This is a genomic window from Sphingomonas sp. LR55 (genome assembly GCF_036856015.1).
In the GTDB taxonomy this organism is placed as follows: Bacteria; Pseudomonadota; Alphaproteobacteria; order Sphingomonadales; family Sphingomonadaceae; genus Sphingomonas.
Genome location: NZ_JASPFO010000001.1, coordinates 3,644,366 through 3,702,036, shown reverse-complemented (window position 1 = coordinate 3,702,036; position 57,671 = coordinate 3,644,366). Strand labels below are relative to the sequence as shown.

Genomic DNA, 57,671 nt, shown 5'->3' with positions numbered 1-57,671 from the left:
CCAGGCCCGCTTCCATTTCTTCATCTGCAACTCGCGTTGCCGCGCAGATTGTATGTCGTCACTCGCTTCGAACCACACAAGGAGGACGCAGCCATGCTCCTTGGAGAAGCCGTCGATCAGGCGGTTGCGGTGTTGGTAGGCTCTGGCGAGCAGGTCGCTGGTGACGCCGAGGTAGAGCGTTCCGTTGCGGCTGCTCGCCATCAGGTAGACGTAGCCGGGTCTCATATTTTCCTGCGAACGCAGGAATCCAGGGTTACATGGCACCGCGCCTGAAACCCTGGGCTCCTGCTTTCGCAGGAGAACGAGGCGGCTTGGTGGGTCAGAGGTCGATCAAGATGCGCGTCGGATCCTCGATCGCATTCTTCAGTGCCACCAGGAACGTCACGGCTTCGCGGCCGTCGATCAGGCGGTGGTCGTAGCTGAGCGCGAGGTACATCATCGGGCGGATGACGATCTGGCCGTTGACGACGACCGGGCGCTCCTCGATGCGGTGGAGGCCGAGCACGGCGGACTGCGGCGGGTTGATGATCGGGGTCGACATCAGCGAGCCGAACACGCCGCCGTTCGAGATCGTGAAGGTACCGCCCTTCATCTCGTCCATCTTGAGCGCGCCTTCCTTGGCGCGCTTGCCGAAGTCGCCGATCGTCTTCTCGATCGTCGCGACCGACATCTGGTCGGCGTCGCGGATGACGGGGACGACGAGGCCGCCCGGCGACGAGACTGCGACCGAGATGTCCGCGTAATCGTGATAGACGATGTCGTCGCCGTCGATCGACGCGTTGACCGACGGGATGTCGCGCAGTGCCATGGTGGCGGCCTTCACGAAGAAGCCCATGAAGCCGAGGCGGACGCCGTGCTTCTTCTCGAACAGGTCCTTGTACTTGGCGCGCGCCTCGATCACCGCGGTCATGTCGACGTCGTTGAACGTCGTCAACATCGCGGCGGTGTTCTGCGCTTCCTTGAGACGCTTGGCGATCGTCTGGCGGAGGCGCGTCATGCGGACGCGCTCTTCGCCGCGACCCGATGCGGCAGCGGGCGCTGCTGCCGGAGCGGGCGCTGCGGCGGGAGCAGGCGCGGGCTTGCTCGACGCGGCGGCGGTCACGTCTTCCTTGGTGATGCGACCGTCGCGGCCGGTACCCTTGACGGTGCCGGGGTCGACGCCGTGCTCGAGCACCGCGCGGCGGACCGACGGGGAGAGCGCGGCGGGCGAATCGCTGGTGCCGGCGCCGGGCTGGTCGCCGTACCCTGCGCCGGACTCGTCCTTGGCGGGCGCGGATGGCGTTGCGGTCGCGGCAGGCTCGGGAGCCTTGGCCGGAGCAGCGGCGGCGCCGTCACCGGAGTCGATCGTGGCGAGCATCGCGCCGACCTGCACGGTGTCGCCGACGGCGACCGCGTGCTGGCCCATGACGCCGGCGACCGGCGACGGGACCTCGACCGAGACCTTGTCGGTCTCGAGGCTGGCGATCGGCTCGTCGACCGCGACGGGGTCGCCGGGCTGCTTCAGCCACTCGCCGAGGGTGGCTTCGGTGATCGATTCACCCAGGACGGGGACGGTGACTTCGGTTGCCATGTTTGCTTCTACCTTTTGTGCTCCTGCGGACGCAGGGGCCTAGGGTTACTCTGCCGGACCCTGGGTTCCTGCTTTCGCAGGAAAACAAGGTTCGGGTTCAATCAGTTTGCGCGGGTGCGGCGGATTTCGTCGCGGACGGAATGGCCGAGCGCGTCGGCGACGAGCGCGCCCTGTTCGGCCTGGTGACGCTTCATCAGGCCGGTCGCGGGCGATGCCGAGGCGTTGCGCCCGGCGTAGCGCGCGCTTCACGCGGGAATCGACCGTTGCCAGCGCCTCCTCGATCAGCGGCTCGACGAAGAACCAATAGCCGTTGTTCTTCGGCTCTTCCTGCGCCCAGACGATCTCTTCCAGGTTCGGCATCCGTGCGACGCGCTCGGCAATCGGGTTGCCGGGGAAGGGATAGAGCTGTTCGACGCGGACGATCTGCGTGTCGGTGTCGCCCGCCGCGTCGCGTGCCTCGATCAGGTCGTACGCGACCTTGCCGGTGCACAGGACCAGACGCTTCGTATCGACGTCGGCGGCCGGATTGGTATCCGACAACAGGCGGCGGAAGTGGCTGTCGCCCTGGAAATCCTCGGCATTCGAAACTGCGAGCTTGTGCCGCAGCAACGACTTCGGCGTCATCACGATCAGCGGCTTGCGGAAGTTGCGATGCATCTGCCGGCGGAGCAGGTGGAAATAGTTCGCCGGGCTGGTGCAGTTCGCAACCTGGATGTTGTCGTCGGCGCACGACTGGAGGAAGCGCTCGGGACGTGCCGAGCTGTGCTCTGGCCCCTGCCCTTCATAGCCGTGCGGGAGCAGCATCACGAGGCCGTTGGCGCGGAGCCACTTCGACTCGCCGGACGTGATAAACTGATCGATCATGATCTGCGCGCCGTTGACGAAATCGCCGAACTGCGCCTCCCAGAGGACCAAGGTCTTCGGGTCGGCGAGCGCGTAGCCGTATTCGAAGCCAAGCACGCCGTACTCGGACAGCGGGCTGTCGAGTACCTCGAAGCGGCCGTGTTCGATTTCCTGCAACGGCACGTACTTGTGCTCGTCGGTCTGGTCGACCCACACCGCATGGCGCTGCGAGAAGGTGCCGCGACCCGAATCCTGGCCGGACAGACGGACGCCGTAGCCTTCCGAGAGCAGGCCGCCGAACGCGAGTGCCTCGCCGGTCGCCCAGTCGAAGCCCTTGCCCGACTTGAACATCTCGCGCTTGGCATCGATCACGCGGTTGAGCGTCTTGTGGATCTTCACGCTGTCGGGGATCGTCGTCAGCGTGCGGCCAAGCGAGATCGAACAGCTTCGTGCTGAGACCGGTTTCGACGTTGCGCCGTGCCGACGCGCCATCGGTGGGCGCGCTGAGGCCGGTCCAGCGACCGCCGAACCAGTCGGCCTTGTTCGGCTTATACGACGACCCGGCTTCGAACTCGCCTTCGAGACGGAGCGTGAACTGCTTCACGTTCTCGTCGATCCAGGGCTGGTCGATCACGCCTTCCCTGATCAGGCGATCGCCGTACACCGACGAGACGCCGGGGTGCTTGCGGATGATGTCGTACATCAGCGGCTGCGTGAAGGACGGCTCGTCGCCCTCGTTGTGGCCGAAGCGGCGATAGCACCACATGTCGATGACGATGTCGCGGTGGAACTTCTGGCGGAATTCCATCGCCATCTTGGTCGCGAAGGTGACCGCCTCGGGATCGTCGCCGTTGACGTGGAAGACCGGCGCCTGGACGCCCTTGGCGACGTCCGATGGGTAAGGCGACGAGCGCGCGAACTGCGGCGAGGTCGTGAAGCCGACCTGGTTGTTGATGATGAAGTGAACGCAGCCGCCGGTGTTGTAGCCGCGGATACCGGAGAAGCCGAGGCACTCCCAGACGATGCCCTGCCCTGCGAACGCGGCGTCGCCGTGGATCAGCACGGGCAGGCTGGCGACGTGATCCTTGAGATCGTTGTTGAGCGTCTGGATCGCGCGCGTCTTGCCGAGCACGACGGGGTCGGCCGCCTCAAGATGCGACGGGTTGGCGACCAGGCTCATGTGAACCTTGTGGCCGTCGAACTCGCGATCGGTGCTGGTGCCGAGGTGATATTTCACGTCGCCCGAACCGCCGATGTCGTCGGGGTTGGCCGAACCGCCGGCGAATTCGTGGAAGATCACGCGCAACGGCTTGGCCATCACGTTCGCCAGCACGTTGAGACGACCACGATGCGCCATGCCGATGACGAGCTCGCGCACGCCCATCTGGCCGCCATATTTGATGACGCTTTCAAGCGCGGGGATCATTGATTCGCCGCCGTCGAGCCCGAAGCGCTTCGTACCGACATACTTCTTGCCGAGGAATTTCTCCCACTGCTCGGCCTGGATCACCTTGGTGAGGATCGCCTTCTTGCCGTCGGTGGAGAATTCGATTGCCTTGTCCTGGCCCTCCATGCGCTCCTGGAGGAAGCGGCGCTCCTCGACGTCGGAGATATGCATGTATTCGAGGCCGACATTGCCGCAGTAATTCTTGCGCAACGTGTCGACGAGCTCGCGGATCGAGACCCATTCGAAGCCCATCGTGCCGCCGAGATAGACCTTCCGGTCGATGTCGGCGTCGGAGAAGCCGTGATATTCGGTCTTCAAATCCTCGGGCATCTCGCGCTTCGAGAGGCCGAGCGGATCGAGGTTGGCGGCGAGATGACCGCGGACACGGTAGGTGCGGACGAGCAGCTGCGCGCGGATCGCGTCGGCGGCGGCCTTGGCGATCTCTTCCTTCGAGACGGGAGCGGGTGCCGCTGCGGCGGGAGCGGGCTTGCCGCCCCCTTGCCATCTCGGGCGGGCTTGGGCGCGGGCTCCATCTGGGTCGGATCGAGCGCTGCGGTCAGGTCGTCCGTGGTGGTGAGCGGCCAGCGGGCGCTCTCCCAGCTCGGGCCCTGCGCGGAGCCTTCGAGACCCTCGAAGAACGCGCGCCAACCGGATTCGACCGAGGCCGGGTCCGCGTTGAACTTGGCGTAGAGCGTCTCCACGAACGCCGGGCTGACGCCGGCTGCGATATCGCTGAAATCCTGGCCTTCGTAGCCCATCACAACCGTCCTCTTTGTGTCCCCGCGAAGGCGGGGACCCAGACTGGGCCCCCGCCTTCGCGGGGGAACAATCTTACTCTAACTTAGCCCTTCAACACGCTCAGCAGCGTCTCGCCGAGCAGGCTGGGGCTTTCCGAGACCTTGATCCCGGCAGCTTCCATCGCCGCGATCTTGCTCTCTGCGTCGCCCTTGCCGCCCGACACGATCGCGCCGGCATGGCCCATGCGACGGCCCGGAGGCGCCGTACGGCCGGCGATGAAGCCTGCCATCGGCTTCGACCGACCGCGCTTGGCTTCGTCGCGGAGGAACTGCGCCGCCTGCTCCTCGGCGTCGCCGCCGATTTCGCCGATCATGATGATCGACTGGGTCTCGTCGTCGGCAAGGAACAGCTCGAGCACGTCGATGAAGTTCGTGCCGTTGACCGGATCGCCACCGATGCCGACCGCGGTCGTCTGACCAAGGCCTGCGTTCGACGTCTGGAACACGGCCTCATAGGTGAGCGTGCCTGAACGGCTGACAACGCCGACCGAGCCCTTCTTGAAGATCGAGCCGGGCATGATGCCGATCTTGCACTCGCCGGGGGTCAGCACGCCGGGGCAGTTCGGGCCGATGAGCCGCGACTTGGAGCCCGACAGCGCGCGCTTGACCTTGACCATGTCGAGGACGGGAATGCCCTCGGTGATCGCGACGATCAGCTCGATCTCGGCGTCGATCGCCTCGAGGATCGAATCGGCGGCGAAGGGCGGCGGCACGTAGATGACCGACGCGGTCGCGCCGGTCATCGCCTTGGCTTCGGCGACGGTGTTGTAGACGGGGAGGTCGAGGTGGGTCGTGCCGCCCTTGCCGGGGGTGACGCCGCCGACCATCTGCGTGCCGTATTCCAGCGCCATCTTGGTATGAAAGCTGCCGGTTTCGCCGGTCATGCCTTGCGTGATGACCTTGGTGTTCTTGTCGACGAGGATGCTCATCTTGTCTCGTTCCTTACCACCCCGGCGAAGGCCGGGGCCCAATTGGGAAAGCGGTCATGGCAGTGCGATGCGATCGTAAAGGTCGTCCCAAGAGGGATTGAAACCGTTGATCTCACGCAGCTTCCAGTCTCGCTTCCACTCCTTCATGTGCAGCTCGCGCTGCCGGGCGGCTTCCCAACTACCGGCTAACTCATACCAGACGAGCAGCTTGCAGTCGTATTTCTTCGTGAACCCGGCAACGACGGCGTTGCGGTGTTCCCACACGCGCTTCGCCAGGTTCAGCGTCGAGCCGAGGTAGATCGTGCCATTAAACCCACTTGCCATGATGTAGACGAACGCTTGTTCTTCCATCAGCGGGGCCTTCCCAATTGGGCCCCGGCCTTCGCCGGGGTGGTACGATCCTTACCTCACCTCAAATCAGTTCAGCGAACCATCGATGCCCTTGCAGGCCACGATCAGTTCCTTGACCGCATCGACCGACACGGTGAGGTTCTGCTTCGCTTCGTCGTCCAGCTTGATCTCGACGATCTTCTCGACGCCGCCCGCACCGATCACCACCGGCACGCCGACGTACAGATCGGTAAGGCCGTATTCGCCCGAGACATACGCCGCGGCCGGCAGCACGCGCTTCTGATCGTACAGATACGCCTCGGCCATCGCGATGCCGCTGGTCGCCGGCGCGTAGTATGCCGAACCCGTCTTCAGCAGGGCGACGATCTCGCCGCCGCCGCCGCGCGTGCGCTTGACGATCGCATCGATCTTTTCCTGGCTCGACATGCCCATCGCGATGAGGTCGGGAACCGGGATGCCCGACACGGTCGAGTAGCTAATGACCGGGACCATCGTGTCGCCGTGGCCGCCGAGCACGAAGCTGGTGACGTCCTTGACCGAGACCTTGAACTCGTCGGCGAGGAAGTGGCTGAAGCGTGCCGAATCGAGCACGCCGGCCATGCCGACGACCATGTGGTGCGGCAGGCCCGAGAACTCGCGGAGTGCCCAAACCATCGCGTCGAGCGGGTTGGTGATGCAGATCACGAATGCGTTCGGGGCGTTGGCCTTGATGCCTTCGCCGACGGCCTTCATGACCTTCAGGTTGATGCCGAGCAGGTCGTCGCGGCTCATGCCGGGCTTGCGTGCGACACCGGCGGTGACGATGATGACGTCCGCGCCGGCGATGTCGGCGTAATCGTTCGAGCCGGTGATCTGCGAGTCGAAGCCTTCGACCGGGCCGCACTGCGACAGGTCGAGCGCCTTGCCCTGGGGGATGCCCTCAGCGACGTCGAACAGGACGATATCGCCAAGGCCCTTGAGTGCTGCGAGGTGCGCGAGCGTACCGCCGATGTTACCGGCGCCGATCAGCGCGATCTTCTTGCGAGCCATTCCAATCCGTCTCCGTCTGATGTGCGGGGTGATTGGTGACGCCGGTTACGCGCATTATCCCGCTACGGCAACCGCTAAAAGGACAAAAGCGGGTTGTTATTGCGAGTGGTTCGCATGTGCAATAAGGTGCAGCCATCCGGACCAAACCACCCCGGCGGAGGCCGGGGCCCAATTGGGGAACGTTGCTAACGGAGCACCGCGCACTGTTACTGCGACCTTTCCAATTGGGCCCCGGCCTTCGCCGGGGTGGTGTTTTGGACAGTTAGAGGTGGCCCTCGGCGAGATAGTCCTCGGACCGCATCTCTTCCAAACGGCTGATCGTGCGGTCGAACTCGAAGCGCCCGTCGCCGCTTTCGTAGAGGTCGCCGGGTTGCGCATCGGCGGCGGCGAGGAGCTTGACCTTGTGCTCGTACAGCGCGTCGATCAGCGCGACTAAGCGCGCGGCCTCGTTGCGGTTTTCGGGGCCGAGCTTGGGAATGCCGACCAGGATGACGGTGTGGAACTTCCGCGCGATGGCGAGGTAGTCGGCCACGCCGCGGGCTTCTCCGCACAGCTTCTTGAAGCTGAACACCGCGACGCCCTTGAGCGACTTCGGCACCCGCAGCGTGCGGCCCTGGACGATCAGGTCCTCGGCCGGGACGTGCTCGCTGTCGTCGGTCGAGAAGTCGGTGAGGCGGAAGAATGCGGCGGAGAGCTGCGCGGTCGCCTCGGGGCCGTTGGGGACGAGCCAAGTGTCCTGGCTGCCGAGCCGGTCGCGGCGATAGTCGACCGGGCCGTTGAGCGGGAGCACGTCGAGGCGCTGCTCGATGGTCGCGATGAAGGGCAGGAAATGCTCGCGGTTGAGACCGTTCTTGTAGAGATCGGCGGGCGGGCGGTTGGACGTAGTGACGATCGTCACGCCGGAATCGAGCAGCGACGTCACCAGCCGCGACAGGATCATCGCATCGGGGCTGTTGGTGACCATCATCTCGTCGAACGCGAGGAGGCGGGTCTCGTCGGCGATCGCGGTGGCGACGGGGACGATCGGGTCGCCGACTTCCTTGCGGCGCTCGGCGGCGATGCGCGCGTGGACCTCGAGCATGAACTCGCCGAAGTGGACGCGGCGTTTCTTCTCGACGGGGGCGTTGGCGAAGAACAGGTCCATCAGCATCGACTTGCCGCGACCGACTCCGCCCCAGAGGTAGACGCCGCGGGGGTCTGCTTTCTTGGAGAAGCGGGCGAAAAAGCCTGTGGATTTGGGGGTGGTGAGTTCGGTGGCGAGGGTGTTGAGGCGGGCTGCGGCGGCGGCCTGTTCGGGGTCGGGGCGGAGTTCGCCCGAGGCTACGAGTGCTTCGTAGGCCTTGAGGACGGTCACTTCCCCACCTCTTTACCACCCCGGCGGAGGCCGGGGCCCAATATGAGAGGTTTCGATAACGGAGCGGGGCGCTTCAACACTGATCGTTTCCCAATTGGGCCCCGGCCTTCGCCGGGGTGGTGATAGCGGCCGGGGTCAGCCCTTCGGCGGCTTAGGCGACGGCTTGCGGATCGTGGCTGAGAAGGCGGCGATCTTGGCTTCGTCGTCCCCTTGCACCACGAGCCCCCGCAGGAACAAGAGGCGGCCGGTTTCCTTGAGCACCTCGACCTGCGCCTCGATCGGCTCGCCGACGCGGCCACCGCCGATGAATTGCGTGTTGAGATCGAGCGTGACCGCGGTGCCGGCGGTGATCAGGCCGAAGCCTCTTGCCGCTGCGAACAGCGCGACGTCGATGAACGCGAGGAGCGCGCCGCCGTGGACGTTGTTCTGGAGGTTGGAGTGGCGATGCTCGGGGGTGATGCGGACGCGGACGGTGTGGCCGTCGACGCGGTAGAGCATGGGGCCGAGCAGCGTGTTGAAGCGGGTCGGGTCGGAGAGCGACCAGCTGCGCCAGCCAGGGTTGGCGGGGTCTTCGGCTTCGACGAAATGGGGGTGGTCAACAACCTGTCCTTCGATACGCCGCTTCGACAAGCTCAGCAGCTACTCAGGACGAACGGAAATTTATACCCCCGTTCGTCCTGAGTAGGGACTGAGCGAAGTCGAAGGCCAGTATCGAAGGGATCAGACGATCCGTTCGGCTTCCATCTTCTTGATCTCGGCGATCGCCTTGGCGGGGTTGAGGCCCTTGGGGCACGCGTTGGCGCAGTTCATGATGGTGTGGCAGCGATACAGGCGGAACGGATCCTCGAGCTCGTCGAGCCGCTCGCCGGTCATCTCGTCGCGGCTGTCGGCGAGCCAGCGATAGGCCTGCAACAGGATCGCCGGCCCCAAGAACTTGTCGGCGTTCCACCAATAGCTCGGGCACGACGTCGAGCAGCAGGCGCACAGGATGCACTCGTAGAGGCCGTCGAGCTTCGAGCGGTCTTCGGGCGACTGGAGGCGCTCCTTGCCCGAGGGCGGCGGGGTAACGGTCTGCAGCCACGGCTTGATCGACGAATATTGCGCGTAGAAATGCGTGAAGTCGGGGACCAGGTCCTTGATCACGTCCATGTGCGGCAGCGGCGTGATCTGGACCTCGCCCTTGCAGTCCTCGATCGCGGTGGTGCAGGCGAGGCCGTTCTTGCCGTTGATGTTCATCGAGCACGAGCCGCAAATGCCCTCGCGGCACGAGCGGCGGAAGGTGAGCGAGGAATCCTGCTCGCTCTTCATCTTGATGAGCGCGTCGAGCACCATCGGGCCGGTGTCGTCGAGATCGAGCTCGAAATTATCGTAGCGCGGGTTCTCGCCGCTGTCGGGATCGTAGCGATACACCTTGAACGATTTCAGACGCTTGCTGTCCCCCGAACCCTGGCTGGTCGAGGCGTGCTTGACGCCCTTCTTGACGACGCTGTTTTTCGGGAGCGAGAATTCGGCCATTGCGAGCGGTCCGTCCGTGGTGTGATTATAAGTTGTCAGAGCCGATACATGACAGGGGCCCTCCCCGCAAATCCTTAGCTTCGCGGGTGCAACATGCGTCACACCCGCTGTCGCGTTGCCTGCGCGTGCCGGGTCAGATGATATCGAGGACGAGCCCTAGGTCGCGCGCTTCCTCGGCTTCGATGTACCAGTTGGAGGGGGCCTTCTTCTTCAGCTCCTCGAGCGACACCTTCGAGCCCTCGACGATCGCGCGGAAGCCTTCCTCCTGGATGTTGATCGAGTCCTCGATCTCGTGGAGCTTCGCCTTGAGCGTGTAGGACAGCGTGTTGAGCGGGCCGTTGAGTTCGATCGTGCTCTGCATCTGGCGCTCGTGGATCATGATACGGCTGTTGCGGGTCAGAAAACGGCTATCGACCGGGAAGGCGGACATGAAGGTCGCGCCGGCGGAATAGACCGCGACCTTGCCGAGGAAGAGCGTCTCGCGGCCGGTATATTCGCGGAGCAGGCGGATGTTGTCGCCCATCGCGCGCGACTTCCGGGTCGCCGCCGAGCGTGGTGATCGAGACGACCAGCGGACCTTCGGTGGGGGCGGCGACGAGCTGCGACTTGAAATTGTCGTACATCGCGTCGTCGACGGGGCCGTGGAGGTGGATGTGGGGGGCGGCCAGCAGCGGGTAGTTGCGGGCGTTGGAGGCGGGGGATGTATCGGTCATGCCGCGGCAAACTTTTGCGGGGGCGGTGGGTTCCGGATGGGTTGCCGCATATCAGCACGGTGATTTGGTAAGACCTGTTCGACGTGCTATGAAGCGGTCATGATCGAGACCATCCATGCCGGCGCGACGGTGAGCATCAGCGACCTGAAGAAGAATCCGTCTGGGGTCATCGAGGCTGCGGGCGGATTCCCAGTGGCGGTGCTTAATCGGAATACGCCCGCCGCGTATCTCGTGCCGGCAGCGGCGTGGGAGGAATTGATGGACCGTTTGGAAGACGTCGAACTGGCGGAACTGGTGCGCGCGCGTGCCGACGAGGTGCCGGTCGCGGTGTCGCTTGGCGACCTATAGTCTAGCGTTCCTGCCGAGTGCGCTGCGGGAGTGGGAGAAACTTGGCGCCAATGTTCGCGAACAGTTCAAGGCGAAGCTGACCGAGCGGTTGGGCGAGCCGCACATCGCGAGCGCGCGACTGAGCGGGATGACCGGGTGCTACAAGATCAAGCTGCGGGCCGCGGGGTATCGACTTGTGTACCGGGTCGACGACGGCTTGGTGACGGTGATCGTCGTGGCGGTCGGGCGGCGGGATCGTAATCTGGTGTACAAGATCGCGGCAGGGCGGCTTGAGCGGTAGCATATTTGTCGCAGCCGACCGTTCTCCTGCGAACGCAGGAGTCTAGGGTACGGAGCGCGGTGTTCGTGATCCTGGGCTCCTGCGTTCGCAGGAGAACGGGACTTAGAACAACGCTTAGTTTGCCTGCTTAGCGGCGCGCTTGTGCTGAAGAATCCAGCCTACGAGGCCGCCGGGGACGCCGCCTACTAGCGAGAAGAGCGCGTAGAACGTGATCGCTATCTTTTGGGGTTCTTCGCCCACGCCGCGGCTCTCGATACCGAAGACGTAGATCGCGGTCAGTAGCGCAACGACCACCGGCCACAGGAAGCCGGCGATCATCGGTTGGAAGCGCGTCAGGAGCCCCACCGCGACGGGCACCAGGAACCCGATCGCGATGATGGCCCAGGTCATCAGTATACCCGCTTCTTGGGCTTGATGTAGTCGATGTCGTCGGTGAGCGTGTAATCGTGGACCGGGCGGAAATCGATCTTGGTCTCGCCGCCCTTGCCGCCCCAGCCGTTGAAGGTGGTGATGGTGTGCTTCATCCAGTTCGCGTCATCACGCTCGGGGAAATCCTCGTGCATGTGCGCGCCGCGCGACTCGGTGCGGTTGGCCGCCGAGTTCATCGTCACGACCGCCTGGCCGATCAGATTGTCGAGCTCCATCGTCTCGACCAGATCGGTGTTCCAGATCATGCTACGATCCTTCACCGCGACGTCGGTCATCCGGCTGTAGATCCCGGCCATCTTCTCGACGCCCTGGTTGAGCAGCTCGGTGTCGCGGAACACGGCGCAATGCTTCTGCATGGTCTGCTGCATGTCGAGACGGATCTGCGCGGTCGGCGAACCGCCCGACGCATTGCGGAAATGGTCGAGACGCGTGAGCGCCAAGTCTTCCGAACCCTTGGGCAGCGGCGCGTGCGCCGTACCGGGCTTCAGCGTGTCCTTGATCCGCAGGCCGGTCGCGCGGCCGAACACCACGAGATCGATCAGGCTGTTCGAGCCGAGGCGGTTGGCGCCGTGGACCGAGACGCACGCCGCTTCGCCGACCGCGAACAGGCCGGGGACGACCGCGTCGGGGTTGCCGTCGACCAGGTTGACGACCTCGCCGTGGAAGTTGGTCGGGATGCCGCCCATGTTGTAGTGCACGGTCGGCGTGACCGGCAGCGGCTGACGCGTGAGATCGACGCCGGCGAAGACTTTCCCCGTCTCGGTGATGCCCGGCAGGCGCTCGGCGAGCACCTTGGGATCGATGTGATCGAGATGCAGGAAGATGTGGTCGCCGTTCTTGCCGACGCCGCGGCCTTCGCGCATTTCGAGCGCCATCGAGCGGCTGACGACGTCGCGCGAGGCGAGGTCCTTTGCCGACGGAGCATAGCGCTCCATGAAGCGCTCGCCCTCGGAGTTGGTCAGGTAACCGCCCTCACCGCGTGCGCCCTCGGTGATGAGCACGCCCGCGCCGTAGATGCCGGTCGGGTGGAACTGGACGAACTCCATGTCCTGCAGCGGCAGGCCGGCGCGGAGCACCATCGCGTTGCCGTCGCCGGTGCAGGTGTGCGCCGAGGTCGCCGAGAAATAGACGCGGCCATAGCCACCGGTGGCGAGCACGGTCTGGTGGCTGCGGAAGCGATGGATCGAGCCGTCTTCCATGCACAGCGCGATGACGCCGCGGCAGACGCCATTTTCCATGATCAGGTCGAGCGCGAAATACTCGACGAAGAAGTCCGTGTTGTACTTCAGGCTCTGCTGATACAGCGCGTGGAGCATCGCGTGGCCGGTGCGATCGGCGGCGGCGGCGGTGCGCTGGACCGGAGGCCCCTCGCCCATGTTCTGCATGTGGCCGCCGAACGGACGCTGATAGATCGTGCCGTTCTCGTTACGGCTGAACGGCATGCCGGCATGTTCGAGCTCGTAGACCGCCTGCGGAGCTTCGCGGCAGAGATACTCGATCGCGTCCTGGTCGCCGAGCCAGTCGGAACCCTTGACGGTGTCGAACATGTGCCAGGTCCAGTGATCCGGCGAGTTGTTGCCAAGGCTGGCGGCGATGCCGCCCTGTGCGGCGACGGTGTGCGAACGGGTCGGGAAGACCTTGGTGATGCACGCGGTCTTCAGGCCGCTCTCGGCGATGCCCATCGTCGCGCGCAGGCCGGAACCGCCGGCACCGACGACGACCGCATCATAGGTATGATCGATGATCTTGTAGGCAGCTGACATTACGCGGGAGCTCGGAGAAGGCGACCTTCAGGATCGCGAACAGGGCGATGCCGCCCAGCGTGAAGGTGAACAGGTTGAGGAGGATCATCGTCACGACACGGCTTTCGTCGTGCATGTAATCCTCGATCACGACCTGAAGACCGAGACGGAAGTGATAGAAGACCGACAGGATCAGCAGCGCCATCGGCACCGCGACCCACGCCGACTGCAGCCACAGATGGACCGCGGCGTAATCATAGCCGGGCATCCGTGCGACCGAGATCATCAGCCACAGCATGAGGAACAGGTTCGCGCCTGCCGTCAGGCGCTGCTGCCACCAGTGATGCGCGCCGTGTTTCGCGCTGCCGAGGCCGCGGACGCGACCGATTGCCGTACCCGAACCCATTACTTGATCCCCATGAAGAGCCAGAACACGACCGTCAGCGCGACAGACGCGACCATCGTCGCGATCGCGCCCATCTTGTTGCGCTTCAGTTCGTAGCCCGCGCCGGTATCGAGCACGAAGTGGCGGATGCCGGTCATCATGTGCTGGAACAGCGACAGCGTCAGCCCGACCGCGACGATATAGCCGAGGATGTTGAGCCGGCCGGTGTCGGTGGTGAACACGTCGACGAAGGTCGCATAGGCCTGATCGCCCGCGGCGATCGCGGCGAGCCACCAGACGAGCAGCAGGCTGCCGACGGTCGCCATCCCGCTGCCGGTCACGCGGTGCAGGATCGAGACCAGCATGTGCGGGCCCCATTTATAGACCTGCAGATGGGGAGAAAGCGGGCGTGCCGGGTTGCGCGATGCCAAGGGCGGAGTCCTCGAACCAGAAGATGACGAACCAAGAACAGCTTGGTCCAGAGTATAGAGATTGGGCGACCTATTAGCCACCGCGTGCTGCGATGCAACCCATTGGGGCCGGTCCGATAACCCATGACACCGCTGACCCTCCACGCGACATGGGAGCGCCGATCCACTTCATTGCGGTTTCGAAATAATCCGCAACACGGGCGACACGGCCCCCATCCCTAACCCGCTCTTAAGATATGCCGTGTAGCGCTGGACCGGTATTCCCGATCCGGAGCCCAGCATCTTGACCACCACCGACCTGCCGGTACCCGGCGCGATCGCCGCCTCCGTCGACCTGGCAGCCCGGCTGCGGGCGTTCGACTTCGACGGATCGCTGGCTGGCGCGAGTCGCGAAGTCTGGGCCGCGCTCGCTCCCGAAATCACGCACGTCTCGAAGGCGTATTGGGAGCAATGGCTGCGCTGTTTCTCCGACGAGCGGATCTGGGCGGCGCACGAAACCGAGCGGATGATCGAGGTCGGCTGCACCTTCCTGCGCAATCGCTTCCTCGAGACGAGCGGTCGCGCCTGGGTCGAGTCGGTCGAACGCTCGGTCGCCGCTGCCTATGTCGCCGATGTGTCGCCGATGGCGCTGCTGTCGATGATCAGCGCGAGCGACCGTGCCGCGCTCGAAGTCTTGATGCGCCGGGTCGACCGGTCGGACGCCAAGCTGCCGGTCTATATCGACACGCTGATGCGGCTGTCGGCGCTCGAAGGCGAGATCACCGTCGCGATCTACAACGCATACCGGACGCACTCCGCGCAGAACGCACGCGATACGCTGGCGGCCGAGTTCCGCGACGGCATCGCGGCAATGGTCGAGACCGCGACCGACGAAGGCCATATGCTCCGCGAACAGGCGATGCGCAGTTCGGCGTCGACCCGCGCGGTGCTGGGCAAGGCAAGCGAAGTCGCCGCCGCCGCCGAGCAATCCGCGGTCGCGATGCGCGAAGCCGCGCAAACCGCCGCTGGACTGATCCGGGCGATCGAGGATGCGCGGACCGAGGTCGAGGCTGCGGCCGAGATCGCCAACCGGGCTTCGGTGCAAGCCGGCCAGGCGGTCGGCATGTCCGAAACTCTCAGCGATCACGCGAAGTCGATCGAGTCGATCCTCGGGCTGATCCGCGACATCGCCGGGCAGACCAACCTGCTCGCACTGAACGCGACGATCGAGGCCGCACGCGCCGGCGATGCGGGCCGCGGATTCGCGGTCGTGGCGCAGGAAGTGAAGAGTCTCGCCAACCAGACCGCACGCGCAACCGACGACATCGCCGCAAAGATCGCCGCGATCCAGTCGGCGACGCGCTCGACGGTCCAGACCAACGCGTCGATCAAGTCGACCGTGGCCGAGGTGCAGGAAAGCGCCGACCGGATCCGCTATGCGATGGAGGCACAGGCGCAGACGGTGACCGCGATCACCGCCGCGGTCGACGAGACCGCGCTGGCGGCGGATTCGATGTCGACCACGATCGCCGCGATCCGTGAGGATACCGAGACGGTCGCGACCGAGATCGACGGCGTCGGCCGCGGCTTCGACGTGCTCGACTCGCGGCTTGGCAATCTCAAGAACAGCGCCGGGGATTTCGTCGCGAAGGTCGCTGCATAAAGGACCCTCAGGAGGGGGCGATGATCGAACACCAGGAGAGGATGGCCCTTGCGGCCGGCGAGACCAAGACCCGGAACCCGGTACGCAACTGGGGCGGCGATCAACGGCCGCTGCGCGAGCGCGTGCATGATTATGACTGGGACGGGCTGATCGAACCCGCCTGCGCGACGCTCAGCGCGTTGCTCGAACCCGATGATCGCCGCCGGATCGCCGAGACGTTCTGGCGGCACTATCTCTCGCTTGAGTCGGCGCGGCACCTCCAGCGGCATTTCACCCCCGAACTGCTCGATCAGCGGATCGCCCTGAGCACCGAGTATGTCGGCCTGAAATACGGGGCCCCCAACGACGATGCGTGGAAGGCGATGGCGATCAGCCATGCAGAGAATTCGCATCGCTCGGGCGTCCCCCTGCCCGCGCTGCTGTCATCGCTGGCGTTTGCGCACAGCGTGACGCTCAACCTGCTCGCCGATCGGCTCGGCGGCGACCTGTCGGCGATGCGGACGCTGAGCGACGTGGTCCAGCGGCTCGCGCTGATCGAGGCGGATATCATGGCGTCGCATCTCGGCGCGAGCGATGCGGAGGCGGCACGGGTCGAACGCCAGACGCGCGCGACCGACTTTCGCAGCAGCATTGCCGCGTCGATCGAGGATACCGCGGCGCTGGGCGCACGGATTCGCGTGCAGGCGGCGGGGGCGTCGGCCTCGACCCGCGGCATGCTCGGCCGCGCAAGCGAGGTCGCGGCGGCGGCGGAACAGTCCGCGGTGGCAATGCGCGAGGCGGCATACACCACCGCCGGGCTGATCCGCGCGATCGAGGATGCGCGCGGTGAGGTCGAGGCGGCAGGCAAGATCGCCGACCGCGCCTCCGCCCAGACCGGCGAGGCAGTCGGCGTATCGGAGGCGCTGAGCGAACATGCCAAGTCGATCGAATCGATCCTCGGGCTGATCCGCACCATCGCCGGGCAGACCAATCTGCTGGCGCTGAACGCGACGATCGAGGCGGCGCGCGCGGCGACGCCGGGCGCGGCTTCGCGGTGGTCGCGCAGGAGGTGAAATCGCTCGCCAACCAGACCGCGCGGGCGACCGACGACATCGCCGCGAAGATCGCCGCGATCCAGTCGGCGACCGCGGCGACGGTCGCGACCAACGCCGAGATCAAGTCGACCGTCGCCGAGGTCCAGCGCAGTGCCGCACGGATCCGTCACGCGATGGAATCTCAGGCGCAGACCGTCAGTGCGATCACCGCCGCAGTCGACGAAACCGCGCTGGCGGCGGATTCGATGTCGCACACCATCGCCACGATCCGCGAGGATACCGAGGCGGTGGCCTCCGAGATCGACCAGCTCGGCCACGCGTTCGGCGAGGTCGACGATCAGCTGGGGGTGCTGCGGGGTGCGGCGGACGGGTTCTCGGCGAGCGTGGCGTGAGCGGCTCGGAGACACTGTTCGTCACCCGCGGCTCTGGCCGCTCCTGCGCCATAACCAGCCGAGCAGGCGTCCCGCCAGCGCCGGCAGTCCAGGGCGGAACAGCAGCCAGTCACGGATCGGTGCGTCGACCGTCGCGCCGATGACCTGCTTGTAGCCACTATCGCCTGCGCCCCAATCGACCCGGCGGATCCCTCGCGCCTGGGCCGCGACCAGGTTGCGCCAGTAGAGCAGTTTGCCCGGCGAGTGCTTGGCGAAACGCGGGTCGTAGCTGTTGGCGACCGCGTACAGCAGTTCGCCGGTATCGATATCGAACGAGAAGGCGGCAGGCGCACCGTCGACCGTTAGCAGCGCGGCGCGGAACATGCCCGCAAGCACCGGGTCGGCGACCGCAGCCTGCCAAAAGGCGAGGTGACCGTCGGCGGTGAACTTCATGCCGGTGCGATCGGTAGCGTGCGCGATCCAGCTCGTCTGCTCGACCGCGCCGAGATCGGCGAACGCGGCGGGCCAGTCCGCGCCCGAGAGGAAGCGCCAGTCGGGTGCGCCATGCTCGGCGAGGTGTTTTTCGTGGAAGCGGTTCTTGCGCAGCGTCGAGGTGCGCGGCCAGGGCTCGCCTTCGCGCGCACGTGGCAGGTCGAGCGACCAGCTATCGCCGATCGCGCGATCGACCGTCGTCCAGCCTTGCGCGCGGGCGGTGGCGATCAACGCGGCGGCGGCGGGGTCGGTGTCGTAGACCGGGCCGATCCTGATGCCGTTGACGTTGCGCGCCAGGGTCGACAGCGCGGCCTTTAGCGCAGGTTCACCGGCTTCGAGCGCAAGGCCGAAGCTGCGGAACGGCCAGTAGCAACCCGGGATCGCCGCGATCCGGAGCAGGCCCGGCCCCAACGGCACGAACGGCAGCGTCAGCACCGGCGCATCGTCCTGCTCGACGACCAGGGTCTTGGCCTGCCCGCCATAGGCCGCAAGCGCGGCGGCGTACCAACCGAAGCGCAGGAAGCGGTGGCTCTCCGCGCCTCGCTCCGCGACGCTGTCGATCGCCGCGGCAAGCCCCTCGACCACGTCGGCGCGGATCGTGGGGGGCAGCCGGACGAAGTCGGCCAGGAGCATCGGCTTGGACATTGCCCGCTAGATACCGCGCAGAAGGTTACGATTGCATGCTCTTTTGCAATCGCCCCTTTTGCATTCGGCCATTCCCCATCATGGTGACGGTCATGCCGACGATCCCCGCCATTTCGACGATCGCCCAGACGATCCAGCTCTCGCTCGCGCCGGTGTTCATGCTCGCCGGCATCGGTCAGTTGCTCAACGTTCTGGCCGGACGCCTGTCGCGGGTGATCGACCGGGCGCGCAAACTGGAACTGCTGCACGGCAGCATCGCCGGACCCGACCATCATCGCTACGTCTGGGAACTGCGCCTGCTCGACCGCCGGATGACGATCATCAACGCCGCGCTGTTCCTTGCGGTGTCGAGCGCGATCATGACCTGCGTGCTGATCGCGCTGCTGTTCATCGCCGAACTGGCGAAGCTGCATTTCGGCACGGCGGTGGCCTTGTGCTTCATCCTGGCGATGATCCTGCTGATCGCAGCACTCGTCTCGTTCATCGTCGAGGTGCGGATCTCGCTGCGCGCGTTCCGGATTCGGCCCGAACTGCTGAAAGACCTGTCGTGATCGAGAAGCGCATCCTGCAGGCGGTCGTGGCAGTCGCGTGCCTGTTGCCACTGATCGTCGGCGGCCAGGGCGTGCTGCACGGTCCCGCGCCGTTCGGGCATCTCGCCGAGGTGCCACGCGATCTGGACAGCCATTTCCGGTATGTCTCGGGGATCTTCTTCGCGACCGGATTGGGGTTTCTAAGCTGCATCCCCGATATCGAGCGCAAGGGGCCGCGATTCCGGCTGCTCGGCGGCCTGATCTTCGTCGGCGGCGTATCGCGCGGGATCTCGCTGCTGGCGGTAGGGGTGCCCTCGCAAGGACATGTGCTCGGGCTGGGTATGGAGACGGTGGTCGTGCCGTTGCTGATGCTCTGGCAGTGGAATTTCGCGAAGCGGGTGGGCTGACCCCTTTTCCCCCGTCCCCTCCGACACGCACAGTCCCCCACCCGTCATCCTGACGAAAGTCAGGATCCAGAGCCATTGGCGCCACGCTCTTTGCTCTGGGTCCTGACTTTCGTCAGGATGACGGCAGGTGTGGGAGGTCGTCCTGTTTTACCCAGCAGGACAACCACCCGGTCAGCGGGCGGCGTCGAGGCCGCGACCGACGTCTGCCGATGGAAGATACCGCGGTGCGACCCGCGCCTTCGCCCTCTGCTCGTACGCATACCCCGCGCCCAGCACCGCCGCGTCGCCATACTTCGTCGCGATGAACGACAAGCCGACCGGCAGACCACGGACCAACCCCATCGGGACGGTCAGGTTCGGATAGCCCGCAACGGCTGGCAGCCCGCTCGAACTGGGCCCGCCATATTGATCGCCGTACACCGGGTCGCTGAGCCAGGCCGCGCCATAGGTCGGCTCGACCAATACCGTCGCCCCTGCCGCCTTGAGCATCGCATCGATCCCCTCCGCACCCGCCAGCCGCAACGATTTCGCGCGCGCCGCCTTGTACGCGGGGTCGCCCAACCCCTTGGTCTTCGCCGCAGCCTCGAACGTCTCCTGCGCGAAGAACGGCATTTCCGTGGCCGCGTTGGCGGTGTTGAACGCGATGACCTGATCGAGCGTGCGCGTCCGAACCGCCGCGGGGGTGGTCGCGAGATAGGTGTCGAGATCGGCCTTCAACTCGGTCTGGAGCACCAGCAGTTCAGCCTCGCCGAGCCCGTCCAGCTTGGGCTGCTTCACCTCGACCAGCACCGCCCCCGCGGCCTTGAGCACATCAAGCGCCGCCTGGTATTTCGCCGCAAGGTCCGCGGTCATCTCCGGCCGGATCACACCGACGCGCAGGCCCGACAGCGCGCTGGTCGACAGCGCCACGGTATAATCGCGCCTATACGCCCCTGCCCCCGCGGTCGCCGCATCCGCACGATCAACCCCAATCATCGCCGAAAACATCGTCGCCACGTCGCGGACGCTGCGCGCCATCGGGCCGGGCGTATCCTGGCTGTGGCTGATCGGCACGACGTGCGTGCGGCTGACGAGGCCGAGCGATGGTTTCAACCCGACCAGCCCGTTGAGTGACGACGGACACACCACCGAGCCGTCAGTCTCGGTACCGATCGCCGCAGCCGCGAAGCTCGCCGCGATCGCCGCACCGGAGCCGCTCGACGATCCGCACGCGGTCCGGTCGAGCGCGTAGGGATTGCGCACCAGCCCGCCGACCGCGCTCCAGCCGCTCATCGAGCGCGTCGAGCGGATGTTCGCCCATTCGCTGAGGTTGGTCTTGCCGAGGATCACCGCCCCCGCCGCGCGAAGCTGCGCGACCACGGGCGCGTCGCGGCGGGTCAGGTTATCCTTCAGCGCGAGGCTGCCGGCCGTCGTCGGCATGGCGTCGGCGGTCTCGACATTGTCCTTGATCAGCACCGGCACGCCGTGGAGCGGCCCCCGGATGCGCCCGGCCTTGCGTTCGGCATCGAGCGCCTTGGCCTGCGCCAGCGCGTCTGGGTTGAGCGCGATAACGGCGCGGAGAGTCGGGCCCTTGCGGTCCATCGCGGCAATCCGCGCGAGATAGGCGCGGACGAGGTCGACGCTGCTCGCCTTGCTGGACGTCATAGCCGCCTGGAGCTGATCGATCGACTGTTCCTCGACCGCGACGGTCTTCGCCTCGGCCACGACCGGAAGCGCGGTCGCGAGCAATAGCCCAATGATAAACTTACGCATTTTGCGAGATCCCCTTTGGCGCGAGGCTATCGGGGTTGTGGGCCTGCGCCAAGCGGTCTGAACGATGCTCGACACGATGCGTTACGGACCAGCAACGGATAGGGGAATGGCGTGCGTCTCGTGTTGAAGATCGTCGGAGGCGTCGTGCTGCTGGCGGTCGTGGTCGTCGCGCTGGCGGTGACGATCGTCCCACGCTTCCTCGACCGCATCTACTACCGCGGACCAGCGACCGGCCATTTCGATGGTGCGCACTTCGCCAACCCCGACAACGACGCCGACACGCAGCAGATCCAGCCCGCCGGCGGTGGTCGCGCGAGCTTCTTCTGGCGCTATTTCACCGGCAGCGATGGGCGGCCTGCCTGGCCGAAATCGGTCGCAGTGAACCGCATCGCGCCGCCCGCCCGCGTCGAGGGCGAGCGGATGGTCGTGACGTGGGTCGGCCATGCGAGCGTGCTGATCCAGACGCAGGGGCTCAACATCCTCACCGATCCGGTCTGGGCGGAGAAGGCCGGGCCGCTGGGCACGGGGCCGAATCGTGTCGCCGAGCCGGGCATCGCGTTCGATGCGTTGCCGAAGATCGACGTCGTGCTGGTCAGCCATAATCATTATGACCATCTCGACAAGGCGACGCTGAAGCGGCTCTGGCAGCGCGATCGGCCGCGGATCGTCACGAGTTTGGGCAATGACAGCGTGATCGGCCAGACCGGCGCGCAGGCGACCGCGCTCGATTGGGGCCAGCGGGTGGCGATCAAGCCGGGCGTCGCGGTCACCGTGACGCGCAATCATCACTGGGGCAGCCGCTGGTTCACCGATCGCAACCGCGCGCTGTGGTCGAGCTTCGTCGTGACGCTGCCGGGCGGGAACGTGTTCTTTGCGGGCGATACCGGGATGGGCGACGGGAAGTGGCCGGTCGAAGCGGCGGCGCTCGGCCCGATCCGGCTGGCGCTGATCCCGATCGGTGCGTTCCGGTTCGTCGATGGGCAGATGGAATCAGGCAGCCATATCGGGCCGGTCGATGCGGTCGAGGTCTATCGCCGACTGGGCGCGGCGCACGCGATCCCGATCCACTGGGGGACGTTCCGGCTGTCGTTCGAGGGGTATGATACGCCGCCGAAACTGCTGGCGGCAGCGATGCGCTGTACCGGACAGACCGGGTTTGCGCCTGTCGCCATCGGCCGGCCGGTCGAGGTTGGGGCTTATGGGAAGCCGGCGGCGACCACGCCAATGGCGAGAGCGGCGTTGCTGCGGTGCCTCGATACGCCAGACGTTCGCGCTTTGCGGTAGTCGGGATCGCTCGCCCAATACCTCCCCGGCGGAGGCCGGGGTCCAGTTGGGGGACGTTGCTAACGGGGCACGGCCCGCTGTTACTGCCACCTTTCCAACTGGGCCCCGGCCTCCGCCGGGGAGGTGTTAATAGGCAAGGGATTAGGACAAGACTGGGACGTCGTGCCCGTCCCTCACCCCATCTTGAAAACGCAGAGCTTGTTACCGTCCGGATCACGGAAATACGCGCCGTAAAACCCCATCTGCTCGGGCCCGCGCGACCCCGGACCACCCTCGTCCGCGCCGCCCAGTTCGATCGCCTTGGCGTAGACCTGATCGACCTGCTCGCGCGAGTCCGCCGCCAGCGCGACCATCGTGCCGTTGCCCGCGGTCGCAGCGGCGCCGTCATAGGGCTTGCCGATCACCAGCATCGGCTTGTCCGCACCCGCGCCGTAGAAGGTCAGCTTCCGCTCGTCGGGCATCTGCATGAGCCGCTTGCCGCCGGCGGTCGCCAGCAGCGCGTCATAAAATGTCAGCGCCCTATCGAGGTCGTTGGTGCCGAGCGTCGCGTAACCGATCATGGGTCTCTCCTCTTATGATTGAGGAGGGATATCGGCGGATTACGCAGGCGACGCAATCAACCTTGCTGCTCCCCCGCGAAGGCGGGGGTCCAGGGAATCAGTAGCGGCGAACTCCGGGAGCATGCGGGCCTGGGCCCCCGCCTTCGCGGGGGAACAGCCAGCGTTGCGGCCTCGAATTACCCGACGAACGCGCGCTCGATCACGAACGTACCCGGCTTCGAATTCGCCCCTCCTCGAAGCCCTGCGCCTCGAGCATCACCGCGAATTCCTTGATCATCTCGGTCGACCCGCACAGCATCGCCCGGTCGGTTTCGGGGTTGAGCTTCTGCTCGCCGCGGACCGGGTGGCCGAACAGCGACGCATCCTCGATCAGCGCACCGATCCGCCGCGTGGTGCGGAACGGCTCGCGCGTCACGGTCGGGATGTAGTGGAACTGCGTCTGCGCCTCGTCGGCGATCAGCGGATCCTCCGCCAGCAGCCCGACCATCTCGTCATGATAGGCGAGATCGCTCACGCGCCGCACGCTGTGCACGACGATCACCTGCTCGTACGCCGCATACACGTCAGGATCGCGCATCAGGCTGAGGAACGGCGCGAGGCCGGTGCCGGTCGAGAACATGAACAACCGCTTCCCCGGCAACAGCGCGTCGAGCACCAGCGTACCCGTCGGCTTCTTGCCGAGATACACTTCGTCGCCAGGCTGGATCAACTGGAGCTTCGAGGTCAGGGGGCCGTCCTCGACCTTGATCGACAGGAACTCCAGCTCCTCCGAATAATGCGGACTGGCGATCGAATAGGCGCGCATGATCGGCTTGCCGCCCTCTTGGGGAAGACCGATCATCACGAACTCGCCCGAGCGGAAGCGGAAGGTCGATGGCCGCTCGATCGCGAAGCTGAACAGATGCTCGTTCCAGTGACGCACCCACAGCACCTTGGCGTTGAGGAACGCGGGGGTCTCGGGGATCAGCGCGGGCGCGCGGGTTGCTTCGACGGTCGGGGCGGTCATGCGTCTATTCCTTCGGCCGCGCGGACTCGCGCTGGCGGATCGATTGCTTGCGAAACGGTCGCATTATTGGCGTCGGGGGAATGGGTCAACAACAGCTAATCTTGGCTTGGCCCAAACCGGCCCTTCCTACTGCGGTTCTCCTGCGAACGCAGGAGCCCAGGGTTACGAACGGCGTCCCCTGTAACCCTGGACTCCTGCGTTCGCAGGAGAACGGAGATGGGTATCGCGGTGATTACTGACCGTTGCCGACTCAGGCCATGTTCCCCATATTCCCCCTCGATGGCCATTCAGATCCGCACCAGTCTCGCCGAGCCCGAAACCGGCGAAAGCTTCGTCCCCCACCGCCCGACCGCGCGCCCCGACAAGGTCGAGGGCGGCAAGCGGTTCAAGCTCGTCAGCGAATACGAACCCGCGGGCGACCAGCCCACCGCGATCGCCGAACTCGTCTCCGCGATCGGCGACGGCGAGAAGGACCAGGTGCTGCTCGGCGTCACCGGCTCGGGCAAGACCTTCACGATGGCCAGCGTCATCAACCGCGTCCAGCGCCCCGCGCTGATCCTCGCGCCGAACAAGATCCTGGCCGCGCAGCTCTACGGCGAGATGAAGTCGTTCTTCCCCGACAACGCGGTCGAATATTTCGTCAGCTATTACGATTATTACCAGCCCGAGGCGTATGTCGCGCGGTCGGACACGTACATCGAGAAGGAATCGTCGACCAACGAGTCGATCGACCGGATGCGGCATTCGGCGACGCGCGCGCTGCTCGAACGCGACGACGTCATCATCGTCGCGTCGGTCTCCTGCCTGTATGGCATCGGCTCGGTCGAGACCTATTCGGCGATGATCTTCGACCTGAAGAAGGGCACGACGGTCGACCAGCGCGAGATCGTGCGCAAGCTCGTCGCGCTCCAGTACAAGCGCAACGACGCGGCGTTCCAGCGTGGCAATTTCCGCGTGAAGGGCGACACGCTGGAGATCTTCCCGTCGCATTACGAGGACAGCGCATGGCGCATCTCGTTCTTCGGCGACGATATCGAGGAGATCATCGAGTTCGATCCGCTGACCGGCAAGAAGGTCGCATCGCTGAACTCGGTGCGAGTGTACGCGAACTCGCATTACGTGACGCCCGGCCCGACGCTCAAGCAGGCGGGCGAGGCGATCAAGCACGAACTCGCCGAGCGGCTGAAGGAGTTGGTGCTGGAGGGCAAGCTGCTGGAGGCGCAGCGGCTTGAGCAGCGGACGAATTTCGATCTTGAGATGATCGCCGCGACCGGGTCCTGCGCGGGGATCGAGAATTACTCGCGCTTCCTCACCGGCCGCATGCCGGGCGAGCCGCCGCCCACTTTGTTCGAATATCTCCCGGACAACGCGCTGCTGTTCGTCGACGAGAGCCACGTCACGATCGGCCAGATCAACGGCATGTCGCGCGGCGATCACCGTCGCAAACTGACGCTCGCCGAATACGGCTTCCGCCTGCCCTCGGCGATCGACAACCGGCCGCTGCGCTTCAACGAATGGGACGCGATGCGCCCGCCGACGACCTATGTCTCGGCGACGCCGGGCAGTTGGGAGATGCAACAGACCGGCGGCGTGTTCGCCGAACAGGTCATCCGCCCGACCGGGCTGATCGATCCGCCCGTCGAGATCAAGCCGGTCGAGGAACAGGTCCAAGACCTGATCGTCGAAGTCGGCAAAACGACCGCGCTCGGCTACCGCACCCTGGTCACCACGCTGACCAAGCGGATGGCGGAGGATTTGACCGAGTACATGCACGAAGCGGGCATAAAAGTCCGCTACATGCACAGCGACGTCGAGACGCTGGAACGCATCGAACTTATCAGAGATCTCCGTCTGGGCGTCTACGACGTCCTGATCGGCATCAACCTGCTGCGCGAGGGGCTCGACATTCCCGAATGCGGGCTGGTCGCGATCCTCGATGCGGACAAGGAGGGCTTCCTGCGCTCCGAGACCTCACTGATCCAGACGATCGGCCGCGCGGCGCGCAACGTCGACGGTCGCGTGATCCTGTACGCCGATCGCGTAACCGGATCGATGGAGCGCGCGATGAACGAGACGTCGCGCCGCCGCGAGAAGCAGGTCGCGTACAACACCGAACACGGCATCACCCCGACGACGATCCGCCGCAACATCGGCGACATCATCGCGCATGTCGCGAGCCAGGATCAGGTGACGATCCCGATCGACGATGACCGCCCGCACATGGTCGGGCATAACCTCCGCGCGTACATCGAGGACCTCGAGAAGCAGATGCGCAAGGCTGCGAGCGATCTCGAGTTCGAGACTGCCGGACGCCTTCGCGACGAGATCCGCCAGCTGGAGAACGAGGAACTGGGCCTGCCGGTCGACCAGCAGAAAGCGCCGGTCATGGGACGAAGCAACGAAGGCAAACCCGGCACGCGGAAGACGCGCTACGGCAAGAGCCAGAAGATGCGGATGGGAGGTTCGCGGTCACGGTGAACGCGGACGTAACCGGTGCGGGCAACTTACCCGCACCGGTCGAAATGGAGCTTAGCCGACGACGAGGTCTTCGCTGCTAGACCCGTAATAGCTCGCGACACGGTCGGCATACGCCTGGTCGAAGACCGGCGCGTTGTTCGCCCAGCTTGGTCCGCCTTCGAGGACGCGCTTGTCGATCGTGACGACGTACAGGTCGCGGACCGCGTCGAACTGGAGCAGCGCAAACGGCAGCGGGTAGAAGCTCTTGCCCATGCCAAGGAAGCCGCCGAGGCTGAGCACGGCGTGGGTGACACGGCCGGTGCCCTTGTGGACCATGAACGCGTGGACCGAGCCGACATTGTCGCCGTCGCGGCTCTCGACCTTCATCGTGCCGGAGATGTTCGACTGGACGAGCAGCTGGGTCGGCGTCTGGGCGGCGGTATCGGACATGGACGTTCTCCTGATTTCTTCCGTCGTTGAACCGGTATCACCGTGCGGCGGTTCCCGGCTAGCGAGCTTCGTCGTACTTGAGCGACCGCCGGGCGTGCCGCATAGCGATGCGATGCGCACTCCGTCCCCTCACCTCGTCGGCTTGCGATCGCTTGCCCGCCCTCTCGTCCTGGCGCGGCTTGCCGGTCTGGCGACGCTCGCGTCGATCGCGGGCTGCGTGCCGCCGCCGCGTGCGGAAGCGCCGCCCCCGCCGCGCACAGTGGCCCCGGCCCCTGCCCCGGCGCCGCGTCCGACACCGATTGCTGCCGACTGGCGCGACTGGCCGTATTCGCCGGGGACGTGGGTGTATCGCCGCGATGCGCGCGGTTCGATCGCGTTGTTCGGGCCTGCCAATGCCGACGCGTCGCTGACGGTGCGGTGCGACACTACGGCGCGCCAAGTATATCTGTCGCGCGGGCAGTACGCCGACGCCGCTGACGATCCGCACATCAAGCGTGACGCGCGCCGTGTCTGTCCAGCCGACCGGGGGCACGCCGCCCTATGTCGCCGCTGCGCTGACTCCGAACGATTCCTTGTTGGAGGCGATGGGGTTCAGTCGCGGGCGGTTCGTCGTCCAGCAGGGCGGCCTGCCGCCGCTAGTGGTACCCGCCTGGGCCGAGATCGAGCGCGTCACCGAGGATTGCCGCGGCTGACTTCGACGAACCGGCAGTCGGACAGGATTGACCGAAAACTTCCGTAAAACAAGGCTTGTATCGCAGGCGCGGTCGGCACACATTGGCGTTGCGGTCAGGCTTGGCCGCGTTGTTTCAACAAGCGAAAGGAGGTGATCCGATGTCTCATGGTTCAGCAGTGAGTTCGGTTCGGTTCGTTCGGGGGACGCACCGCTAACGCCGCCGACATGCGTGGGGAGTATCCTCTCCCAGTCAACGCGTGTGTCACAGGATAAGCGGTACGCATGGTCCTCCGGGCTGGAGCTCTCCGGCCGCTGACCATGTCAGGAGGCTGTTGGTTCGTCGTGAGACGATCCGGCAGCCTCTTTTCGTTTGTGGGAACTACGGGGCGTGTTGGCGTGCTGCGCTTGGGGGCAAACCCGTTGCCCGGGCCGCGCTGCCTAATGTGAGGCCAGTTCCAGACTCCACCGCGCTACGTACTTGATCGGTTAAGTTTTGCGGCATTGTGTGCCGAAACTATCCAGAGATTCCGGGACGTTTGGCACGCCGCCGTCTGTGACAGATCGAAGGGGCAGTGCACGTCCTTGTTCTCCCGCGAAGGCGAGAGCCCAGTCTGGATCCCCGCCTTCGCGGGGGAACATGCTGGTTCAGGTACACAGGTGGCGCTTTGCCCCCTAGAGGCACCGACTGCCCAAGACCGCCGCCCTACAGGAACGACTTCGCCCGATTGAGGACGATGCTGCACATCCGCGTCTTCACCTGCCCGCCGAGATCGTCGAGCGAAAACGCCTGGCCGTTCGGCGCCTGCACTTCGCCTTCCTGTCCCGCGGCATAGCCCGGCGAAGTCTGCACACCCTGTCGCCCGGTCAGACGCTGAAGGATCGACTGCGCGCCGGTGGCCGGGGTCTTTGCGATGCCCGCTCGTGACGCTGCATTCCGCCCGCCGGTTAAGGCGCCAAGTGCACTGCCTTGCCCGAGCAGATTGTTCTTCAGGCAATAACCGAGCAGGCCGGCAGCATTGCCCGCGCCGATCGATCCGACGTTCGGCAACGCGCCCCCTAGCAGACCGCCGAGTCCCCCGAGGCTGCCCAGGCCACCCTGAGTCGACGTCGATTGTGGCGCGGTGGTCTGGGCCGAGGCCGTGGTCGCGAGGGTGAAGGCTGCCACGAGGGCGATTGCGGTCTTGGGCATGATACGGAGCTCCGATAAGGTCGTATTACCAACAGGACTAGCCGGGGTGCGTTCCGACCTCGGCTTCGTTCAATCGCCCACGAAGAACGCGTCGACCGATCCGCGCTTGGCGCCTAACGCTGCCGCGACCCGTCGCCGGGCATCGTAATATACCAGTGCCGTCGCGGCCGGATCGGTGTTGCGAAGGCGCGCGGCCTCCGCGTCCGTCAGGCTGCTCTCGCGCGCAACATGATCCGCATACCCCTCCTGCTGCCAGGTCGGGAGCATCGCGCTACGTACTTCGCCAAGATGGTTGGCGATCATGATGTGCGTCGTCTCGTGCGCGATCACCCCGGACAGCGTCCGGATACCGCCGATCGCACGACCGTTCGTCACGCGATCCGCGGCGATGTCGCTGCGGTTGAAGACGATCGCCGAACTGAAGGGCCGGCGGAATGCAAAGGCACCCGGCGACTGGATCGCCAGAAGGCGCCAGCGCCAGCCACCGTCCGTCAGGAACAGCGACCGATCGAGCGAGCCGGTGTAGATCGGACTGGCGCGCAGCAACCCTTCCGCGCGAGCCAGTTCGCTGCTGATCCACGGATCGATCGGACGCTCGGCATAGACGGTGACGGTGCCGATCCGCTGCTCATACGGAAACGCTAGCAACTGCGGCGCGTAGACGACCGCTACGGCAATCAGAAGGAGGAAGGCCACGACCCACCGGACGGGCCCCCGCCCCCTTCTGTCTGCGCGCATCGTCATGCCGGCGTCAGCAAGCCTTCGCGAGCGATCTTCTCACGCCAGACCAAAGGTGCGAGCTGGTGGACGTTCTCGCCTGCGGAATCGACCGCGACCGTCACCGGGAAGTCGCTGACCTCGAACTCGTAGATCGCTTCCATCCCGAGATCCGCGAAGCCGACGACCTTCGATCCCTTGATCGCGCGCGACCAGATACGCCGCGCCGCCGACGGCCATCAGATACGCAGACTTGGCCTCGGCGATCGCCTTGGTGGCATCGCCGCCGCGCTCTGCCTTGCCGACCATCGCCAGCAGGCCCTGATCGAGCATCATCCGCGTGAACTTGTCCATGCGCGTCGCCGTGGTGGGGCCCGCAGGTCCGACGACTTCCTCGCCGACCGGATCGACCGGCCCGACATAATAGATCACGCGACCCTTGAAATCGACCGGCAGCGGCTCGCCCGCTTCGAGCATGTCCTTGATCCGCTTGTGCGCCGCATCGCGCCCGGTCAGCATCTTGCCGTTGAGCAGCAGGCGGTCGCCGTGCTTCCAGGTCTGCACGACGTCGGGCGTCAGCGTGTCGAGATCGACACGGATCGCGGCCTTGTCGGGCGTCCAGTTGACGTCGGGCCATTCCTCCAGCTTGGGCGCCTCCAGATACACCGGGCCCGAGCCGTCGAGCACGAAATGCGCGTGGCGGGTGGCGGCGCAGTTCGGGATCATCGCCACCGGCTTCGACGCGGCGTGCGTCGGCCAGTCGAAGATCTTCACGTCGAGAATAGTCGAAAGCCCGCCCAGCCCCTGCGCGCCGATGCCAAGCGCGTTGACCTTGTCGTAAATCTCGATCCGCAGCGCCTCGATGTCGTTCTTGGGGCCCCGCGCCTTCAGTTGCGCCATGTCAATCGAGCCCATCAGCGACCGCTTGGCGAGGATCATCGACTTTTCCGCGGTGCCGCCGATGCCGATCCCGAGCATGCCGGGCGGGCACCAGCCGGCGCCCATCTGCGGGATCATCTCGAGCACCCAGTCAACGATCGAGTCGGATGGGTTCATCATCTTGAACTTCGACTTGTTCTCGCTGCCGCCGCCCTTCGCCGCGACGTCGATCGAGACGGTGTTGCCGGGCACCATCTCGACATGCATCACGCTCGGCGTGTTGTCCTTCGTGTTGCGGCGGGTGAAGGCTGGGTCGGCGAGGATCGACGCGCGCAGCTTGTTCTCGGGGTTGAGATAGGCTTTCCGCACGCCTTCGTCGATCACTTCCTGGAGCGAGCGGGTCGACTCGAGACGGCAATCCTGGCCCCATTTGACGAAGATCGTGACGATCCCGGTATCCTGGCAGATCGGGCGGTGGCCCTCGGCACACATCCGGCTGTTGGTGAGGATCTGCGCGATCGCATCCTTGGCTGCGGGCGATTTCTCGGCCTCGTACGCGACGCCGAGCGCGCGGATGTAATCCATCGGGTGGTAGTAGCTGATGAACTGGAGCGCGTCGGCGACGCTTTCGATCAGGTCGGCTTCGGTGATGACGGTCATGCAGCGCCTTTACGGATACAGGTTTGCAGGCGTCTTAGCGGCGATCGTGCGATTTATGAAGACGGGGTCGTACCGGTGATCGGACCCTAAACGGCCAAAGGTTACGACAAGGTCACACCAACGTGCACTCGCGCATCCGATGTTACCAAACGGAAAAGGCCGGGATGGCCTCAGCGCCACCCCGACATTTCCTAGTTATCTCAATATGTTAGTGCAATTACATCGGTGGCGTCAGGCCGTTCTTGCCGACGGCGACCGACTTGGCGCCCTTGGAGTCGGTCGAGACGATCGCGAACAGCTTCTGGCCCTTGGCAAGGACGGTGCGCTCGGCCGGCTCGAACCGGACGATCGGCGTACCGACGGGAACGACGACCTGGGCCTTGCCGCCCTTGTACGAGATGCTCAGCTTGGTCTCGCCGGGCTTGCCCGCGCCACCGGTTACGGTGCCGTTGGTCATGCCGCTCTGCTGCGCGACCGTGCCGTTCGTCATCGCGCTCTGGCCGTCGACCGTACCGTTGGTCATCGCGCTTTGCCCGTCGACGGTGCCGTTGGTCATTGCGCTCGACCCGCTCGTGCCGCCGCCAGCCGCCGCGACCGCGCCGGGGACGTCCCAAGGATAATGACCCTCGCCGGTGCCGCGCATCGCCTCGGGGAAGATCACCAGTTCGACCGCGCGCAGGGCGTCGTCGGGACCGGTCGTCGCGGTACCGATGAAGTCGCCGTCCTTGAGCGTCGACAGGTCGGACTTCACCACCCAGGCGAACTTGGTGTTGGCGTCGAGCGGAACGGTGGCCGACTTGCCGTCATAGGTCTGGACGGTCAGCGCGTCGGCGCCGATTGCGGTGATCACGCCGCGGACGCGGTTGACAGCCGGGGTCGCGCTCGCCGTTGCGCTGGTGTTGCCCATGGCGATGTTCGCAGTCGTGGTGTTCGAGTCGGTCGAAGTCGTCTGACCACAGCCGGCGAGGACCGCGACCACACCGCTCAGCAGCATCAGCTTTTTCGTCAACATCGCAGTAAATCCTTCACAATATCAAAGCGTAGCGCCGAGACGGCACCGGCGATCGGTTCGCAGACGGCCATGATGATATGGTCGATGTACCTCAACGCCGGAAGGGGCAATCGGTCGCATGCTACGGGCAGCGTCGACGAGTGAGTGTTGGGCCATTTCGGCGGCGGCAGGGCGACTTCGGCTTTCCGCGCGGCGCTGCTCCGCCTAGAATGTGCCGATGCAGGATATCAGAAACATCGTCGTCCTGACGGGCGCGGGCATCTCGGCGGAGAGCGGGATCGCGACGTTCCGCGGGCCGGGCGGCTTGTGGGAGGGGCACCGGGTCGAAGACGTGTGCACGCCCGAGGCGCTCGCGGCGGATCCGGAACTGGTGCACCGGTTCTACGATCTGCGGCGCGCAGCTCTATCGACGGTCCAGCCCAACGCGGCACACCATGCGTTGGCGCGGCTGGATGCGGCTTGGCAGGGGGAGCTGCTGATCGTCACGCAGAATGTCGACGACCTGCACGAGCGCGCTGGGGCGACGCGGATGCTGCATATGCACGGGGAGTTGTTGTCGGCCTTGTGTGCCGTCTGCGGCGCGCGTGAACCTTGGACTGACAGCTTGCCAGAGGGGCGACGTGCGCGACGTGCGGCTCAGCCGCGTTGCGGCCGGACATCGTGTTCTTCGGCGAGATGCCGTACCAGATGGAGCGGATCGAGGCCGCGCTGGCGAAGGCCGATCTGTTCGTGTCGGTCGGCACGTCAGGCGCGGTGTATCCGGCGGCGGGGTTCGTGCAGACCGCGGCGTATCATGGGGCGCGGACGCTGGAGCTGAACCTCGATCCTTCGATGGGGAGCGTGTTCTTCGAGCAGACGCGGATCGGGGCGGCGGGGGTGCTGGTGCCGGCTTGGGTTGAGGAGGTTCTGTCCTAAGCTTGTTCCCTAAGCGGACGCTACGCCACATCGCCCCCGGCGAAGGCCGGGGTCCAATTGGAGAGGTCGCAGTAACTACGCACTGCCTGCCGTTATGGGCGTCCCCCAATTGGGCCCCGGCCTTCGCCGGGGTGGTGGTGGGTTGGCGACTTCTGCGCGCCTCGTGAGCGACGGAAGATTTGTTCTCCCACGAAGGCGGAAGTCCAGTCTGGGCCCCCACCTTCGCGGGGGAACAGTCTTCTTGGGTGAGGTCAGTCGACCCAGTCGAGGCCCATGTCGCGATAGACTTCGCGGTCTTCGTCCCAGCCCGGCTTTACCTTCACGTGCAGGTACAGGTGGACGGGCTTGCCGGTGATCGAGGCGAGTTCGATGCGCGAGCGGGCGCCGATTTCCTTGATCCGGACGCCGCCCTTGCCGAGGACGATCGCGCGCTGCGTCGGGCGTTCGACGAGGATCTGCTGGTGGATTTCCAACGAGCCGTCCTGGCGTTCGATATATTGCTCGGTCTCGATCGTACTCGCATAGGGCAGCTCGGCGTGGAGCTGGAGATAGAGCTGTTCGCGCGTGACTTCGGACGCCAGTGCGCGCTCGGTCGAGTCGGACACCTGGTCCTCGGGATAATGCCACGGGCCTTCGGGCATCGCCTTGGCGAGCTCGGTCTTGAAGTGCGCAAGGCCGTCGCCGGTGCCCGCGCTGATGAAGAACGTCTCCGCGAAGGGGAGGAGCGCGTTGAGTTTCTCGGCGTGGATCAGCAGCTTGGTCTTGTCGGCGAGATCGACCTTGTTGAGGACCAGCCAGATCGGCTCGGTGCGGCCGACCAGCGACTCGACGATCGTCGTGACCTTGCCGCCGATCCCGCCCTTCGCATCGACCACGAGCGCGATGATGTCCGACCCTTCCGCGCCACCCCAGGCGGCGGCGACCATCGCGCGGTCGAAGCGGCGCTTGGGCTCGAAGATGCCGGGGGTGTCGACGAGCAGGATCTGCGTGTCTCCCTCGATCGCGACGCCCATCAGCTTGGCTCGCGTCGTCTGCGCCTTGGGGCTGACGATCGCGACCTTCTGGCCGACGAGCGCGTTGACGAGCGTCGACTTGCCCGCGTTCGGTGCGCCGACGATGGCGACTAGGCCGCAATGCTTGGCGGTGGAGATTTCAGGCGTGGTAGGTTCGGTCACTTAGGCTCTTTTCGGCATCGGGATATTCGGGGGCGGTCATACAGACAAAACGCCCTCGCGTCATTCCCGCCGAATTGCGGCCTCACTCGCCGGCGCGTCGGGCGCAGTCCGAGAAGGAGAAATGGTTCACGCGGAGCGCGGAGGCGCGGAGATGGTGTGGATGGGGCTCGCGCCGTCTGCGATCATGCGCCGCCGATTATCTCGGAGGCGTTCGGGGCAAGTCCGGAGTTCCAAACGCACCGCCTCCGCGGCTCCGCGTCTCCGCGTGAACCAACCTTCTTAGCCGAGCTTCTCGAGCAATGCCTTCGCCGCGGCGGTTTCCGCTTCCTGTTTGCTGGAGCCCGTCGCGGTTGCTTCGGCTAGCTTGCCTACCGAGACGAGCATCGTGAATTTGGGGGCGTGGCCGGGGCCGGTGCGTTCGACGATGGTGTATTCGGGGGCTTGCGGTTGTGGGCGGCGGCCCATTCCTGGAGGGCGGACTTGGGGTGTTGCGGGGCCTTTGCGCCGGCCTGGACGCGGTCTCCCCATGCGCCGCGGATGAAGGCGCGGGCGGCATCGAGGCCGGCTTCCTGGTACCAGGCGCCGATCAGCGCTTCCATCACGTCGCCGAGCACGTTGTCGCTGTCGCTGGCGCCGTCGTCGCGCGCCTGCTTGCCGAGTTTTAGATGCGCGCGGACGCCGAGTTCTCGCGCCACGTCGGCGCAGACCGGGCCGGTGACGAGTGCGTTTAGGCGCTTCGACAGCGAGCCCTCGGGGTCGGTCACGAACAGTTCGTATAGCCACTCGGCGATGATCAGGCCGAGGACGCGATCGCCGAGGAACTCGAGTCGTTCGTAGTTCGCGGCGGCCTGGCTGCCATGCGTCAGCGCGCGCTCATAGGGGGCGAGGTTGGTCGGTGCGCGGCCGAAGAGCGTCTTCAGCCAGCCGGCGAGGTCGCTCAAAGCCTTCCCCGATACGGCTCCAGCGCGCGGCACTGACCCAGGTCCACGGCTTCAGCCATTCGGCATCGCCGTCGGTCGAGAAGAAGTTGACGACCGCCTTGCCCTCGACGTTTTCGAGCGGGACGTAGCCCATGCCCTGCGGCGCGGGGAACCGGCTGTCGCCGCTGTCGTCGCGGTTGTCGCCCATCACGAAGATGTGGCCGGTCGGGATGGTGTAGAGCCCGGTGTCGTCGCGGTCGGGGAGTTCGGCCTGGTCGAGCACTTCATAGCTGCGGCCGCCGGGAAGCGTTTCGCGGAAGCGGGGGTAGCGGCAGATCTGGACGTTGGCGACGACATCGACGAACGGTGCGCCGCATTTCTCGGCGTTGAAATTGGCGGTGAGCGGGATCGTGAAGTCGGCGATGCGGAGCTTCGGGATCGCCTTGCCGTTGAGGTAGACAGTGCCTTGCCGCATCTGGATCGTCTCGCCGGGCAGGCCGATGACGCGCTTGATGACATCGTGGTCGAGCACTTCGGGCGCGCGGAAGACGACGACGTCGCCGCGGGTCGGCGTGCTGCCGAAGATGCGGCCGGGGATGAGCGGTATGCCGGCCGGGAGCGACCAGCGCGAATAGCCGTAGTTCCACTTCGAGACGAAGAGATAGTCGCCGATCAGCAGCCGGGGCAGCATCGACTCGGACGGGATGCTGAACGGCGCGAAGATGAAGCTGCGCAGGATCAGCACGACCACAGCTAGCTTGAGCAGGAAGCGGAACGTTTCGCCCATTTCAGAACGGGGCGTCTCAGAGCGCTTGGGTTTGGTCTTCACGTCATTTGCCATCCGCGCGGGTTTGCTCAACCTGCGCCTATCGTCAAGCGTGTGCGGGATACGTGTCACCGAAAGAGCGTTGTCGCGGTCTCGCGCTTGCAGCATGACCGGCGCGCACGTCTATTCGGAGAAGCAGCATGACCGCCGACTGGTCCAAGATCGAAGCCCTGCCCGCCACCAAGCTGACCGACCTGTTCGCGGCGGACTCGGAGCGCCTCTCGAAGCTGAGCCTCGACGTCGCGGGGATTCACTTCGACTGGTCGAAGACTCACCTGACGACGGACATGGTCACCGCGTTCGAGGAGATGGCGAAGGCGCAGGACCTGGCGGGCAAGCGCCAGGCGCTGTTCTCGGGCGAGGTCGTCAACGTCACCGAGGGCCGCGCGGTCGAGCACACTGCCGAGCGCGGCGAGGGCAAGCCCGAAAGCGTCGCGATCGCCCAGGCGAGCCACGCGCGGATGCGGACGCTGATCGACGCGATCGAGGCGGAAGCACTGGGGCCGGTGCGGCATATCCTGCACGTCGGAATTGGTGGGTCGGCGCTGGGACCGCAGTTGCTGGTCGATGCGCTGGGGCGTGACGACAAGCGGTATGATGTGGCGATCGTCGCGAATGTCGACGGCGTCGCGCTGGAGGACGTGTTCGCGAAGTTCGATCCGGCGGCGACGTTGCTGGTGGTCGCGTCGAAGACGTTCACCACGACCGAGACGCTGATGAACGCCGAAAGCGTGCTGCAGTGGATGACCGAGCATAATGTCGAGGACCCCTATGGCCGCGTGATCGCGCTGACCGCGTCGCCCGAAAAGGCGATGGAATGGGGTGTCGACGAGACTCGCATCCTGCCGTTCGCGGAGAGCGTCGGTGGCCGGTATTCGCTGTGGTCGACGATCGGGTTCCCGGCAGCGATCGCGCTGGGTTGGGATCGGTTCGAGGAACTGCTCGAGGGGGCGGCCGAGATGGACCGGCATTTCCGGCTGTCGGCGCTGCACGAGAACGCGCCGGCGCTCGCGGCGTTCGCCGACCTGTATTACACGCAGATCCGCCATGCCGAGACGCGCGCGCCGTTCGCGTATGACGAGCGGCTGCGGTTGTTGCCGAGCTATCTCCAGCAGCTCGAGATGGAGTCGAACGGCAAGTCTGTGACGGTCGACGGGCAGCCGCTTGGGCGGCCTTCGGCGGCGATCACCTGGGGTGGGGTTGGCACCGAGGCGCAGCATGCGGTGTTCCAGTTGCTTCACCAGGGTACGCATCTCGTGCCGGTCGAGTTCATCGCGGTGATCGAGCCGGGCGACACGCTGCCCGAGGAGCATCACCGTGCGCTGTTGCTGAATGCGTTTGCGCAGGGTGCGGCGCTGATGGCGGGCAAGCAGGTCGAGGATCCGGCGCGGAGCTACTCGGGCGACCGGCCGTCGTCGACGCTGCTGCTCGACGACCTCGATGCGCACACGCTCGGCGCGCTGATCGCGTTCTACGAGCACCGCGTGTTCGTGAATGGAGTGCTGCTGGGGATCAACTCGTTCGACCAGTTCGGGGTGGAGCTGGGCAAGGAAATGGCGAAGGCGGCAGAGAAGGGCGGACAGACGTTCGATCCTTCGACCGACGATCTGATCAAGCGCGCGTTCGGGTAAAGCCCCGTCGTCATCCCGGACTTGATCCCAGATCCAGAGCCAAGAGCGACAACGTCTGCGGCTCTGGATCCTGGGTCGAGCCCAGGATGACGGGAGCTTTGGTGAAGCGGGAGCGTTCCCGTTTCATGCCCATCATCCTCGCCGTAGCGCTCGCCGCTTCCCCGACTATCGCTCAGATGAGGTGGGAGCGGCGCGTGTTGATCGTTGCGGCGCCCTCCGCCGAAGACACGGCACTTGCCGAGCAACGCCGCATCCTCGCCAACTGGAAGAGCAACGCCGACGCGCGCGACCTCACCATCGTCGAAGTCGTCGGCGACACGGTCCGCGGCGCCACCAACACTGCCGCCGGCCTCCGCCGCAAATACCACCTCCCCGCCGCCTTCACCGCGCTCCTGATCGGCAAGGACGGCGGCGAAAAACTCCGCAGTGCGAAGCCCTTTCCTGCCGCCGCGCTGGAGGCGACGATCGATGCGATGCCGATGCGCAAGGCGGGGCAGCGATAGGCTGAGCCGATCAGTGTGATCGCCGCGCCGGGGTTGCCGCCTCGTGCCCGCTGCCCCAGATGGCATGCAAAGCCGCCCCGCGGCATGCGACCTACGAGGACTGCCCGTGACCGACACCACATCCGCGACCGATACCCAATTCGACTACGACCTCTTCGTCATCGGCGCAGGCTCTGGCGGTACACGAGCCTCGCGCGTCGCCGCCGCGCACGGTGCACGCGTCGCGGTCGCGGAAGAGTATCGGGTCGGCGGCACCTGCGTTATCCGTGGCTGCGTGCCGAAGAAGCTGCTGATCTACGGCGCGCATTTCGCCGAGGATCTGAAGGACGCCAAGCGGTTCGGCTGGCAGGTGCCCGACGACTGTGCGTTCAGCTGGCCGACATTGCGTGACAACGTGATGGAGGAGGTCGACCGGATCAACGGCGCGTACACGACCACGCTCCAGAACAACCATGTCGACATCATCCACCAGCGCGCGGTCGTCTCCGGCCCGAACCAGGTTACCTTGGCCGACGGCACCACGAAGACCGCCGCGAAGATCCTGATCGCGGTCGGTGCGCATCCGCTGGTGCCGGAGTTCCCTGGTGCCGAGCACGGCATAACCTCGAACGAGGTGTTCCATCTCGACGACGTGCCGAAGCGCGTACTGATCGCGGGCGCCGGCTATATCGCCAACGAGTTCGCCGGGATCTTCCACCAGTTCGGATCGCACGTCACGCTGGTCAACCGCACCGACGTGATCCTGCGCGGCTATGACGAGTCGATCCGCGACCGCCTACTCCAGATCTCGATGAGCAAAGGCATCGACTTCCGCTTCAATGCCGCGTTCGAGAGCATCGAGAAGGACGAGAACGGGTGTCTGACGGTCCGCATGAGCGGGCATGAGCCGATCACCGTCGACCTAGTGGTGTTCGCGACCGGCCGCTTGCCCAACACCAAGGGCCTCGGGCTCGACACGGCAGGCGTTGAGATGGACGCCGCAGGCGCGGTGATCGTCGACGAGGACAACCGGTCGAGCTGCGACTCGATCTTCGCGGTCGGGGACGTCACCAACCGGATCCAGCTGACCCCGGTCGCGATCCGCGAAGGACAGGCGTTCGCCGACACCTTCTTCGGCGGCAAGCCGACGCGTGTCGATTACGCCAATGTCCCCGCCGCTGTGTTCAGCCATCCGCCGATGGCCGGCGTCGGCATGACCGAGTCGCAGGCCAAGCAGGCGCTTGGCTCGGTGAAGGTCTACACGTCCGACTTCCGGCCGATGAAGAACGTGCTGGCAGGCCGCAACGAGCGCTCGCTGTACAAGATGATCTGCGACGGCGAGACCGACCGGGTGGTCGGCATCCACATGATCGGCCCCGACTGCCCCGAAATTCTGCAATCCGCCGCGGTCGCGGTGAAGGCCGGGCTGACCAAGGCCGATTTCGATGCGACCGTCGCGTTGCATCCGACGATGGCCGAAGAGCTTGTCTTGATGAAGTGAGACCTTCGGGCTTTGCGTTGCGGGAACGACGCGGTAGATCGGGCGCATACCCGATCCTCGAAAGGTTCCAGCATGCGTGAAGCCGCCATCGTCTCGACCGCCCGTACCGCTATCGGCAAGGCGTATCGCGGCGCGTTCAATGCGACCGAGGCGCCGGTGCTGGCGGGCCATGTGATAAACGCGGTGGTCGAGCGTGCCGGGATCGACCCGGCGCGGATCGACGAAGTGTTCTGGGGCGTCGGCAACCAATGGGGGACGCAGGGCGGTAACGCCGGACGGATGGCGATCTTTGCGGGCGGGCTGCCGGAATCGGTGCCGGCGTTTACGCTCGACAGGAAATGTGGGTCGGGGCTGACCGCCGTGGCACTCGCGGCGCGGACGATCATGTGCGACGAGGCGGATGTCGCGCTGGCCGGCGGGATGGAGTCGATCAGCTATACCGTGACCAAGGACGCGCCGCGGTTCGTCAACGCCAGCGTGATCGCGAAGGAGCCGGCGGCGTATATCCCGATGATCGAGACCGCTGAGATCGTTGCGGTGAAATACGGCATCAGCCGCGAGGCGCAGGATGCCTATGCGGCGATGAGCCAGCAGCGTGCCGCCGCCGGGTTGGCGAACGGGGCGTTTGCCGAGGAGATCGTGCCGATTACTGTCGAAAAGGCGCTCTACGATAAGCAGGGCGCGCATGCCGGGATCGAGAGCGTCACGCTGTCGCAGGACGAGGGCATCCGCGCCGGCACGACGCTGGAAGGGCTGCGTGGGCTGAAGACGGTGTGGCCGGGCGGTGAGTTTTCCGGACCGGGGTCGAGTGTCACCGCGGGCAATGCAAGCCAGCTGTCCGACGGCGCGTCGGCGCAGCTGCTGATGGACCGCAGGACCGCGGAGGCTGAGGGCAAGGACATCCTCGGCATCTATCGCGGGTTCCAGGCGGCGGGGTGCAGCCCGGCGGAAATGGGGATCGGGCCGATCTTCGCGATCCCGAAACTGCTCGACCGCGCCGGACTGTCGGTCGGCGACATCGGCCTGTGGGAGCTGAACGAAGCGTTCGCGTCGCAATGCCTCTATTGCCGCGATTTCCTCGGGATCGATCCGGAAAAGTACAACGTCAACGGTGGTGCGATCGCGGTGGGGCATCCGTTCGGGATGACGGGGTCGCGGCTGGTCGGGCATGCGCTGATCGAGGGGCGCAAGCGGGGGTGCGCTATGTCGTGGTGTCGATGTGTACCGCTGGCGGAATGGGTGCGGCGGGGTTGTTCGAGATCGTCTGACTTCCCATCGCCACTACTGCGATGTGCGGCCCCGTCATCCCAGCGAAAGCTGGGATCTCCCGGTTCGAGCGACGCACCTAGCAACCGGGATACCCCAGCTGTCGCTGGGGTGACGGCGTGTGGTTAGGGCAAAGGGGCCTAAATGAGGGATGAACATGACGAAGCATCGCGCTCCGTTATTTCCACCTCTTCAATTGGGCTCCGGCCTCCGCCGGGGTGAAGTTTGGAGCGCTCTTAGTCGTGCGCTCACCCTTCCCACCCGGCAAGGGCCGGGCGGGCCCCTCACCTCTCCCCTTCGGGAGAGGGGGTTTTAAGGTCTTCGTATTCTCTCAGTCGGCGAAGAGGAGGACCGGGGTTTCGAGGTATTTCTTGAGGCCCTGGACGAAGCTTGCCGCATCCCAGCCGTCGACGACGCGGTGGTCGCAGCTGATCGACAGGTTCATCAGCTTGGCGCGAACCACCTCGTCACCCCCTCTTCCGTCAGAACGGAAGACCGGACGCTCGACGATCTTGTTGGGGCCGATGATCGCGACTTCGGGACGGTTGATGACCGGGGTGGTGGCGATGCCGCCGAGCGGGCCGAGCGAAGTTACCGTGATCGTGCCGCCGCCCATTTCGCTGGGGGCGAGCTTGCCGGCGCGCGGCTTCGGCGAGGCGCGTGATCTCGGTGGCGAGCTGCCAGACGTTGCGGTCCTGTGCGTCGCGGATCACGGGGACGGTGAGCCCGGCGTCGGTCTGCGCGGCCATGCCTAGGTGGATGGCGCCGTGGCGCGTGACCACGCCCGCCTCGTCGTCGTAGCGCGCGTTGAGCATCGGGAAGTCGGGGATCGTCTTGCAGATCGCGACGATCATCAGCGGGAGCATCGTCAGCTTGGGGCGGCCGCCGCGGTTGGCGTTGAGATCGGCGCGCATCGCTTCCAAAGCGGTGACGTCGATCTCGTCGACATAGGTGAAGTGCGGGATCGCGCGCTTCGAGGCGGCCATGTTCTCGGCGATGCGGCGACGCATGCCGATGACCTTGATGGGCTGGTCCTCGCGGGCGCGCGACGCATGCGGGGGTGGTAGCCTTCGCCCGAGCCGTAGCGGAGGTAGGAGTCGAGGTCGGCGTGGCGGACTCGGTCGGAGTCGGTCTTTACCGAGGCGAGGTCGATCCCGAGGTCGCGCGCGGGCGCGTACCGCTGGGGATGCGAGCGCGTGCGCCTTATCCTCCCCGGCACGGGGAGGGGGACCATCCGCAGGATGGTGGAGGGGGCTTCCACGGGCGGAGCGGTCTGCGGGTACATGCCCACCGATGCAGTATCCGCCACCGGCGGGGTCGTTTGCGGCACGCCCCTCCACCCCCGGCTTCGCCGGCGGTCCCCCTCCCCGTTTCGGGGAGGAGTTCGACGCCGGGGTTCTCGGCTTCGTATTGCTCCGCGGTCTCGGCCTGGGCCGACGTCAGCGGCGCGGCGACGACTTCGTCCGCGGCGTCCACCGCGTCCGTCTCGATCACGACCAGCGCGGCGCCGATCGACACCTGGTCGCCGACTTCGCCCGCCAGTTCGACGACGACGCCGGTCACCGGCGACTCCATTTCGACGGTGGCCTTGTCGGTCATCATGTCGGCGATCGGCGAGATCCTCCTCGACGCGGTCGCCGATGGCGACGTGCCATGCGACGATCTCGGCCTCGGAGATGCCTTCGCCGATGTCCGGCAGCTTGAAGGTGAAGCGGGCCATTATGCGTCCTTCATGATCTTTTTCAGGGCTTCGCCGATGCGGACCGGCCCCGGGAAATAGGCCCATTCGAGGCTGTGCGGGTACGGCGTGTCGAACCCGGTCACGCGCTCGATCGGCGCCTCGAGATGGTAGAAACAGCGTTCCTGGACGATCGCCGACAGCTCCGCGCCGAAGCCGCTGGTACGAGTCGCCTCGTGGACGATCATGCAGCGGCCGGTCTTCTTCACCGATGCCTCGATCGTCTCGATGTCGAGCGGCACGAGCGTACGCAGGTCGACGATCTCGGCGTCGATCCCGGCTTCGGCAACAACGGCCGCGCAGACGTGGACCATCGTGCCGTAGGCGAGGATCGTGAGCGCCTCGCCTGCGCGGACGATCTTCGCCTTGCCGAGCTCGATCTTGTAATAGCCGGTCGGGACTTCGCCGGCCGGGTGCTTCGACCAGTTCTGCGACGGGCGATCCCAATAGCCGTCGAACGGGCCGTTATAGATGCGCTTGGGTTCGAAGAAGAGCGTCGGATCATTGTCCTCGATCGCGGCGATCAGCAGGCCCTTGGCGTCGTAGGGGGTCGACGGGATCACCGTCTTGATCCCCGACATGTGGGTGAAGAGCCCCTCCGGCGACTGGCTGTGCGTCTGGCCGCCGAAGATGCCGCCGCCGAACGGCGAGCGGACCGTGATCGGCGAAGTGAACTCGCCGGCGGAACGATAGCGCAGGCGTGCAGCTTCGGACACGAGCTGGTCGAGCGCGGGGTAGATGTAGTCCGCGAACTGGATCTCGGGGACGGGGCGCAGGCCGTAGGCGCCCATGCCGACCGCGACGCCGATGATGCCGCATTCGGTGATCGGGGTGTCGAACACGCGCGTCTTGCCGTGCTTGGCTTGCAGCCCTGCGGTCGCGCGAAAAACGCCGCCGAAATAGCCGACGTCCTCGCCCATGACGATCACGTCGGGGTCGCGCTCCATCATGATGTCCATGGCGGAGTTGATCGCCTGGATCATGTTCATGCGGGTGGTGGGTTCGGTACCTGCGTGGCTCGACGAGGCCGCAGCCGCTTCCGCTGCTTCGGTTGCGCCCGACCCACGTGCTTCAGTCACGTCGCTCATACAAACACCTTCGTCACCCCAGCGAAAGCTGGGGTCTCATGCCGCGAGGGCACGCTCGATAACCGGGATATCCCAGCTTTCGCTGGGATGACGGAGTTTGGTGGGGCCTGGTTGGGCTGGGCGCTCATGCCTTGATATCCCAAGGGCGGCCGCTCGCGGATTCCTCGTCGAGCATTTGCTGGCGCTGCTCCTTCAGATGCCACGGCATCTCCTCGAACACGCCGTCGAACAGCGACTCGAGCGGCTGGTGGAGGCCGTGGCCGAGGATGCCGTTCTTCTCGGCTTCCTTCTGCGCGGCCTTGACCTGCTCGGCGAGTTCCTTGTCCTGTGCCGCGTGGCGCTCCTCGTCCCATTCGCCGATCGCGATGAGATGGTCCTTGAGGCGCTTGATCGGGTCGCCGAGCGGCCAGGCGTTGGGCTCGCCTTCGCTCCGGTACTGGCCGGGATCGTCGGAGGTCGAATGGCCTTCCGCGCGGTAGGTGAAGTGCTCGATCAGCGTCGGGCCCTGATTGGTGCGCGCGCGTTCGGCGGCCCATTCGGTCGCTGCATAGACCGCCAGCGCGTCGTTGCCGTCGACCCGAAGCCCCGCAATGCCGTAGCCGACCGCGCGTGCTGCAAACGTCGTCGCCTCGGCACCGGCGAAACCGGAGAAGCTGGAGATCGCCCACTGGTTGTTGACAACGTTGAAGATCACTGGCGCGCGATACACCGCGGCAAAGGTGCAGGCGGAGTGGAAGTCGCCCTCCGCAGTCGAGCCTTCGCCGCACCAGGTCGCAGCGATCCGCGTGTCGCCTTTGGCCGCGGATGCCATCGCCCAGCCGACCGCCTGCGGGTACTGCGTCGTGAGGTTGCCCGAGATCGAGAAAAACCCGGCTTCCTTGACCGAATACATGATCGGCAGCTGCTTGCCGCCGAGCCTGTCGGCCGTGTTCGAATAGATCTGGTTCATCATGTCGACGAGGCTCCAGCCCCGCGCGATCAACAGCCCCTGCTGGCGGTACGAGGGGAAGCACATGTCCTCGTAATCGAGCGCGTACGCCGCCGCAACCGCGACCGCCTCCTCGCCGAGCGCCTTCATGTAGAAGCTGGTCTTGCCCTGACGCTGCGCGCGGAACATCCGTTCGTCGAACGCGCGGAGCAGCGCCATGCTGCGCAACATCCGGCGCATCACGTCGGGCGAAAGCTTGGGGTCCCAGGGGCCGACCGCATTGCCGTCGTCGTCGAGCACGCGAACCAGCGTATAGGCGAGATCGATGAAGTCGGACGCCTTGTCCGCGGTGTCGGGCCGGCGTGCCTCGCCGGCGGGCGGCACGTCGACTTCGGCAAAGTCCACCGCGTCGCCGGGGCGGAACTTCGGCTCGGGGATATGCAGCGTAAGGGGCTGCAAATTGGCGCGCGGATGCTCGCTTGCCATCGTCATTCCATCTCCATGAGGCCGCTGTGACCGCGGAACACTCTTACCGAGGCTTGTTATTAAATTTCAACGCAGATTGCGAGGGGAGTTGCGCATTCACGATGTGCCGCGCGGATTTTCTCCCCCTCCGCAGAATTCAGCCGCCGACGGTCTGTTCGATCACGCCGAAGATCGGATGGCGCTTGTCGTCCTCGGCCCAGATCCGGACGACGTCGCCCTGCTTGAGGAACGGCGTGACGGGCTTGCCGCCCTGGATCGTCTCGATCGTCCGCACTTCGGCGAGACAGGAATAGCCGACACCGCCCTCGGCAACCGACTTGCCGGGGCCACCATCGGGGCCGCGGTTCGAGACGGTGCCGGAGCCGACGATCGTCCCCGCGCCGAGCTTCCGGGTCTTGGCGGCGTGGGCGACGAGCGTGCCGAAATCGAACGTCATGTCCTCGCCCGCCTCGGCGCGACCGAGCGGCTGGCCGTTGAGGTCGACCATCAGCTTGCGGTGCAGCTTGCCGTCCTTCCACCAGTCGCCAAGCGAGTCGGGGGTGACGAAGACCGGTGAAAACGCGCTGGCCGGCTTCGACTGGAAGAAGCCGAAGCCCTTGCCGAGTTCGCCGGGGATCAGGTTGCGCAAGGACACGTCGTTGGTGAGCCCAATCAGCAGGATCGCCGCCAGCGCCTCGTCGCGACTCGCGCCCATCGGCACGTCGCCGGTGACGACGACGACCTCGCCCTCCATGTCGCAGCCCCAGGATTCGTCGGCGAGCGGTATCGGATCGCGCGGCCCCAGGAACCCGTCCGAGCCGCCCTGGTACATCAGCGGATCGTGCCAGAAGCTGTCGGGCATCTCCGCCGCACGCGCCTGTCGCACGAGCGCAACATGATTCACGTAGGCCGAGCCATCCGCCCATTGATACGCACGCGGCAACGGCGACTCGGCCTCATGCTCGTGGAAGCGGCGCATCGGGATCATCTCGTGCTCGAGATCGGTCGACAGGTTCTTGAGGTCGATCGAAAGCCGGTCCCAGTCGTCGAGCGCGGCCTGCAGCGTCGGCGCGATATGGCTCGCATCAGCGTACCAAGCGAGGTCGTTGGAGACGACCACAAGCTTGCCGTCTCGTCCCCGAGTAGCGTCGGGATGCTTCAGGCTGGCCAGTTTCATGGGGCGGATCCTCTATTGTTTGCACGCATCCTACGCCCGCGACGCTGGTCAAGTCGAGCTTGCTGCGCGCATCGAAACTGATTTTGGTAAGAGCGCAGGGAGCGCCGGCCTGCTAGGAATTGGGCTTGCGTAACGGTTGAGGAAGTCGAGCATGCCCAGATACTTCTTCGACATCGACAACCATAAACACGTCAATGACGACGACGGCACCGATTTGGCCGACGACGAGGTCGCGCGTGTCCAGGCGGTCATTTTCGCGGGCGATTATCTTAGCGATCATCCCGCGATCGCGCGCCACGGCGCACATTTTCGTGTCGCGGTCCGCAACGACCAGGGGCATGTGCTGCTCGCCGTCGCGGTCACGATAGACGAACCGGGAAGCCCTCATGCGGGTGCCTCCGGTTCATTACATGCCTGACGCCGGCGTCGACCGGGCGCCGTGCCCTAAGGACGTCGGAACACCCCGCAATAATATAACATGGGTTTTGTCAGTCCGCTCAATCCTGGGATAAGGTGCGACATCCGCCAACGCGCTATCCCAGTGAGGGTGACAGCGAGAAACGAGTGCTCCTGCCCTGATGCGGAGAGTGCACGTGGATATGTCCACCGTGACTGAACAGGTTACACGGAAGTTCGAGTCGCGGATGGCGCTGCGTGCGGATGACCGTGCTCAGATCGCTGCGCTGCCGTTCAAGGTGCGGACGATCGATGCGTCGACCTACATGCTGCGCGAAGGCCAACGTCCGACCCGGTGCGCCTTCATCCTTGCTGGTCTCGCTTATCGTCAAAAGCTGACGCCTAATGGCGAGCGCGAGATCGTGTCGATCCTGATGCCCGGCGAGTTCGTCGACCTCCAGAACCTGTTCCTCGATGAATCCGATCACGACATCCAGGCGCTGACCAGACTGACGTTGGCCGAAGTGCCGATCGTGGCGCTGCGTCAATTTATCGAGGCGTGCCCGACCGCGGGTCAGGCCTTGTGGATCGATGCGCTGGTCGAGGCATCGATCCACCGCGAGTGGCTGCTCAACGTTGGTCGGCGCAACGCGCGCAGCCAGTTGGCGCATCTGCTCTGTGAATTTTCCGTGCGGTTCAAGAAATCGACGCTCGGGGATGCCATGGCCTACGAGTTGCCGATGACTCAGGAACAGCTCGGCGATGCGCTTGGGCTGACCCCCGTGCACGTGAACCGTGTCCTGAAATCGCTCGAGAACGACGGGCTGATCGCGCGCAAGAAGCGGCAGGTAAGCGTGACCGACTGGCCCCGCCTGCGCGACGCCGCGGAGTTCAACGAGCGCTATCTGCATCTGGGCCAGATCCGGACCTGACGTCGCCAGGGGTGCGAAAAGGGGCCGAAGGTTGACTTTTCGACTGTGGTTCGCCAAATGGCGGCCATCGAGGCGTAATGCAGCGTGATTGGACCTTAGGGTCTTAGCTCCGCCTCGGTCGTTTCCAACGGGCTTCCCTTTTCACGCGGGGTGTCAAAACACCACCGCCCCTCGCGCGTCCTCGTGTGGATTCGCGAGCCCGGCATCTATTTGAGAGACTCTACATGTCATTTGCAAACCTCGGCCTTGCCGAGCCGCTCGTCCGTGCGCTCGAAGCCAAGGGCTATACCGAGCCGACGCCGATCCAGGCACAGTCGATCCCGATCCTGCTCGAAGGCGGCGATCTGCTCGGCATCGCGCAGACCGGCACCGGCAAGACCGCGGCGTTCGTGCTGCCGTCGATCCAGCGCCTGACCGAAAACCAGAAGCGCGTCCTGCCGACGCATTGCCGCATGCTGGTGCTTGCACCTACCCGTGAGCTGGCGAGCCAGATTGCAGACAGCGCGCGCGCCTATGGCCAGTTCAGCAAGATGTCGGTGACGACCGTGTTCGGCGGCACCAGCATCAACAAGAACCGCCAGGACATGAGCCGCGGCGTCGACATCCTCGTCGCCACGCCGGGCCGTCTGATCGACCTGATCGAGCAGGGCTTCGTGAACCTGTCGATGATCGAGATCCTCGTGCTCGACGAAGCCGACCAGATGATGGACCTCGGCTTCATCCACGCGCTCAAGAAAATCGTCCGCATGCTGCCGAAGAAGCGCCAGACGCTGTTCTTCTCGGCGACGATGCCGGTCGCGATCCGTGAGCTGGCCAGCCAGTTCCTGCTCGACCCGAAGACGGTCTCGGTGAAGCCGGCTGCGACGACGGCCGAGCGCGTTGATCAGTATGTCACGTTCTGCAACCAGTCGGAAAAGCAGGCGCTGCTGACGATCACGCTGGCCGATCCGGCGATCGACCGGGCGCTCGTGTTCACGCGCACCAAGCATGGCGCCGATCGCGTCGTGAAGCTGCTCGCGGGCAACGGCATCGCGTCGAACGCGATCCACGGCAACAAGAGCCAGGGCCAGCGCGAGCGGGCACTCGGCGAGTTCAAGCAGGGCAAGGTCAAGGTCCTGATCGCGACCGACATCGCCGCACGCGGCATCGACGTCTCGGGCGTCAGCCACGTCATCAACTTCGAGCTGCCGAACGTCGCCGAGCAGTATGTCCACCGCATCGGCCGTACCGCGCGTGCGGGCGCGAGCGGCATCGCCGTCGCGTTCTGCGCCGATGACGAGAAGGCGTACCTGCGCGACATCGAGCGGATCACCCGCCAGAAGGTCCAGATCCGGTCGCTGCCGGACGATTTCGTGAACCTGTCGAACCAGATCAAGCAGACGCGCGTCAAGACGATGGGTGCCGATCCCGAAGTCCGGATCGACCGTCCGCGCGATCCGGCACGGCCGCGTGCGACGCATTCGCCGCGGGCGACCGGTACGACCGGTCGTAACTATGCGGGTGCTAGCCGTGGCGGCCAGGGTGGCGGCGGCGGCCAAGGCGGCGGCGGTCGTCCCCAGGGCGGTGGTCGTCCAGGCGGTCAGGGCGGTGGTCGTCCGGCTGGCGGCGGCGGTGGCGGCCGTGGTCCTGCGCGCGGTGCAGGGCCGAGCTCGGCACGCTAAAGGAGCATTCGTTCGCCTCGCGGGTTTGGTATAGACCAGCCCGCGAGGAGAATGCTCATGGACGTTTCCACGACACCGGTTGCCGAACGCGTCGCACGCGTGTTGGCGGGACAGCGGATCAGCGCGAACGCCGGCGGCGATGCAGAGTCGGCGTCACGGCTGATCGATGCGGCGTGGGCGGATTACCTGCCCGATGCGCTGGCGGTGCTGAAGACTCTCCGGGAGCCCGACAAGGCGATGGCCGCGGCGGGTGATCCGGCGGTCTGGGAAGCGATGATCCTCGCGGGGATCAAAGGCGCCAAGCCGGTGACGGTGGTTCTCTAGTCCCGTCATTCTGACGAACGTCAGGATCCCGGGTAACTAAGGGCGGTCTCTTGTGGCTCTGGAACCTGACTTTCGTCACGATGACGGCTTGATCGTCGTCAGCCATTCCGCTGCATCTGCGCGCTCGGTGCGCAGCGCGTTGGCCGGGGCAGTCTTGTCCTCATAGCCAATCGCCATCCCGCAGAAGAGCATGCGGTCCTCGGGCATGTCCAGGAACCTCCCGACCGTCTCCGGATACATCGCCCAGCATTCCTGCGGGCAGGTGGCGAGGCCGGCTTCTACCGCGAGCAGCATCAGATTCTGCAGGTACATGCCGAGGTCCGACCATTGCGGCGGGCCCATTCGCCTGTCGACCGTGCAGAAATACGCGGCGGGTGCACCGAAGAACTCGAAGTTTCGGGCGAACCATTTTTGCCGCGCGGGCTTGTCATCGCGAGGGATGCCGAGGTGCGCGTACATCGCTTCACCGACGGCGTAGCGGCGGTCGCGGTAGGGGGCGGCGAGGTCTCGCGGGTAGATGTCGTAGGCTGGGGTTTCAGTCACGCCGGTGGCGATCTTGTCCGCCATGATTGTTTTCAGGCGGACCATCGTGTCGCCTTGGACGATGGCGATATGCCAGGGCTGGAGGTTACCGCCGGTTGCTGCTCGGGACGCTTTTATCGCTAGGTCGTGGAGGAGTGCGGGATCGACGGGGGTGTCGAGGAAGCCTCGGACGGAGCAGCGAGCGGCTATGGCTTCGGTTACGTCCATGGTTTCTCCTCTCCAATTTTGTTCTCCTGCGAACGCAGGAGTCCAGGGTTGCGAGCGTTTCGCCATGTTACCCTGGATTCCTGCGTTCGCAGGAAAGCAATTAGAGCACGAAGCGGCTCAGATCCGTGTTGCGGGCGATTTCCTTCAGCTGGCTGTCGACGTACGCGCCGTCGATGACGAGGTTCGAGCCGCCGCGGTCTTCAGCGTTGTAGCTCACCTCCTCGAGCAGCTTTTCCATCACCGTCTGCAAACGCCTGGCGCCGATGTTCTCGATCTCCGAGTTCACCTCGGCGGCGATGCGCGCGATCGCGGCGATGCCGTCTTCGGTGAATTCGATGCCGACGCCTTCGGTGGCGATCAGCGCCTTGTACTGCAACGGCAGCGACGCCTTCGTGTCCGACAGGATCGCGACGAAATCGGCCTCGGTCAGGCCCTTCAGTTCGACGCGGATCGGCAGGCGGCCCTGCAATTCCGGAAGCAGGTCGCTCGGCTTGGCGACGTGGAATGCGCCCGACGCGATGAAGAGGATATGGTCGGTCTTCATCGGGCCGTATTTGGTCGCGACCGTGGTGCCTTCGATTAAGGGCAACAGGTCGCGCTGGACGCCTTCGCGGCTGATCGAGCCGCCGCGGCCGTCGGAGACCGCGATCTTGTCGATCTCGTCGAGGAAGACGATGCCGTTGGCTTCCGCATCGGCCAGCGCCGCGCGGCTGACCTCGTCCTGGTCGAGACGCTTGTCGGCCTCTTCCTCGACGAGCTTGTCCCAGGCCGCGTGGACGGTGAGCTTGCGCCGCTTCAACTGCTGGCCACCGCCGAACGACTTCATCATCTCGCCGAGATTGATCATCTGCGGCGCGCCGCCGGGGATGTCGAACGGCATGGCCGGGGCCTGCTCGATCTCGATCTCGACCTCGGCATTGTTGAGATGGCCGTCGAGGAAGCGCTGCTTGAAGCTCTCGCGCGTCGCCTCGCTCGCGTTCTTGCCGGTGAGCGCGTCAAGCAGGCGGGACATTGCGGCCTCCTCGGCCTTGTCCTTGACGGCAACGCGGCGGCGTTCCTTTTCGAGGCGGATGGCTTCCTCGACGAGGTCACGGGCGATCTGTTCGACGTCGCGGCCGACATAGCCGACCTCGGTGAACTTGGTCGCCTCGACCTTCACGAACGGCGCGTCGGCGAGTTTCGCCAGACGGCGGCTGATCTCGGTCTTGCCGCAGCCGGTCGGCCCGATCATCAGGATGTTCTTCGGCGTGACCTCGTCGCGGAGGTCTTCGCTGAGCTGCTGGCGGCGCCAGCGGTTGCGCATCGCGACGGCGACCGCGCGTTTCGCGGCGGCCTGGCCGATGATATGGGCGTCGAGCGCGGCTACGATTGCCTTCGGGGTGAGCTGGTCGTTCATGGCTTCCAATTCGTCATCCCAGCGAAAGCTGGGATCTCGTGCCGCGAGGGCACGCTCTGAAACAGGGAGACCCCAGCGTGCGCTGGGGTGACGGGATTTAGGCGGCGCGTTTTCGCATCAGGTCGTGCTGTCCATCGTTTCGACCGTGAGGCGGTCGTTGGTGTAGACGCAGAGTTCGGACGCGATGTGCATCGCCTTGCGGCACAGCACCTCCGCGTCGGTCTCGTATTCTACCAGCGCTCGGGCGGCGGCGAGCGCGTAGTTGCCGCCGGAGCCGATCGCGGCGACGCCGTTCTCGGGTTCGAGGACATCGCCGTTGCCGGTGAGGATCAGCGTCACGTCCTTGTCGGCGACGATCATCATCGCTTCGAGGTTGCGGAGGAACTTGTCGGTGCGCCAGTCCTTGGCGAGCTCGACCGCGGCGCGGAGGAGCTGGCCCTGGTGCGCTTCGAGTTTGCGTTCGAGACGTTCGAACAGCGTGAAGGCGTCGGCGGTGGCGCCGGCAAACCCCCCGATGACGCTGCCGTCGCCGAGGCGGCGCACCTTGCGCGCGTTGGGTTTCATGACGGTCTGGCCCATCGAGACCTGGCCGTCGCCGATCACGACGACCTTGCCGCCGCGGCGGACCGAGAGGATCGTGGTGCCGTGCCATGTCGGCATGGCGTGGGGGTCGTTGCTCATAGCCGCGATGTAGGGTTTGGTTTTGGGGGTGCAACGGTGGGGCCGCTACGGCAGGACCACTTATCACGCGCCCTCCCCGTCATCCTGACGAAAGCGGGAGGTCAGCGCCCCTTCCCCCATTCCCGGGCCACCGTGTAACCGAGATAGCCAGTGCCGAAGAGCGCGTAGAGCGGTTCGGGGATTGCGTTCAGGTAGGCGGACATCCCTGCCGCGATCGCTTGCGCCATCTGCGGGCGGACGGCGGCGATCAGGCCTGCGGGGATTGCACCGAGCAGCAAAGTGTACATCACGTAGAGGAACGTCGGGCGAGCGCGGGTGATCCAGGGATCTGGTGCGGGATCAAGGGGTTGCGGGGTCATCGGCTGCCTCCGGCAAAAGTAAAGTATAGGAAGTGCAGACGCTGGGAGCGTTTCGCCGACGCGTCTCAGGTGCGGTTCGCGAGCCAGCCGTAGAGGAAGGCTTCGTTGGCGGGACGGGTCTCGGCGAGCGCGACGTAGCGTTCGCCCTGGAGCGCCTCGATCGCTTTCAGAAGCACGGTTTCGCCACCGGGTTTGCGGTGGGCGAGGAACGCGTCGAGCGCGGTGAGAGTCGCGGGGCCGATGCGGCCGTCCAGGATCATGTCGGGGTAGTCGGTGGCCTCTCGGTTGAGCGCGTTGAGCGCGCGTTGTAGGAAGGTGGCGGCGACTGCGGGGCCCATGTTGACGCCTGTGTCGAAGAGTTCTTCGGCGATTTTGGGGGCTCGGGGGCGACCTGGTCGAAGGCTGGGCGGGTCCAGTAGAGGCGGCGGTAGATGTCTTCGGCCTGTGCGCGGGGGAAATTGCGCATGTCTCCGGGGTAGCCGTTGGTGCGGGCTACTTGTTGCGTGATGCCGTATCTGGTGGGGCCGCCTCGGTCTGCGGGGTGGTTGGCGTAGCCGCCTTCGCGGTCGATGACGGCGTCGATTAGGTGGTCGATGGTCATGATGTGGGTCCCGCCCTGTTTGGGGGTACAGCGAACCATATTGGTTCGCTGTAGGACAGGGATTCTGTGGAGGTCAGGATCTTCGATCCTTCCCCGCCAGGGGGGTGGCCGGCGCTTGCCGGTCGGAGGGGGAGGTCGGCGACAACCTGTGTTCCGTGCCCTCCCCTCCGTCACCTTCGGTGCCACCTCCCCCTGCCGGGGGAGGATCGTTAGGTCGCATCCTGGATCGCACCTCCCCGGCGGAGGCCGGGGCCCAATTGGGGGACGGTGATAACGGAGTGCGGCGCTTCGTTAGATCCGACGTTCCAATTGGGCCCCGGCCTTCGCCGGGGTGGTACCGTTGCTGGATTAGTATTGCATCAAGTCCCGCCCACCCCAAACCGACGCTACGTCCGTGCGGGGTTGGCGGATTGGTGCCCCTAAGGCTATGCGCTCCCTTGAACATTCGCCGCGGGCCTTGCCCGCGCCCACCCGGTCGCCGCCGCGGCCGACAGGTTAGGAAGACCATGGAAGACGATTTCCGCAAAGCCGCGCTCGATTATCACCGCTATCCCAAGCCGGGCAAACTCTCGGTCGAGGCGACCAAGCGGATGGCGACGCAGCGCGATCTTGCGCTCGCGTACTCCCCGGGCGTCGCTGCTGCGTGCGAGGAAATCGCCGCCGATCCCGACAAGGCGCGCGATTATACGGCTCGCGGAAATCTCGTCGCTGTGATCACCAACGGCACCGCGGTGCTCGGGCTCGGCGCGATCGGTGCGCTGGCGTCGAAGCCGGTGATGGAGGGCAAGGCGGTGCTCTTCAAGAAATTCGCCGGGATCGACTGTTTCGACATCGAGATCGACCAGCTCGATCCGCAGGCGTTCATCGAAGCGGTCCGCGTGCTCGAGCCGACGTTCGGCGGGATCAATCTCGAGGACATCAAGGCGCCGGAATGCTTCGAGATCGAGACGAAGCTGCGCGAGGTCATGAACATCCCGGTGTTCCACGACGACCAGCACGGCACCGCGATCGTGTGTGCCGCCGCGGTCCGCAACGTGCTCGAACTGCGCGGCAAGCGGCTCGACCAGATGAAGCTGGTGACGTCGGGCGCCGGCGCGGCGGCGCTCGCGACGGTCGACTTGCTGGTGTCGATGGGGCTTAACCCCGAGAACGTGACGCTGACCGATATCGCCGGCGTGGTGCATGCCGATCGCGGCGACGTGATGCCGCCGAACATGGCGCGGTATGCGCGCAAGACGAATGCGCGGACCCTGCCGGACGTGCTGGAGGGGGCGGACATCTTCCTCGGCCTGTCGGCGCCGCGCGTGCTGAAGCAGGAATGGCTGCACCTGCTCGCGCCCGATCCGTTGATCCTGGCGCTGGCGAACCCCGAGCCCGAGATCCAGCCGGCGCTGGTGCATGCGACCCGGCCCGATGCGATCATCGCGACCGGCCGCTCGGATTTTCCGAACCAGGTCAACAACGTGCTCTGCTTCCCGTTCATCTTCCGCGGGGCGCTCGACGTCGGCGCGACCGAGATCAACGAGGCGATGAAGGTGGCGGCGGTCGACGCGATCGCGGCCCTCGCTCGCGCGACCGCTTCGGATGTGGTGGTCACCGCATACGGCGGCGCGACGCCGGTGTTCGGGCCGACCTACATCATCCCAAAGCCGTTCGATCCGCGGCTGATCCTGCATGTTGCGCCGGCGGTGGCAAAGGCGGCGATGGATTCGGGCGTGGCGACGCGGCCGATCGAGGATTTCGACGCGTATCTGCTCGATCTCGAAGTGTTCGTGTATCGCTCGGGCCAGCTGATGCGGCCAATCTTCGCGCGCGCCAAGCAGGCCGGGCGCTCGATCGCGTATGGCGAAGGCGAGGACCCGCGGACGTTGCGCGCGGTACAGACGGTGATCGACGAGGGCATCGGGCGACCAGTGCTGATCGGGCGGCGCGAGGTGATCGCCGAGAAGATCGAATCGAGCGGTCTGCGCATGACGATCGGCACGGACGTCGAGGTGCTTGATCCGGCTACTGATCGCGAAGTCTTCGAGCCGCTGCTGGCGGGCTATAGCGCGCTGGTAGGCCGCCGCGGCACGCCGCCGGACAGCGCCGAGCGCGCGCTGCGGACGCGACCCAGCGTCGCCGCGGCGATGCTGCTGCGCGAGGGCCGCGTCGATGCGGCGCTGTGTGGCGGGATTGGCGATTGGTGGACTCAGATGACGTATGTCATGCCGCTGATCCCGCGGATGCCGGGCGTGTCGCGGCTGTACGCGATGTCGGCGGTGATCCTGCGGACCGGCAGCCTGTTCTTCTGCGATACGCACGTGACGGTCGATCCGACCGCCGAGCAGATCGCCGAGATGACGATGCTCGCGGCCGAAGCGGTACGCGCGTTCGCGATCGAGCCGAAGGCGGCGTTGCTGTCGCATTCGAGCTTCGGTGCGTCGCGGTCGCCGTCTGCGCAGAAGATGCGTGCAGGGCATGCGTTGCTGAAGGAGATGGCGCCGGAATTCGAGTTCGACGGCGAGATGCACGGCGATGCCGCGCTGTCGGAGGCACTGCGGCGGCGGCTGGTCGACGATAGCCCGTTGACCGGCTCGGCGAACCTGCTGGTGATGCCGAACATCGATGCGGCGAACATCGCGGTGTCGTTGTTGTCGGCATCGACCGAATCGGCGCCGCTGGGGCCGATGCTGCTGGGGCTGGCGAAGCCGTTGCAGATGATGGTGCCGAGCGTGACCGCGCGGGATCGTGAATTTGAGCGCGATCGCGGTGGGTCATGCGGCAACGGTGAGCGAGACGGCGTAAGGTCGCCGGACGGGCCGGCGTCAGGGTCGGCCCCATTCCAGTTCAGTCACCCCCGCGCAGGCGGGGATCTATAAGGGCTGGCGTTACTGGTGACACGCAACGTTCGAGTTTATGGGTCCCCGCCTCCGCGGGGATGACGACGAATGTATCGGAATACGCTCGCACAAGAACTGCACGAGTCCGCCACAACATCGATGTAAGAAAATGGTCGGAGCGACAGGATTCGAACCTGCGACCCCCACACCCCCAGTGTGGTGCGCTACCAGGCTGCGCTACGCTCCGACCGAACGGGCCGCAAAACGACCCGAGGGGGCGCACTACGCGGGGTCCGCGCCTGATGCAAGCCCGAACACCGCAGCTATGTCGGCAGCCGTGTCAGATGCGCCCGGTCGCACGGCGCCCACGTCTCATCCTGTGGCGATCTGTTGCGCGCGGTTCCAAGCGATGATAGCGGGCGGACCAATGCGGGCGCGACGCGCGACGTCCGGCCCGACCCATCCTTGCGCCTTCTACGGCCCAGCCAGATACGGACCTTCATGTTCATCTCACCAGCTTTTGCCCAGGCCGCAGACGGCGCCACGACGGCGGGGGCGGGATCGCCTCGTTCCTGAGCCTCGCGCCGCTCTTCCTCGTGTTCGTCGTGTTCTATTTCCTGATGATACGCCCGCAGCAAAAGCGCATGAAGGCGCTGCAGGCGTCGGTCGCCGCGGTGAAGAAGAACGATAGCGTCGTGACCTCGGGCGGGATTCTCGGCAAGGTGACCAAGGTCGAGGATAATGTCGTCGAGGTCGAGATCGCGCCGAATGTCCGCGTGCGCGTCGTCAAGGCGACGCTGACCGACATCACCAGCCCGAACACGAAGCCGGCGAACGACTGATGCTCGATTTCCCGCGCTGGAAAATCGGATCGATCATCGGGCTGCTGGCGGCATTGTGCCTGCTGGCGATCCCGAGCTTCCTCCCCGAGAGCACCACGAGCCAATGGGGGCGGATCCCGCATCCGCACATCAACCTCGGGCTCGATCTCGCCGGTGGCAGCTATCTGCTGCTCGAGGCGGATACCGCCGACCTCGCCGCGACGCGGATCGAGGCGATGCGCGACAGCGTCGCGGGGACGATGCGCAACGGCACGCCGCGGATCGAGATCGGCGACATTTCTACGCGTGGTGGCCAGCTGAGCTTCCTGCTGCGTGATCCGAGCCAGGTCGATGCGGCGCGCGAGCGCCTGCTGGCGATCACCGGCGGTGGCGCCGGGATGAGCGGCCAGCGCGAGTGGGACATCACCGTCGTCGACACGAGCCGGTTCGTGCTCAAGCCGACCGAGGCAGGCCTGACCCAGGCGGTCGATACGGCGATGAAGGACGCGACCGAAGTCGTCCGCCGCCGCATCGACGAACTCGGCACCAAGGAGCCGACGATCGTTCGCCAGGGCGCGACCCGGATCGTCGTCCAGGTGCCGGGGCTGAAGAACCCACAGGCGCTGAAGGACCTGCTCGGCAAGACCGCCAAGCTCGAATTCAAGCTGGTCGACGAAACCGCGAACCCGGCCGATCTGGTCAAGGGTATCGCGCCGATCGGCAGCCAGGTTCTCCCCTATCCGGGCAATCCGCGCGGCGTGCCGTTCATCGCGGTCAAGCGCTCGGTGATCATCTCGGGCGACCAGCTCGCCGATGCGCGCCAGGAGTTTGAGCCGCAGACCAACGCGCCGCAGGTGGCGATCACGTTCGATGCTGTCGGCGGCCGTCGCTTC

General features: G+C 65.6%; 44 protein-coding genes, 1 tRNA gene and 13 pseudogenes (2 of these 58 running past the window's edge). 21 read left to right on the top strand and 37 right to left on the bottom strand.

From position 1 onward, the window contains the following. The 10 genes and pseudogenes from QP181_RS17895 to QP181_RS17850 form a co-directional block, all read right to left on the bottom strand. Positions 1-225: the 5' portion of a GIY-YIG nuclease family protein gene (locus QP181_RS17895; RefSeq protein WP_333929353.1), read on the bottom strand. 63 nt of this gene lie to the left of the window's left edge; 225 of the gene's 288 nt are visible here — the first part of the coding sequence; its start codon is at positions 223-225; its stop codon lies beyond the left edge, outside the window. A 94-nt stretch (positions 226-319) separates the two neighbouring features. Continuing rightward, complete coding sequence (odhB, locus tag QP181_RS17890; protein ID WP_121903545.1) at positions 320-1,570, bottom strand: 2-oxoglutarate dehydrogenase complex dihydrolipoyllysine-residue succinyltransferase; 1,251 nt, start codon at positions 1,568-1,570, stop codon at positions 320-322. 101 nt (positions 1,571-1,671) lie between these two features. Further along, positions 1,672-4,618: pseudogene (locus tag QP181_RS17885) on the bottom strand (2-oxoglutarate dehydrogenase E1 component). 83 nt (positions 4,619-4,701) lie between these two features. Continuing rightward, positions 4,702-5,586: a succinate--CoA ligase subunit alpha gene (gene sucD / locus QP181_RS17880; protein ID WP_056047458.1), complete on the bottom strand. Its 885-nt coding sequence runs from the start codon at positions 5,584-5,586 to the stop codon at positions 4,702-4,704. Positions 5,587-5,640: 54 nt separating this feature from the next. Next, positions 5,641-5,937, bottom strand: a complete 297-nt coding sequence (locus tag QP181_RS17875) for a GIY-YIG nuclease family protein (RefSeq protein ID WP_093396776.1) — start codon at positions 5,935-5,937, stop codon at positions 5,641-5,643. A 66-nt stretch (positions 5,938-6,003) separates the two neighbouring features. After that, positions 6,004-6,966 carry a malate dehydrogenase gene (gene mdh, locus QP181_RS17870; protein ID WP_056047455.1) on the bottom strand — a complete coding sequence of 321 codons (963 nt, stop codon included), beginning with the start codon at positions 6,964-6,966 and terminating at the stop codon, positions 6,004-6,006. A gap of 262 nt (positions 6,967-7,228) precedes the next feature. Then, positions 7,229-8,320 carry a cell division protein ZapE gene (zapE, locus tag QP181_RS17865; protein ID WP_333929352.1) on the bottom strand — a complete coding sequence of 364 codons (1,092 nt, stop codon included), beginning with the start codon at positions 8,318-8,320 and terminating at the stop codon, positions 7,229-7,231. Positions 8,321-8,455: 135 nt separating this feature from the next. Next, positions 8,456-8,950 (bottom strand): PaaI family thioesterase, encoded by a 495-nt coding sequence (locus QP181_RS17860; RefSeq protein WP_333929351.1) that lies wholly within the window; start codon positions 8,948-8,950, stop codon positions 8,456-8,458. 90 nt (positions 8,951-9,040) lie between these two features. Continuing rightward, positions 9,041-9,835, bottom strand: a complete 795-nt coding sequence (locus QP181_RS17855; RefSeq protein ID WP_333929350.1) for a succinate dehydrogenase iron-sulfur subunit — start codon at positions 9,833-9,835, stop codon at positions 9,041-9,043. A 133-nt stretch (positions 9,836-9,968) separates the two neighbouring features. Next, positions 9,969-10,548, bottom strand: a pseudogene (locus tag QP181_RS17850) (ClpP family protease). Between the two features lie 99 nt (positions 10,549-10,647). Here QP181_RS17850 and QP181_RS17845 point away from each other — a divergent pair. Together QP181_RS17845 and QP181_RS17840 are read left to right on the top strand one after the other, a co-directional pair. Continuing rightward, a complete protein-coding gene (locus tag QP181_RS17845; protein WP_128454289.1) occupies positions 10,648-10,896 on the top strand; it encodes a type II toxin-antitoxin system Phd/YefM family antitoxin in 249 nt (82 codons plus the stop codon). Then, positions 10,883-11,176: a type II toxin-antitoxin system RelE family toxin gene (locus tag QP181_RS17840; RefSeq protein ID WP_333929349.1), complete on the top strand. Its 294-nt coding sequence runs from the start codon at positions 10,883-10,885 to the stop codon at positions 11,174-11,176. Before QP181_RS17845 ends, QP181_RS17840 begins: the two co-directional genes overlap by 14 nt. A 114-nt stretch (positions 11,177-11,290) precedes the next feature. Here QP181_RS17840 and QP181_RS17835 read toward each other — a convergent pair whose 3' ends face one another. The 4 genes from QP181_RS17835 to sdhC are packed head-to-tail and all read right to left on the bottom strand — an operon-like array spanning position 11,291 to position 14,163. Beyond that, positions 11,291-11,566: a hypothetical protein gene (locus QP181_RS17835; protein ID WP_333929348.1), complete on the bottom strand. Its 276-nt coding sequence runs from the start codon at positions 11,564-11,566 to the stop codon at positions 11,291-11,293. Then, entirely contained in the window at positions 11,566-13,368 is a 1,803-nt protein-coding gene (gene sdhA, locus QP181_RS17830) for a succinate dehydrogenase flavoprotein subunit (protein WP_056047438.1), read from the bottom strand. Before sdhA ends, QP181_RS17835 begins: the two co-directional genes overlap by 1 nt. After that, a complete protein-coding gene (gene sdhD / locus QP181_RS17825; RefSeq protein ID WP_333929347.1) occupies positions 13,331-13,753 on the bottom strand; it encodes a succinate dehydrogenase, hydrophobic membrane anchor protein in 423 nt (140 codons plus the stop codon). The genes sdhA and sdhD overlap by 38 nt, the downstream gene beginning before the upstream one ends. After that, positions 13,753-14,163, bottom strand: a complete 411-nt coding sequence (sdhC, locus tag QP181_RS17820; RefSeq protein WP_333929346.1) for a succinate dehydrogenase, cytochrome b556 subunit — start codon at positions 14,161-14,163, stop codon at positions 13,753-13,755. The genes sdhD and sdhC overlap by 1 nt, the downstream gene beginning before the upstream one ends. A 298-nt stretch (positions 14,164-14,461) precedes the next feature. Here sdhC and QP181_RS17815 point away from each other — a divergent pair, with 298 nt between their 5' ends. Both QP181_RS17815 and QP181_RS17810 read left to right on the top strand, forming a co-directional pair. Beyond that, entirely contained in the window at positions 14,462-15,805 is a 1,344-nt protein-coding gene (locus QP181_RS17815; protein ID WP_333929678.1) for a methyl-accepting chemotaxis protein, read from the top strand. A 41-nt stretch (positions 15,806-15,846) separates the two neighbouring features. Continuing rightward, positions 15,847-17,231, top strand: a pseudogene (locus QP181_RS17810) (methyl-accepting chemotaxis protein). Between the two features lie 21 nt (positions 17,232-17,252). Here QP181_RS17810 and QP181_RS17805 read toward each other — a convergent pair. Next, positions 17,253-18,347, bottom strand: a complete 1,095-nt coding sequence (locus QP181_RS17805) for a GNAT family N-acetyltransferase (RefSeq protein ID WP_333929345.1) — start codon at positions 18,345-18,347, stop codon at positions 17,253-17,255. A gap of 92 nt (positions 18,348-18,439) precedes the next feature. On the opposite strand from QP181_RS17805, the gene QP181_RS17800 reads away from it, so the two are divergent. Then, positions 18,440-18,898 (top strand): DUF2721 domain-containing protein, encoded by a 459-nt coding sequence (locus tag QP181_RS17800; protein WP_132737485.1) that lies wholly within the window; start codon positions 18,440-18,442, stop codon positions 18,896-18,898. Beyond that, positions 18,895-19,284, top strand: a complete 390-nt coding sequence (locus QP181_RS17795; RefSeq protein WP_333929344.1) for a DUF4345 domain-containing protein — start codon at positions 18,895-18,897, stop codon at positions 19,282-19,284. Before QP181_RS17800 ends, QP181_RS17795 begins: the two co-directional genes overlap by 4 nt. Before the next feature lie 171 nt (positions 19,285-19,455). Here the strand turns inward: QP181_RS17795 and QP181_RS17790 are convergent, their stop codons facing one another. After that, on the bottom strand, positions 19,456-21,036 hold the full coding sequence (locus QP181_RS17790) for an amidase (RefSeq protein WP_333929343.1): 1,581 nt from the start codon (positions 21,034-21,036) through the stop codon (positions 19,456-19,458). 120 nt (positions 21,037-21,156) lie between these two features. On the opposite strand from QP181_RS17790, the gene QP181_RS17785 reads away from it, so the two are divergent. Next, a complete protein-coding gene (locus QP181_RS17785) occupies positions 21,157-22,320 on the top strand; it encodes an MBL fold metallo-hydrolase (RefSeq protein WP_333929677.1) in 1,164 nt (387 codons plus the stop codon). 173 nt (positions 22,321-22,493) lie between these two features. Here the strand turns inward: QP181_RS17785 and QP181_RS17780 are convergent, their stop codons facing one another. Together QP181_RS17780 and QP181_RS17775 are read right to left on the bottom strand one after the other, a co-directional pair. Next, positions 22,494-22,880 carry a VOC family protein gene (locus QP181_RS17780; protein WP_333929342.1) on the bottom strand — a complete coding sequence of 129 codons (387 nt, stop codon included), beginning with the start codon at positions 22,878-22,880 and terminating at the stop codon, positions 22,494-22,496. Between the two features lie 176 nt (positions 22,881-23,056). Then, positions 23,057-23,886, bottom strand: a pseudogene (locus tag QP181_RS17775) (ferredoxin--NADP reductase). Between the two features lie 279 nt (positions 23,887-24,165). Here QP181_RS17775 and uvrB point away from each other — a divergent pair. Beyond that, positions 24,166-26,364: an excinuclease ABC subunit UvrB gene (gene uvrB, locus QP181_RS17770; protein ID WP_333929341.1), complete on the top strand. Its 2,199-nt coding sequence runs from the start codon at positions 24,166-24,168 to the stop codon at positions 26,362-26,364. 51 nt (positions 26,365-26,415) lie between these two features. On the opposite strand, the gene QP181_RS17765 is transcribed toward uvrB, so the two are convergent. Both QP181_RS17765 and QP181_RS17760 read right to left on the bottom strand, forming a co-directional pair. After that, complete coding sequence (locus QP181_RS17765; protein ID WP_056065550.1) at positions 26,416-26,793, bottom strand: PRC-barrel domain-containing protein; 378 nt, start codon at positions 26,791-26,793, stop codon at positions 26,416-26,418. 129 nt (positions 26,794-26,922) lie between these two features. Continuing rightward, entirely contained in the window at positions 26,923-27,219 is a 297-nt protein-coding gene (locus tag QP181_RS17760) for a hypothetical protein (RefSeq protein WP_333929340.1), read from the bottom strand. 68 nt (positions 27,220-27,287) lie between these two features. Between QP181_RS17760 and QP181_RS17755 the strand changes: the two genes are divergently transcribed. Then, entirely contained in the window at positions 27,288-27,485 is a 198-nt protein-coding gene (locus tag QP181_RS17755; RefSeq protein WP_333929339.1) for a hypothetical protein, read from the top strand. Between the two features lie 684 nt (positions 27,486-28,169). On the opposite strand, the gene QP181_RS17750 is transcribed toward QP181_RS17755, so the two are convergent. From QP181_RS17750 to QP181_RS17735, 4 genes and pseudogenes are all read right to left on the bottom strand, one after another. Continuing rightward, positions 28,170-28,655: a DUF2501 domain-containing protein gene (locus tag QP181_RS17750; RefSeq protein WP_333929338.1), complete on the bottom strand. Its 486-nt coding sequence runs from the start codon at positions 28,653-28,655 to the stop codon at positions 28,170-28,172. Positions 28,656-28,724: 69 nt separating this feature from the next. Then, positions 28,725-29,351 (bottom strand): hypothetical protein, encoded by a 627-nt coding sequence (locus QP181_RS17745; protein ID WP_333929337.1) that lies wholly within the window; start codon positions 29,349-29,351, stop codon positions 28,725-28,727. A 44-nt stretch (positions 29,352-29,395) separates the two neighbouring features. Continuing rightward, positions 29,396-30,911, bottom strand: a pseudogene (locus QP181_RS17740) (fumarate hydratase). A 217-nt stretch (positions 30,912-31,128) separates the two neighbouring features. After that, positions 31,129-31,923 carry a hypothetical protein gene (locus QP181_RS17735; RefSeq protein ID WP_333929336.1) on the bottom strand — a complete coding sequence of 265 codons (795 nt, stop codon included), beginning with the start codon at positions 31,921-31,923 and terminating at the stop codon, positions 31,129-31,131. A 304-nt stretch (positions 31,924-32,227) separates the two neighbouring features. On the opposite strand from QP181_RS17735, the pseudogene QP181_RS17730 reads away from it, so the two are divergent. Beyond that, a pseudogene (locus QP181_RS17730) lies at positions 32,228-32,838 on the top strand (Sir2 family NAD-dependent protein deacetylase). 251 nt (positions 32,839-33,089) lie between these two features. On the opposite strand, the gene era reads toward QP181_RS17730, so the two are convergent. The 3 genes and pseudogenes from era to lepB all read right to left on the bottom strand — a co-directional run bounded on the left by era (position 33,090) and on the right by lepB (position 35,774). Continuing rightward, the gene (gene era / locus QP181_RS17725) at positions 33,090-34,013 is read right to left on the bottom strand and encodes a GTPase Era (RefSeq protein ID WP_333929335.1); all 924 of its coding nucleotides are present in this window, start codon (positions 34,011-34,013) and stop codon (positions 33,090-33,092) included. 279 nt (positions 34,014-34,292) lie between these two features. Further along, positions 34,293-34,954 (bottom strand): annotated as a pseudogene (gene rnc / locus QP181_RS17720) (ribonuclease III). Continuing rightward, positions 34,887-35,774, bottom strand: a complete 888-nt coding sequence (lepB, locus tag QP181_RS17715; protein WP_443027603.1) for a signal peptidase I — start codon at positions 35,772-35,774, stop codon at positions 34,887-34,889. The pseudogene rnc and the gene lepB overlap by 68 nt, the downstream one beginning before the upstream one ends. A gap of 125 nt (positions 35,775-35,899) precedes the next feature. On the opposite strand from lepB, the gene pgi reads away from it, so the two are divergent. From pgi to QP181_RS17695, 4 genes and pseudogenes are all read left to right on the top strand, one after another. Then, entirely contained in the window at positions 35,900-37,390 is a 1,491-nt protein-coding gene (pgi, locus tag QP181_RS17710) for a glucose-6-phosphate isomerase (protein ID WP_333929334.1), read from the top strand. 86 nt (positions 37,391-37,476) lie between these two features. After that, entirely contained in the window at positions 37,477-37,893 is a 417-nt protein-coding gene (locus QP181_RS17705) for a DUF4174 domain-containing protein (RefSeq protein ID WP_333929333.1), read from the top strand. A 106-nt stretch (positions 37,894-37,999) separates the two neighbouring features. Continuing rightward, complete coding sequence (gene gorA / locus QP181_RS17700; RefSeq protein ID WP_333929332.1) at positions 38,000-39,373, top strand: glutathione-disulfide reductase; 1,374 nt, start codon at positions 38,000-38,002, stop codon at positions 39,371-39,373. 72 nt (positions 39,374-39,445) lie between these two features. Continuing rightward, a pseudogene (locus QP181_RS17695) lies at positions 39,446-40,641 on the top strand (thiolase family protein). A 329-nt stretch (positions 40,642-40,970) separates the two neighbouring features. On the opposite strand, the pseudogene QP181_RS17690 reads toward QP181_RS17695, so the two are convergent. The 4 genes and pseudogenes from QP181_RS17690 to QP181_RS17675 form a co-directional block, all read right to left on the bottom strand. Next, positions 40,971-42,359 (bottom strand): annotated as a pseudogene (locus QP181_RS17690) (dihydrolipoamide acetyltransferase family protein). Further along, a complete protein-coding gene (locus tag QP181_RS17685) occupies positions 42,359-43,366 on the bottom strand; it encodes an alpha-ketoacid dehydrogenase subunit beta (RefSeq protein ID WP_056053047.1) in 1,008 nt (335 codons plus the stop codon). Before QP181_RS17685 ends, QP181_RS17690 begins: the two are co-directional and overlap by 1 nt. A gap of 223 nt (positions 43,367-43,589) precedes the next feature. Beyond that, positions 43,590-44,879, bottom strand: coding sequence for a thiamine pyrophosphate-dependent enzyme (locus tag QP181_RS17680; RefSeq protein WP_332755807.1), 1,290 nt, complete (start codon positions 44,877-44,879; stop codon positions 43,590-43,592). Positions 44,880-45,015: 136 nt separating this feature from the next. Beyond that, entirely contained in the window at positions 45,016-46,035 is a 1,020-nt protein-coding gene (locus QP181_RS17675) for a fumarylacetoacetate hydrolase family protein (RefSeq protein WP_333929331.1), read from the bottom strand. A gap of 151 nt (positions 46,036-46,186) precedes the next feature. On the opposite strand from QP181_RS17675, the gene QP181_RS17670 reads away from it, so the two are divergent. The 4 genes from QP181_RS17670 to QP181_RS17655 all read left to right on the top strand — a co-directional run bounded on the left by QP181_RS17670 (position 46,187) and on the right by QP181_RS17655 (position 49,348). Next, the gene (locus tag QP181_RS17670) at positions 46,187-46,453 is read left to right on the top strand and encodes a DUF6894 family protein (RefSeq protein WP_132737420.1); all 267 of its coding nucleotides are present in this window, start codon (positions 46,187-46,189) and stop codon (positions 46,451-46,453) included. 181 nt (positions 46,454-46,634) lie between these two features. Then, positions 46,635-47,363 carry a Crp/Fnr family transcriptional regulator gene (locus tag QP181_RS17665; protein ID WP_333929675.1) on the top strand — a complete coding sequence of 243 codons (729 nt, stop codon included), beginning with the start codon at positions 46,635-46,637 and terminating at the stop codon, positions 47,361-47,363. Positions 47,364-47,587: 224 nt separating this feature from the next. Further along, entirely contained in the window at positions 47,588-49,024 is a 1,437-nt protein-coding gene (locus tag QP181_RS17660) for a DEAD/DEAH box helicase (RefSeq protein ID WP_333929330.1), read from the top strand. A 57-nt stretch (positions 49,025-49,081) separates the two neighbouring features. Continuing rightward, on the top strand, positions 49,082-49,348 hold the full coding sequence (locus QP181_RS17655; protein WP_132896051.1) for a hypothetical protein: 267 nt from the start codon (positions 49,082-49,084) through the stop codon (positions 49,346-49,348). 75 nt (positions 49,349-49,423) lie between these two features. On the opposite strand, the gene QP181_RS17650 is transcribed toward QP181_RS17655, so the two are convergent. The 5 genes and pseudogenes from QP181_RS17650 to QP181_RS17630 all read right to left on the bottom strand — a co-directional run bounded on the left by QP181_RS17650 (position 49,424) and on the right by QP181_RS17630 (position 53,135). After that, positions 49,424-50,098 carry a nitroreductase gene (locus QP181_RS17650; RefSeq protein WP_333929329.1) on the bottom strand — a complete coding sequence of 225 codons (675 nt, stop codon included), beginning with the start codon at positions 50,096-50,098 and terminating at the stop codon, positions 49,424-49,426. A gap of 100 nt (positions 50,099-50,198) precedes the next feature. Next, positions 50,199-51,494, bottom strand: a complete 1,296-nt coding sequence (hslU, locus tag QP181_RS17645) for an ATP-dependent protease ATPase subunit HslU (RefSeq protein WP_132896049.1) — start codon at positions 51,492-51,494, stop codon at positions 50,199-50,201. Positions 51,495-51,611: 117 nt separating this feature from the next. Continuing rightward, the gene (gene hslV, locus QP181_RS17640; protein ID WP_056053053.1) at positions 51,612-52,154 is read right to left on the bottom strand and encodes an ATP-dependent protease subunit HslV; all 543 of its coding nucleotides are present in this window, start codon (positions 52,152-52,154) and stop codon (positions 51,612-51,614) included. Between the two features lie 122 nt (positions 52,155-52,276). Then, positions 52,277-52,510, bottom strand: a pseudogene (locus tag QP181_RS17635) (3TM-type holin); the annotation flags it as partial. 89 nt (positions 52,511-52,599) lie between these two features. Next, positions 52,600-53,135, bottom strand: a pseudogene (locus QP181_RS17630) (glycoside hydrolase family 108 protein). Between the two features lie 506 nt (positions 53,136-53,641). On the opposite strand from QP181_RS17630, the pseudogene QP181_RS17625 reads away from it, so the two are divergent. Then, positions 53,642-55,922 (top strand): annotated as a pseudogene (locus QP181_RS17625) (NADP-dependent malic enzyme). Positions 55,923-56,127: 205 nt separating this feature from the next. Here the strand turns inward: QP181_RS17625 and QP181_RS17620 are convergent. Further along, positions 56,128-56,204 (bottom strand) — tRNA-Pro (locus QP181_RS17620). 349 nt (positions 56,205-56,553) lie between these two features. Here QP181_RS17620 and yajC point away from each other — a divergent pair. Beyond that, positions 56,554-56,799, top strand: coding sequence for a preprotein translocase subunit YajC (gene yajC, locus QP181_RS17615; protein ID WP_333929328.1), 246 nt, complete (start codon positions 56,554-56,556; stop codon positions 56,797-56,799). Continuing rightward, positions 56,799-57,671, top strand: a pseudogene (gene secD / locus QP181_RS17610) (protein translocase subunit SecD); it runs 733 nt beyond the window's last position. Before yajC ends, secD begins: the two are co-directional and overlap by 1 nt.

Coding starts and splice junctions, on each gene's coding strand:
- QP181_RS17650 (WP_333929329.1), bottom strand. CDS start 50,098: ATGGACGTAACCGAAGCCATAGCCGCTCGCTGCTCCGTCCGAGGCTTC.
- QP181_RS17705 (WP_333929333.1), top strand. CDS start 37,477: ATGACGGGAGCTTTGGTGAAGCGGGAGCGTTCCCGTTTCATGCCCATC.
- QP181_RS17875 (WP_093396776.1), bottom strand. CDS start 5,937: ATGGAAGAACAAGCGTTCGTCTACATCATGGCAAGTGGGTTTAATGGC.
- QP181_RS17800 (WP_132737485.1), top strand. CDS start 18,440: ATGCCGACGATCCCCGCCATTTCGACGATCGCCCAGACGATCCAGCTC.
- QP181_RS17750 (WP_333929338.1), bottom strand. CDS start 28,655: ATGCCCAAGACCGCAATCGCCCTCGTGGCAGCCTTCACCCTCGCGACC.
- uvrB (WP_333929341.1), top strand. CDS start 24,166: ATGGCCATTCAGATCCGCACCAGTCTCGCCGAGCCCGAAACCGGCGAA.
- QP181_RS17680 (WP_332755807.1), bottom strand. CDS start 44,879: ATGGCAAGCGAGCATCCGCGCGCCAATTTGCAGCCCCTTACGCTGCAT.
- sdhA (WP_056047438.1), bottom strand. CDS start 13,368: ATGTCAGCTGCCTACAAGATCATCGATCATACCTATGATGCGGTCGTC.
- QP181_RS17780 (WP_333929342.1), bottom strand. CDS start 22,880: ATGATCGGTTACGCGACGCTCGGCACCAACGACCTCGATAGGGCGCTG.
- hslV (WP_056053053.1), bottom strand. CDS start 52,154: ATGCCGACATGGCACGGCACCACGATCCTCTCGGTCCGCCGCGGCGGC.
- odhB (WP_121903545.1), bottom strand. CDS start 1,570: ATGGCAACCGAAGTCACCGTCCCCGTCCTGGGTGAATCGATCACCGAA.
- hslU (WP_132896049.1), bottom strand. CDS start 51,494: ATGAACGACCAGCTCACCCCGAAGGCAATCGTAGCCGCGCTCGACGCC.
- QP181_RS17805 (WP_333929345.1), bottom strand. CDS start 18,347: ATGTCCAAGCCGATGCTCCTGGCCGACTTCGTCCGGCTGCCCCCCACG.
- QP181_RS17835 (WP_333929348.1), bottom strand. CDS start 11,566: ATGACCTGGGCCATCATCGCGATCGGGTTCCTGGTGCCCGTCGCGGTG.
- QP181_RS17665 (WP_333929675.1), top strand. CDS start 46,635: ATGTCCACCGTGACTGAACAGGTTACACGGAAGTTCGAGTCGCGGATG.
- QP181_RS17790 (WP_333929343.1), bottom strand. CDS start 21,036: ATGCGTAAGTTTATCATTGGGCTATTGCTCGCGACCGCGCTTCCGGTC.
- lepB (WP_443027603.1), bottom strand. CDS start 35,774: ATGGCAAATGACGTGAAGACCAAACCCAAGCGCTCTGAGACGCCCCGT.
- QP181_RS17660 (WP_333929330.1), top strand. CDS start 47,588: ATGTCATTTGCAAACCTCGGCCTTGCCGAGCCGCTCGTCCGTGCGCTC.
- QP181_RS17675 (WP_333929331.1), bottom strand. CDS start 46,035: ATGAAACTGGCCAGCCTGAAGCATCCCGACGCTACTCGGGGACGAGAC.
- mdh (WP_056047455.1), bottom strand. CDS start 6,966: ATGGCTCGCAAGAAGATCGCGCTGATCGGCGCCGGTAACATCGGCGGT.
- sdhD (WP_333929347.1), bottom strand. CDS start 13,753: ATGGGTTCGGGTACGGCAATCGGTCGCGTCCGCGGCCTCGGCAGCGCG.
- pgi (WP_333929334.1), top strand. CDS start 35,900: ATGACCGCCGACTGGTCCAAGATCGAAGCCCTGCCCGCCACCAAGCTG.
- QP181_RS17670 (WP_132737420.1), top strand. CDS start 46,187: ATGCCCAGATACTTCTTCGACATCGACAACCATAAACACGTCAATGAC.
- QP181_RS17735 (WP_333929336.1), bottom strand. CDS start 31,923: ATGTTGACGAAAAAGCTGATGCTGCTGAGCGGTGTGGTCGCGGTCCTC.
- sucD (WP_056047458.1), bottom strand. CDS start 5,586: ATGAGCATCCTCGTCGACAAGAACACCAAGGTCATCACGCAAGGCATG.
- QP181_RS17855 (WP_333929350.1), bottom strand. CDS start 9,835: ATGGCCGAATTCTCGCTCCCGAAAAACAGCGTCGTCAAGAAGGGCGTC.
- QP181_RS17655 (WP_132896051.1), top strand. CDS start 49,082: ATGGACGTTTCCACGACACCGGTTGCCGAACGCGTCGCACGCGTGTTG.
- QP181_RS17685 (WP_056053047.1), bottom strand. CDS start 43,366: ATGAACATGATCCAGGCGATCAACTCCGCCATGGACATCATGATGGAG.
- QP181_RS17845 (WP_128454289.1), top strand. CDS start 10,648: ATGATCGAGACCATCCATGCCGGCGCGACGGTGAGCATCAGCGACCTG.
- QP181_RS17765 (WP_056065550.1), bottom strand. CDS start 26,793: ATGTCCGATACCGCCGCCCAGACGCCGACCCAGCTGCTCGTCCAGTCG.